Genomic DNA, 55,697 nt, shown 5'->3' with positions numbered 1-55,697 from the left:
CCAAACAGGGCGCCGATCATGGTGCCCGCACCGTCGACTGCCTGACACTCGCGTACATCGTACTTATCGCCCGCGGCTTCCATCGCCTCCACGTTGTTCATCGTCTCAATAGCGTTATACAGCGTGATCGGCAGAACGACGGTCAAGACTGCGAGCATGCTGGTGAACAGTAAACCCAGCCCTTCAAACCAGGCTAGATTGGGAAGCAGCGGGTAAAAGCCTAGGTGGGTAAAGGCATCGCTAAAGCGTTCGGTACCGGCATCGCCAATCAAATAGGCCATGGCAGTACCGACGATAATGGCGAATAGCGAGGTGGGCAGTTTAAACGGCATGCTCACTCTGGCGACCAGCCCAACAATAATGATCGCTAACACCAGCAGGCCAATAACCGGCATTTCCAGGGTTTTGAACAGCATTTCACCGGCGATAAACGTCAGGGCGACACCGGCAACGGCACCCAGCATGGCGGCGCGCGGCAAGTGATACTGCACCCAGCGGCCAATCACGCTGATCGCGGCTTCAATGGCGCCGCTAATAAAGCAGGCGGCGACCGCCACCTTCCAGGCCATTTCAGCATCACCAGTGAGCTGTTTGGCGGGCAGCAGTACGCCGAATAGGAACACAAACATGACCGGCGTTGAGATACCGTAAGAGAGCGCCGTTACATCGGCACGGTTCTCCTTACGGGCCAGTCTTGCCGCGCTCCACGCATAGTAGAAATTACCCACCATTACCGCGACTGCCGCGCCCGGCAGCACTTGACCATAGACAATAGAGGAGGGAAATCCCATGCCCAGCATAGTGATGGCGATAATCACAAAGTTGGCAATGTTGTTTTGAAACAGGGCGAAGAACGCGTCGGTGTCTTCTTTTTTGTACCAGGGATAAGGGGTGCTGGCAGCCGCCATGATAGGCCTCTTGGTTATAGTGGGTTGTATACAAGGCGATGCTGAGTGTGCCGAAGAGCTGACTGATCGGTCAAGCGCCTTGCACACAAAAACGCCCAGGAAGGCCTGGGCGTTTTTAGTGCGGTAGTACTTGTTAAGTGCTCGGAAGCTACCTAGTCGTTGACAGCGGCGATCGCTTTAGCCAGGTAGGGCAGGTTCTCCTGGGAGAAGCCCGCGACGTTGGCGCGACCTGAGCGCACCATGTAGATGCCAAACTCATCGCGCAGACGATCTACCTGTTCCGGCGTTAAGCCGGTGTAGGAGAACATGCCACGCTGCTCGGCAACGCAGGCGTACTTCTCGTCAAGCCCGTAGGGTTTTAGCGCTTCTACGAAGTCGCGACGTAGGGTATTAATACGATCGCGCATTTCGGTGAGCTCTTCACGCCATAGCGCGGTAAGCTCGGCGTCATGGAGAATCTCGCTGACGATAGCGCCACCGTGAGCAGGCGGGTTTGAGTAGTTTTCCCGGGCAACGATGGCGGCCTGTGAGCGAATGTTATCCATCTGCTCGCTGTCTTTTGCCACCATGATCAAGCAGCCGGTACGCTCACAATAAATACCGAAGTTCTTCGAGCAAGAGCTGGTGATGATCGCTTCGTCGAGGTTTTCCGCCAGCAGGCGTACCCCGTAGGCGTCTTCATCCAGACCTTCGCCAAAGCCCTGATAGGCAAAGTCGATCAGCGGCAGTAGCTTGCGTTCACGGACAATCTCTAGCACTTCCTGCCACTGGGCGTGGGAAAGATCAAATCCGGTCGGGTTGTGGCAGCAGGCGTGGAGTACCACTACATCGCCTTCCGGAATACTTTTTAGCGCTGCACGCATGCCGTCAAAATCAAGACGGTTGTCGGGGTCAACGTAGGGGTACTTGTGTAGCTCAATACCTGCCGCGGTAAAAATACCGTGGTGGTTGGGCCACGTAGGGTCGCTGACCCAGATACCTTTGCCCGGCAACTGTGAGGAAATGAAGTCGGCTGCTAAACGCAGGGCGCCGGTGCCGCCAGGCGATTGGGTAGCGCTGGCACGGTTAGCTTTCAGTACCGGTGACTCAGCGCCAAACACCATGGGAAGGACAACTTCACCGTAGCTGGGGGCGCCGTGAGAACCGATATAGGTTTTCGTCGTTTCATTCTTGAGCAGGCGAGCTTCTGCTTCCTTAACGGCGCGCATTACCGGCGTATTGCCTTGGGTATCGCGGTAAACACCGACACCTAGATCCACTTTTTGCGGATTGGTATCTTTTTTGAAAGCTTCGATCAGCCCGAGAATGGCGTCTCCTGGGACTCGCTCAATATGCTCAAACATTTATTCGGCTACCTCGTCGGTTCTGGCGGCAAGAATGAAGTCATTAAGATGCAGGCCTTTAATAGCGTGAGACCACCACGTGACGGTGGCTTTGCCCCACTCAGTCACGATAACGGGGTGATGGCCAGCCTGCTCGGCAATATCGCCAACGCTTTGGGTGAACGCCAATGCGCTGACAAAGTCACGGAATTTAAAACTTCGCGACAGCTTCATGATGCCATCGTGCTCGACAATCTGCCACTGGCTGAGGCTTTTTAGCCGCTCTTGGGCTTCATCTTTGCTTAGCGGCTGAGCATCTTTGCTGCACGGTTCACAAATAGCGTTGGCTAAAGTGGTCATCGTTTGCCTCCTGCGCTTGGGGATTTCCTTTAGCGTAGATGGCAAACGCAGTCGCGACCAACGTCTTTGGCACTATACAGCGCTTGGTCGGCGCGTTCGATCAAACTGGTGAGAGGCTCACCGCAGCGGTATTCGGCAACCCCTATGCTCAGCGTTACCTGACCGGCACCCATGCCGAAGTCGCGTACACTAATGGCTTGGCGTAAGCGGTCGGCAAGCGCATGGCATTGCTGCAGCGGGGTGAGCGGCAGCACGACCATAAACTCTTCCCCTCCCAGCCGGGCAACCATGTCTTCACAGCGCAGCAGCGACTGGGCGTCCAGTGCCAGCTGTTTAAGCACGTCATCGCCATGCAGGTGGCCCCAGCGGTCGTTAAGACGTTTAAAATGATCGATATCGATCATCATGATAGAGAGCGGTGTGCCGTGACGGGTGCTAAGCGATGCAACATGGGTTAAGTGCATCATCAGTTTGCGTCGATTGGGCAGTTGGGTCAGCGGGTCTGTATCGCATAGTTTGCGCAGTCGCTGCTCTTCGCCGACCTGATCGCTAATATCCATCATTATGCCGTTCCACTGGACACCGTCGACAACGGGCTTCGGCTGGGCGCTAACCGCAATCCAGTGTGGTTTGCGTCTGGGAAACGGTAGCCGAAAGCGTGTAGTGAGAGGCAGCATCCAGCGCGCCGAGCGTTCGATCGCCGACATTATCTTGGGATGGTCGTTGCCGGTCAGTTGCTCAACCAGCTGGCCAGCATTTTCAGCGAGCAGATCGCGGTCAATATGTTTGAGAGCCGCGCCGCCGCCCTCTAAATAGGGGAACCGCATGTGACCATTGCGAGCGCGGTGAAACTGGAAGATAACGCCAGGTATGTGGGCAACAAGGTGGTCTGCGCTGACTCGCTGGGGTGCGTCTATATCATTCACGGGCATGCGTGAATCTCCAAGCATATGCCAATTTAAATTCGATCGTGAAGATTAGCCCTAAATACGTAATCAGGATGTAAGCCATTGCAGACAAAATGGCTATTATCTATATTTTTTTAGAATATATATGTTCTATTCTTATATATATTCGATTGTATTCTAAGCAACAGGCAAGGCGTTATTGGCATTTAGTGGTAAAATTAATTACTTTTTTGCATATCAAAAACCTTTTTTATTCCTGGGGTGGTTTCTTGGAAGCAGGACGAGAGCAAACGTCTCAGCCATACGGCTTGGTCAGTTTAGTGGGCGCAGGCCCTGGCGATCCAGAGTTGTTAACGCTAAAAGCGTATAAGCGCCTTCAGTCCGCTGAAGTGGTGCTGTACGACCGCTTGGTGAGCGATGAAATTGTCGCCTTTATACCGCCACAGGCGCAGCGCTTTTATGTGGGTAAGGCACGCTCGCTGCACAGCGTTCCCCAAGAGGGGATTAATCAGGCGCTAGTTAAGTGGGCTCAGCAGGGTAAACGTGTCGTGCGCTTGAAAGGCGGCGATCCATTTATTTTTGGCCGCGGCGGAGAAGAGCTTGAAGCACTGGTGGCGGCACAAGTGAGCGTGGAAGTGATTCCAGGGGTGACCGCAGCCTCAGGCTGTGCCGCGTATGCAGGCATACCCTTAACCCATCGCGATCATGCCCAGTCGGTGCGTTTTGTCACCGGGCATTTGCAGCAGGGCGAGTGTGAGCTTGACTGGGATGCGCTAGCGCGGCCTGGGCAAACCTTGGTGTTTTATATGGGGCTGGGCAGCGTTAGGGTGATTAGCCAAGCGCTGATTGAGCACGGCTTAGCGCCCGAAACACCGCTGGCGCTCATTGAGCAGGGAACCACCCGCCAACAGCTTACCCACGTAGGGTCGCTATCGGCGCTACCTGATACTTTCTTGGCGGGTCATATTAAGCCGCCTACGCTGATGATAGTGGGCAGCGTGGTATCCCTGCATACCACGTTGGATTGGTTTGATGTGCTGAATGGAGAGGCCTCTGGCTTTCATGAGGGCAAGCATCCGCCGTCCGGCTAAACAGTGGGTATGCCTGCCCAGCTGGTAACACTGCTGCAACATTTGTACACGATTTTGCAAACAGACTGGCTAGATGCAGAGAGCTGTGTATGCTGAAAGGGGAGATCATCCACGGCTAGCGCATTATTTAGGTATTTGATCATTACGCATTTGATCATCGCTAGCTTGGACAAACGTTAGCTTAGACCATAGAGGAACGCATAATGTCGGAAGCAAACCACTCGGATCACCAGCCGCCTACCAACAAGCCAGAGCCGGCTAAAAAGCCAGGCATGAAAACCCTTTTTCAAGATAACCGCGTAAAGGCGATTGCCGGTATCGCCGCCATCGCGGTTATCTGGGCGATTATGGCGCAGTCTAATGCAGGCTCCCGCCAGGATCGCGTCGATAGCTTAGAAGAGCAGCTTGCCAGCGCTGAGCAGGAAAACAGCCAAATGAGCCAGCGCATTCGCGAAATTGAGGAAGCTGAAACCAATTTAGCCGCGCTGCAAGAGGAGATGGCGTCCCTTGAGGCTCAGCAGCAAGAGGCCAGCTCGTCGCTTGAGAGTGCTCAAACTAATGTCAGCGATGTGCAGTCGCGGTTAGAAGAACTTGAATCCGAGCGAAATGCGTTGGAAGAGGAAATCGCTTCTCTTAATGAGCAAGTAGAGAGCGCTGACAGTGAGATGAGCGCGCTGCGCGAAGAGCGCGATGAGATCACCAGTACTCGCGATGAGGCGGAAAGTACTCTCCAGCAAGTAGAAGAAGCGCGTTCTAGCGCTGAAGAAGCTCGTCAGGAGGCTGAAGCCGCCCGTCAGGAAGCCGAGGAGCAGCGTCAGCAAGCGGTTGAAGAGCTGGACAACACGGAAGAGGAGCTGTCCGGGCTAGAAGAGCAGATTAGCCAGTCAAATGAACAGCTAAGCAGTTTAGAAGAAGAAATCTCAACTGCCCAAAGCGAGCTTGATGAGTTAAAAAGCGAGCGTGATTCCATCACTAGCGAACGCGATGAGCTGCAAAACGAAGTTGATTCGCTAACGGCGCTTCGCGAAGAGGAAGAGCAGAGCTTGAGCGATGTGCGCAGCGAGCTCGATGACGTTATGGTCGCTTTGGAGATGGGCCGCGAGGAAGTGTCGAGTGTTGAAAGCGATATTGAAGAGCGTGAAAGCCAGCTGGAGCGTTTAGAGGGCCAGTTAAGCGAATGGCGCGATGAGTTGTCCACGCTCGACAGTCGCTTGGCCGATGCGGAGCAGTCAGCGGGTGAGGATGCCTCATCTTCACAGGGCAGCTCTTCACAGAACGGCGGCTCTGAAGATGGTTCCTCAGAAGATAGTTCGTCAGAGAATGGCTCGTCAGATGAAGGCTCTTCTAGTGAAAGCGCCAACGACAGCGATGGTGGCAGTGAAGAGGCGCAGCAAAACGCTGGCTAATAGTTGGCTAAAGAGTAATACGCTGACGCACCTTTCATGTTAGCAAAGAGAGGGCGGATGTCGGGGAACCGGCATCCGCCCTCTTGTGTTGGTTTATGATTGGGGCTACGAGGCGTATCATTCACACAAATCCAAATGCAGTTGTTAACAGCATCAAACGAGGAGTGCCATTGAATGGATGGGGTTAAGCATATTATTGCAGTGGCATCGGGCAAGGGCGGTGTGGGAAAATCCACCGTCACCGTTAATTTGGCGTTAGCCTTGGCAGCACAAGGCTACCGCGTGGGTGTCCTGGATGCGGATATCTACGGGCCCAGTCAGGCGCAAATGCTCGGTGTTAAAGAGGGCACGCGCCCTCAGGCGGCCAGTAATGACAAATTTCTACCGCTCCAGGCCCATGGTATTCAGGCTATGTCGATGGCGTTTATGGTCAATACTCGCGAGCCAATGGTGTGGCGTGGGCCGATGGTGGTGGGCGCATTCCAGCAGATGCTGACGCAGACCCAATGGGATAATCTCGATTTTCTGTTGATCGACATGCCCCCAGGCACCGGTGATATCCAACTGACCTTGGCTCAAAAAGTGCCGGTTGCAGGCGCGGTAATTGTGACCACCCCCCAGGACATCGCGTTGTTAGATGCCCGTAAAGGGATCGAAATGTTCCGCAAGGTTAATGTGCCGGTGCTTGGTGTGGTGGAAAATATGAGCCTCTACCACTGTGAAAATTGCGGCCACGAAGCGGCTATTTTCGGCACCGGCGGTGGCGACAGTATCGCCCAGGAATACGATACCCAAGTGCTTGGACGATTGCCGCTGACGCTCTCCATCCGTGAGCTAACGGATTCGGGGCGTCCGAGCGTCGTCTCTGAACCTGAAGGCTCGGTGAGTCAAACCTTCGCTGCTATCGCCCAAAAAGTCGCTGAAGCGGTTAGCGCGAACCAAGGCGACGGCCCAACTATTTCTTTTAGTGAGTGATAACGAAATAAATGAGTATCAAATCTGATAATTGGATTCGTCGCATGGCCAAAAGCGACGCGATGATCGAGCCGTTTGAAGCCGAGCAAGTGCGCTATGTGAATGACCAGCGGGTGATCTCCTACGGCACGTCTAGCTATGGCTACGACGTGCGTTGCTCAGATGAATTTAAAGTCTTCACTAATATTCACTCAGCGATTGTCGACCCCAAAGCGTTCGATGCGAAAAGCTTCGTCGATATTAAAGGCGACGTATGCATTATTCCGCCCAACTCTTTCGCGCTGGCGCGCACGGTGGAGTACTTTCGTATTCCCCGTAACGTGCTGACTATTTGTTTGGGTAAATCCACTTACGCGCGCTGTGGCATTATTGTCAACGTGACACCGCTGGAGCCCGAGTGGGAAGGCCACGTTACCCTGGAATTCTCTAACACCACCAATCTGCCGGCAAAAATCTATGCCCATGAGGGCGTCGCGCAGATGCTGTTCCTAGAGTCCGACGAAGTGTGCGAAACGTCGTATAAAGACCGAGGTGGGAAGTATATGGGGCAGCGTGGGGTGACCTTGCCGCGTACCTAGTTATACGCAATGCGTTGCTACAAAAAAATGCGCCTTACGGCAAAACCGTAAGGCGCATTTTTAATGCTTATAGCGACGATGCCAGTCTAGCCCTGGGGCTCTTCGTCGACTTCTTCATCAAGGTCTTCATCAAGCTCTTCCGCTGCGTCGGCGTGGGAAAGCCGCATCCCATGTTCTGGCAGCAGATGGCCATCCATCTTGGCGCCTTCGGCGCTGAACTGCAGCCGGCCTTCCAAAAACCACTGCACTGCAATGGGATAGATCAGATGCTCGCGGGCGCGAACCTTCTCTTGCAGTGTTTCCGCGCTGTCGTCATCGCTGACCAGCAGCTCCGCCTGCAGTACTACCGGGCCACCGTCTAGCTCTTCGGTGACGAAGTGAACGCTACAGCCGTGGCTGGCAACGCCGTCTGCCAGGGCACGGGCGTGGGTGTTGAGCCCTTGGTAAGCTGGCAGCAGCGAAGGGTGGATATTCAGCATTCGGCCTAGGAAGCGCTGCACAAAGCGAGGCGTCAAAATGCGCATAAAGCCCGCCAGGATGATCAGGTCCGGCTCGTGGCGCTCAATGACTTTGATCAAGGCACCGTCGTAGGCTTCGCGACTATCGTACTCCCGATGAGGAAGCGCGACCGCTTCAATGCCCGCTTCATGGGCGCGCTTCAGGCCATAGGCGTCAGCGATATTGGAAATTACCGCGACAATCTCACCGCCGCCTAAGCGGTCGTGAGACTGAGCATCAATCAGCGCCTGAAGATTGCTGCCACTGCCTGAGATAAGTACCACGATACGGCGTGCGCCGAGGGGCTCTGGCGTTACGTCTTTAATGGTATCGCTCTGGTAGTCCGTATTGGTCATGCCGAGAGGTTCTCCAAAATAACGGCGTCCCCTTGGCGCTCAACGATCTGGCCTAGGCGATAAACGGATTCGCCTTCGGCTTCCAGATGCGCCACCGCCTGCTCTGCTTGCTGTTGCGGTACCACCACCACCATGCCAATACCGCAGTTAAGCACGCGGTGCATTTCGGTTTCACTCACGTTGCCGTTTGCCTGCAGCCAATCAAATACGGCTGGGCGCTGCCAACTGGCAATATCAATGTGCGCCGCGAGGTTGTCGGGCAGTACGCGGGGAATGTTTTCAAGCAGCCCGCCACCGGTGATGTGCGAGAGCGCGTGTACGGCAATATCGCTGCCGCGCATTAAGGAGAGCAGTGATTTAACATAGATGCGGGTAGGAGCCATCAGCGCATCGCCGAGGGTTTTGCCGTCGATGTCGGTTGCTAGCGAAGCGTCGCTGACCTCGAGAATTTTACGAATCAGCGAGTAGCCGTTGGAGTGTGGCCCCGATGACGCAAGCCCCAAAATGACATCGCCTTCGGCCACTTTACTGCCATCTAAGATGTCGGCTTTTTCAACGACGCCCACGCAAAAACCCGCTAAATCGTAGTCACTACCTGCGTACATGCCCGGCATTTCGGCGGTTTCGCCGCCTACCAGGGCGCAGCCTGCCAGTTCGCAACCAGCGCCAATGCCGGTGACAACGTCAGCAGCAATATCCACATCAAGCTTACCCGTGGCATAGTAGTCGAGAAATAGTAGCGGTTCGGCGCCCGCTACGATGAGATCGTTGACACACATAGCAACCAAGTCAATACCGATGGTGTCGTGTTTGCCAAGGTCCATCGCCAGGCGCAGCTTGGTGCCGACGCCATCGGTACCTGAGACAAGTACGGGCTGCCGGTAGCCCGCGGGTATTTCGCATAGCGCGCCAAAACCGCCAAGGCCACCCATGACTTCTGGGCGAGTCGTGCGTTTGGCAACGTGTTTAATGCGGTCAACCAGGGCGTTACCGGCATCAATATCGACGCCTGCGTCCTTATAGCTGAGGGAAGGAGTAGACGAAGAAGAGGAGGTCTCGGTCATGACAGATCCTGTGAAGCAAATAGCGGTGCTAGTAGTGCTGGCGACGAGGCCAGTGCTGGAAGTAACTGGAGCGGATTGTAACACTCAGAGGTCCGTGTCGCACCGCTGTTGCATAGGATGAAAAGCGTACGAGCGACTTTCCTTAATATCCGGCATAGTAGGCAAGTGAGAGTAAGTAAGTGAGAGTAGGTAAGTAAGCGTAGATGAGCCAGAGTATATGAGTAACAACAGTAGCGATAAGCGCACATAGCCACGATAAGCGAAAAACAGCAGTTTAAATTCACGTTAGAGAGGGAACTATGCGGAATTCTTGGTGGGGTGTCCTATTTTTGGTGGTGATAGGCGGTTTAATCTATTTGTTAGATGCGGTTCTGATGCCTTTTATTGCTGGGATGATTCTCGCTTACTTAGCTGATCCGCTGGCTAATCGTTTCCAACGCTGGGGCATGAATCGGCCAGTCGCGGTGAGTAGCGTGTTTTTAGTACTGTTGGTCGTGCTTGTGGCGAGTTTGTTGATATTAATACCGCTGCTTGTTCAGCAGCTTAAACAGCTGGGCGAGGCTATTCCTGGTATCTTTAATTGGGTAGAAAATACTCTCGCTCCTCAGGTACAAGAGTGGACAGGCTATGACTTAACCGCTGAGTTAACCAATGTGCGTGAGACGCTGGTCGAAAACTGGCGTGATGCTGGCGGCTACTTAGCGCAGGCGCTTGGTCACATAGGCCGTTCCGGTATGGCCTTTGCGTCTTGGATCACCTATGTGGCACTGATCCCGGTGGTTACCTTCTATTTGCTGTTGGACTGGAACCGGCTGCTGACCAATATCGCTAACCTCATACCCCGCCAGTGGGCGGACGACACCTTCCGGCTGGCGCGTCGCTGCGATGAGGTGCTGTCGTCGTTTTTACGTGGACAGCTGCTGGTGATGCTCTGTTTAGGGATTATTTATGCAGTGGGCTTAACACTGATGGGGCTGAATTTTGGTCTGTTGATCGGCTTTGTGTCCGGGCTGGTTAGCATTGTGCCGTTCTTGGGCTTTATTGTTGGCTTGGTAATTGCGCTTGTTGTCGCGCTGTTTCAATACGCCACCTGGTGGGCGGTGCTAGGGGTTATCCTGGTGTTTAGTATTGGTCAAATGGCCGAGAGCGTGATTCTGCAGCCTAAATTATTGGGTGATAAAATTGGCCTGCACCCGGTCGCGGTTATATTCGCCGTATTGGCGGGGGGCAATCTGTTCGGCTTAACAGGGGTGTTGTTGGCGCTGCCGGTGGCCGCGGTGATCCTAGTGCTGCTAAAAGAGGTGAAGGTTCGCTATCAGGATAGCGAGCTATACGACGAAAATAATACCGATAAACATAGCTCAATCATTGAGGTCAGTTCTTCGCACCATGATGAGCTGGGACATCATGATGGACGGGAGTCACCATGAGCCGAGTACCGGCACAGCTTCCTCTGGGAATTGGCCTGCGCGATGACGCGACCTTTGATAACTACTATGTAGCGCGTTCGAATACCCCGCTGGTGGAACACCTTACCCAGCAGCTCACCCCTGAGGGGGAGCAGTTTCTTTACTTATGGGGGGCGCCAGGGGTGGGGCGTAGCCATCTGCTCCAGGCAGCGTGCCATGCGGCATCAGATGCCGATAAACGCGCGCTTTACTTACCGCTGGATGACTTGGGCCACTTCCCGCCATTAATGCTGGAAGATATAGAACGCCTGGATATTGTCGCCATTGATGACCTGGAGTGCGTGATGGGTCGCAAGCGCTGGGAGGAGGCGCTGTTTCACGCCTTTAACCGGCTAAGAGATGCGGGCAAAAAATTAGTGATTGCCGCCAGTGCCTCCCCGCGACAGCTTAACGTGGTGTTACCCGATTTGGCGTCGCGGTTGACCTGGGGAGTGACGTTCCACGTTCACCCTTTAGACGATGACGATGAGCGTTTGGCCGCTTTAAAACTGCGCGCCAGCGTGAGGGGGATGCAGCTACCCGATGACGTTGGGCGCTATATTTTACATCGTGGCCCCCGCGAGTTGGGTGAGCTGTGTCGCGCAGTGGAAACGCTGGATAAAGCATCGCTGTCAGCCAAGCGCAAGCTAACCATTCCGTTTGTGAAATCTGCCCTCGGATGGTGAGGCCGCTGGTTAAAAGCCAGACACTAAAACGCCCCTGTCAGCGAGGGCTAACAGAGGCGTTTTATACATCTTAACTGACCAGCTTGCTTAGTCGATAGGCGGTTAAGCGGTTTTGCTTAACTTGCTAGCGGCGGTTTGGGCCTGCTTGACGTTGTCTTCGGTAATTTTCTGACTTTTCTGGATAAAGTCCTGCTGCAGCGATACTACTTTATCGGTATCGCCCTTAACACGCTCAGCCAGCTCTTTAGCCACTTTTTGCTGACCTTCCATGTAGCTGCGCAGACCTTCCGCGTCTTTCACGTCCATCATCTGACGCATTTGCGCAATGCCGGTATCGACGTAGGCTTTGCTGGCGTCCATCTGAGCGTTGATCATTTTTTCGCTGTAATCGATGCTCAGCGCCATGTAAGCGCGTACCGGCGCCATAAACATGTTGTCAAACTGCTGAGTCATTTCGTTAGTATTTAATGTGCGCATCGTCATACCCTCCAGGGTTTGGTCTTGCCAAAAGCAGCTATCCAGAGGTTGGCGCTGCTTGTTGAGTGGTTAGCTTTTTAAGCTATCTTGCGTTGCAGCATAGCAACTGTTTTTGTGCAGTGCAACATTTTAGCTTTTAGCATTTACCCGCCTCGCCTAACCCGCTAGCTTGAAGGTGGCCGATGTGGTTTTGCGCTAGCGAACGAAAGAGTGGTTCTAGGCTCAGATAGACAGCTCTACTAATCTCACTGATGGGAGAAAGAGCAATGGCAACACGGATGGAACGCGATAGCATGGGCGAACTGGAAGTACCTGCTGAAGCCCTTTATGGCGCGCAGACCCAGCGGGCAATTAATAACTTTCCCGTCTCTCATTCGCCTATGCCCCCAGCCTTTATTCACGCCGTCGCCCGCATCAAACTCGCGGCAGCCCGGGCAAATCAAACGCTAGGGGGGCTTGATAGCGCCCGCGGTGAGGCGATTCAAAAAGCCGCGCGCGAAGTATTAACGGGCAAGCACGACCAGCATTTCCCCATCGACGTATTTCAAACCGGTTCGGGTACCTCCACCAATATGAACGTCAACGAAGTGTTGGCGACATTGGCCAGCCGAGAGGGCATTGAGGTCACCCCGAACGATCACGTCAATATGGGGCAGTCCAGCAATGATGTGATTCCCACAGCGATTCATCTGTCGGCTGCCATTGCGGTGCACGAATCGCTACGCCCAGCTCTGGTTCACCTGCGCGACACCATCGACCAGCGCGCCAGTGAGCTGAGCCACGTGGTTAAAACCGGCCGCACTCACCTCATGGATGCCATGCCACTACGTATGGATCAAGAGCTGGGCGCCTGGTCAAGCCAATTAAGCCAGGCCATTGAGCGCTTTGATAGCGCCATGAAAAGGCTGTGTCGGTTAGCCCAGGGCGGCACCGCCGTAGGTACCGGGATCAACGCTCCTATCGGTTTTGCTGAGCAGATCGCGCAAGAGCTGAGCGAACAGACGGGATTGATGTTCACCCCTAACGACAGCTTCTTTGCCAGCCTCTCGTCACAGGATGCAGCGGTAGAGCTTTCCGGGCAGTTAAAAGGCTTGGCCTGCGTCATTATGAAAATTGCTAACGATTTGCGCTGGATGAATTCAGGGCCGCTGGCTGGGCTAGGGGAAATTGAGCTCGAGGCGCTACAGCCCGGCAGTTCGATTATGCCAGGGAAAGTTAACCCGGTTATTCCCGAGTCGGCCGCTCAGGCCGCCGCACAAGTCATAGGCTTGGATGCCGCGATTACCGTCGCAGGCCAGAGTGGCAATTTTCAGTTAAACGTAATGCTGCCGCTGGTGGCTTCCAATTTGCTTACCTCAATTAGCTTGATGAGTAATACCGCACGGCTGCTGGCTGACCGTGCGATTGCCACCTTTAAGGTTCGTGAAGATAACTTAAAAGGCCCGCTGGCAAGGAATCCCATCTTGGTGACGGCGTTAAATGGCGCCATTGGCTACAACGCCGCCGCGGCGATTGCCAAAGAGGCTTACCAGGCGGGGCGGCCAATTATTGATGTGGCAGAGGAGAAGACTGACCTTGACCGAGAGACGCTAGAGCGCCTGCTGGATCCGGCCGCGTTAACTCAGGGAGGCATCCCCGAGTAACGCGAATCAGGTTAGCTGACGTAAGCTCGCCAGCGCTCAGGTTTCCTGCTGTTCGGTTTTACCTTCCTGTATCGTTTCGCTGGCTTCGCTGCGCTCCTCGGCATCGGCTTCAGGCGTTTCATGCTCGTCTTGGCGCGAGGGTCGATAGCAAAAGGTGGCCAGTATCGGGAAGTGGTCGGAACCGAAGTAGTGAAGCCGCTGCATGCCGACCAAGGTAAAGTGCTCGGTGACAAAGATATGATCGAGCGGCCAGCGCAACGCGGGGTGTTTAGCGTGAAAGGTGCTGAACAACCCGCGTCCCCGGCGTGGGTCTAGCATGCCGCCAACACGGCAAAAAAGTCGTGTAGTACGCGACCACGCCACATCGTTCAGATCCCCAGCAACCAGCGTTGCACGCGGATCCTCATGAATCTTTTTACCCACCAGCAGCAGCTCAGCATCCCGCCACAGGGATTTTTCACTCTCGCTGGGCGCCGGTGGCCGGGGATGCAGCGCGTAGAAGCGAATACTCTCGCCGTTGGCTAGCGTTACTCGGGTATGAATGGACGGAATGTCGTCTTGAATCAGCCACTCAACGGAGGTGTCGGTGAGCTCCAGATGCGAGTAAAGGTGCATGCCGTAGAGATTGTCGAGCGGAATTTTAACACTGTGCGGCCACTGCTCAGCGAGTGCTGGATCCAACTGATCCTGCCACCACTGGTCGGACTCCAGTGTTAATACAATGTCTGGCTGATGCTGTTTGATCATATCGATCAGCGCTTGGGCCTGGCGATTAGGGGTCAGCACATTGGCGATTAGCAGCGTGATCTTTTTATCGGCATCGTCACTCTCTGCCGTTTTAACCTGCACAGGCCACAGCGGCGTCCATGGCAGGATATAGTAGACTTGCACCAGTAAAGTGATGCCCGAGGCGAGTAGGGCCACCCATAGCCATGGGCCCGTTTCAACCAGGGTAACGGTTAATATCCAGGTGATTAAGGCTAGAAACGCGATCTGCAGGCGTGGAAATTCAAAACTGCGAATCCACCACCAGTGTAAATGTATGCGTGCGATCAACGTCGCCAATAACAGCGCGATCGCTATGCTTCCTAGCAAAATCCCCAGCATGGTTTATCTCCCTATCGATAACACTCTGCACATTGAAGCGCTAAGCCTAGCGCTAGAAGGTTGCAGGTGTCGAATTGAACATCTATTCGTAATGGGGTTAATGCTTGGAAGAGGGAGGGGCGCAAAAGAAAAGAGCTTGCAATTCAGTGATGAAAGCGTAAGATATGCATCCGTTGCAAGGCGTGCCGCCGTCAAAATAGCGCACTCCAGATAGACCAATAGAACCATAGCTCAGTTGGTTAGAGCGCCACGTTGACATCGTGGAGGTCGGCGGTTCAAATCCGCCTGGTTCTACCAATCTAGCGCCAACACCTCTTTTCAGGACCATAGCTCAGTTGGTTAGAGCGCCACGTTGACATCGTGGAGGTCGGCGGTTCAAATCCGCCTGGTCCTACCAGCTTTTATCAAAAACGCCACAGGCATTTGCTGCTTGGGGCGTTTTTGCGTGGGTGTTATGTGGCGGGTTCAATCAGATTGGGCAGATCAGTTTGACGCATAAACGTTGCTACCAGTGCTTCAAGGCCTGCTTGGTCTTGTTGGCTGAAGCGGGCATGTAGCGGGCTATCCAGGTCGAGTACGCCCCACAGGCGGCCATCCACCACGATGGGAACCACCAGTTCAGAGCGAGAGTTGGCGTCGCAGGCAATATGGTCGGCGACCGCATGCACGTCGTCCACTCGCTGGGTGGTTTGTTGACGAGCGGCCGCCCCGCATACGCCTTTGCTAAAGGGTATCGGATGGCAGGCGGGCTGCCCCTGAAATGGACCTAGGCCTAATACATCAGGCTGGCGCTGAAGATAAAAGCCTACCCAGTTAAGGTCGCTAAGCTGTTGCTGAATAAAGGCGCAGGTTTGCGCGCTGTTGGTGAGCCAGTCGCGTGTATCGAGCAGCGCTTCAAGCTGGCGATTGAGGAAGGGGTAGTCAATACTGTTTTGCATTTGGCTTCCTTGGCTACTAACGCAACAGGCCGACACTTTTGCATAGGGGATTGCCTATGCGTGCCGGCCTGTTGTTATCTATTGATGGCGAGTTCTGGTGTTACTCGATCCAGCCAGGAACGGCTGCGCCTTTGAACAGTTCTTCGGCTTTCTCGATCACTTCATCACGCTGATAGGCGTCGACCAGCTGGCGAATCTCTTCACGCTCTTCGTCGCCGCCGCGTACTGCGATTAGGTTGACGTAAGGGGACTCGGGGCCCTCTTTGATCAAAGCGTCATCCAGGCTTAAGCCGGCCGGCTGTGCAAAGGTGTTGTTGATGAACGCCATGTCCACATCGGGCAGCACGCGGGGTAGTTGGGCGGCTTCAATTTCACGGAAACGGAAGTCGCGGGGGTTTTCCGCGATATCGATAGGCGTAGATTCAAGGAATTCTGGGTCGTTAAGGGTGATCAGGCCTTCGTTGTGCATCAAAATCAGCGCGCGACCTTCGTTGGAAGGGTCGTTGGGCAGCGCGATTTGTGCGCCGTCAGGCAGGTCATCAATGCTGTCGTATTTTTCTGAGTAAGCGCCAATCGGGTAAACGAACGTATAGCCAGCGATGGCCAGGTCATAGCCACGGTCATCGACCATCGACTGTAAGTAGGGCTCGTGCTGATAGGCATTGGCATCTAAGCTGCCGTCGGCCAGGGCGGCATTCGGAGTGACATAGTCGGTAAACTCGATGATTTCCACATCAAGGTCGTACTCTTCTTTGGCAATGCGCGCTGCCACTTCCATCACTTCTGTTTCAGGGCCCGCAACGGTGCCCATTTTGATGCTGCGCGTTTCAGCATTGGCGACGTTAACCGCAAGCGCCAGGGCGGTAAGGCTACCAATAATTAGTTTTTGCATAAGAACTCTCCAGTGGCGTTGTGCTTAATGATGCAATGATGCGGCAATAAAAAACTGCTGTCTAATGCATTTTTGTTATAAGGGATGATTGATGAACGCAATGTCACTTGCGGTCACTTTTGCGTACCAAGTAGTCGCCCAGGCTCTGAAAGCCCTGCACCATGATGACCAAGATCACCACCGTAATCAGCATAATGGTAGGGTTGAAGCGGTTGTAACCATAGCGAATGCCCAAGTCGCCGAGGCCGCCGCCGCCCACTGCGCCTGCCATGGCAGAGTAGCTGACCAGCGTCACTACGGTAATGGTTAAGCCTGTCATGATCCCGCCGCGAGCCTCTGGGATCAGCACTTTGCGAATAATTTGCCAGGGCGTTGCGCCCATGGCTTGGGCGGCTTCGATTAATCCCGGTGAGATTTCATTAAGCGCCGCCTCTACCAACCGAGCGACAAACGGAATAGCGGCAATCGTCAGCGGTACCGACGCAGCATTAATACCAATCGAGGTGCCCACCAGCATGCGGGTAAAGGGAATAATCGCCACCATCAAAATAATAAACGGGATGGAGCGGCCAACGTTGGTAATAATGCTCAGCACCTGATTAAGAACCGGCTTCGCCAATATTTGCCGGGGACGCGTAACGTAAAGCATTACCCCGAGAGGGAGGCCGACGAGGGTAGAAATCAGCCCTGAAACGGCCACCATATAAAGGGTATCCAGCGTGGCCTGTAAAATTAAATCAATCATTGCGCTGGACATGGCCGAGTACCTCCACTTGTAATTGATGAGATTCGAGATAGTGCATGGCTTGCTGAGTTTGCGTCGGCGAGCCCAGCAGCTCCGCAATCATTAGGCCCAGGGTGCGCTCCTGAATGGACTCTACTTTTGCTTGCAGAATGCTGACATCGACGCCGCATTCGCGAGCTAGGCGCGAAATCAACGGGGTCGAGACCGCGTCGCCCGAGAAGGTTAGGCGTACCACAGGGTGGGTGTTTTCGCCTGGGGCATCAAGGAGTCTCTCAATCAGCTCTTTGGGCGGTGTTAGCTGGAGGAAGTCGTTAAGAAACTCACGACCAAGCTGGGTACGCGGGGCGGTAAAGAAGTCGCCGACTTCTGAGTCCTCCACCAATTCGCCGTCCGAAATCAGGCTCACCCGTTGGCAAATCGATTTGACCACTTCCATCTCATGGGTGATCAGCAGGATGGTAATGCCCAGTTGGTGATTAATATCGCGCAGTAGTTCTAGTATGGAGCTGGTGGTTTGTGGGTCTAACGCAGAAGTTGCCTCATCACAGAGCAGTACCTGCGGTTTGCTGGCTAGCGCCCGGGCGATCGCAACCCGTTGCTTTTGGCCGCCGGAAAGCTGGGCAGGGTACTGATTGGCTTTGTCTGCCAGGCCGACCATTTCCAGCAGAGGAACCACGCGCTCTCGAACGGTACTCCGTTGTTGCCCCATTAATTCAAGCGGGAGTGCAACGTTATCGAAGACCGTGCGTGTAGTGAGCAGGTTGAAGTGCTGAAAAATCATGCCAATACGATGGCGTGCCCGGTTTAAGGCCGCGTTGCTCAAGCGGGTCATTTCTTGACCATCTACTGTGACGCTGCCGCTTGTCGGGCGTTCTAGCAAATTCACGCAGCGAATCAACGTGGACTTACCTGCGCCAGAAAGGCCGATGACGCCGTGAATGGCGCCTTTAGGCACAGTGAGGTTGGCTGCTTTAAGCGCATGGACGGCGCTTGTGCCGCTACCATATGTTTTACTGACGTTGCTAAGTTCAATCATAGCGTCTGCCTTACTGGTAGGCCGAAGACGAAGTGCGGGAGAGTAGGAGCAGGCGTAGGGTGGGAATAAAAAAAGCCACCCTTGTGGGTGGCCATTAACGCTGGACACACCCTTTTAGCTGCACTTCACTAGGCTTCTGGCCTGGTGGACGCCCGCAAGATGGGTACAAATCGGCGTCGTTACATTTGCGCCAAAAGTCTAAAGATAGGTGGTTTGCATGTCAATTAGAAGCGAGGTGACTGCACAAAGATGAGGCACCAGTAGTAAGCTGGCGGATTACATCCATTATTTTTACGAGTTCAAGGAGCAAGGCGCTATGTTTACCGGCATTGTGCAGGGTGTGGCTAAAGTAGTGGCAGTGCGCGAGCTAGAAGAGTTCCGTGTTCATGTGGTGGAGCTGTCATCTTCTATGCGCAAAGGGCTTGAGATTGGTGCGTCGGTGGCACATAACGGGGTTTGCTTAACGGTAACGGCGATAGAAGGCGATAGCGTTAGTTTTGATCTAATGCGTGAAACGCTGCGGTTGACTAATCTTGGTGCAATTACCCCTGGGCAATGCGTCAATATAGAGCGCGCGGCGCGCTTTGGTGATGAGATTGGTGGACACTCGATGTCGGGGCACATCATTTCCATGGCAGAAGTGGTGGCCATCGAAGAGGCGCCTAACAACCGTCGACTGTGGTTTTCACTGCCGGAAAGGCTGGGCCGATTCGTGTTTGAAAAGGGCTATATTGGGGTAGACGGTATCAGCTTGACCATTGGTGATGTGCGCTACGCTGAGAGCGGAGCTGTGGAGTTTAGCGTCAATTTAATCCCTGAGACGCTGTCGCGCACCACGCTTCAGGAGCGAGCACCTGGGGATCAGGTCAACATCGAAATTGATCCACAAACTCAGGTGATCGTTGAAACCGTTGAGCGCGTGCTTGCTAAGCAAAACGGGACTAAGCAAGACGCGGAACAGTAACGTTAATCAGCTTTATTGGCTTCTGGTTGACCGATCGGTTAGGTTGTGGCCTGAAGATTGCTTGGTATTCACTGGCGGGGCTGCCCCCGTCAATATTGGTCGCCATACTAAGGCGCTCGCATCAGGGCGAGCGTTTCGGTAGTATGTGCGGCTTTTCTCAGCACCCGAACGCATACATATCATGCGGCGTTAGCGCTAAGGACAACAAACTTCATGAAACTTCTGGATAACTATTTCAAGCTCTCCGAGCAAAAAACCAACGTGAAGACAGAAGTTATCGCCGGGATCACCACTTTCCTGACGATGGCCTATATCATCTTTGTTAACCCGAGCATCCTTTCCGAAGCGGGTATGGACTACGGCGCGGTGTTCGTGGCGACTTGCCTAGCGGCAGCGATTGGCTGTTTCGTTATGGGACTTTGGGCCAATTACCCGATTGCCCAGGCGCCAGGCATGGGGTTAAACGCCTTTTTCACCTACGGCGTTGTGCTGGGCATGGGGTATACCTGGGAGGCCGCATTGGGGGCGGTCTTCTTCTCCGGTTTAACCTTCTTCTTGTTAAGTATTTTTAAAATTCGCGAGTGGATCATTAACTCCATTCCCATGACGCTTAGGCTAGGTATCGCCGCCGGTATCGGTTTGTTCCTGGCGATGATCGCGTTGAAAAACGCCGGCATTGTGGTTGCCAACCAGGCTACCTACGTGACGCTGGGTGACCTTTCTCAGCCGCCAGCTATTTATGCGCTATTGGGGTTCTTTGTTATTACCGCGCTCTCATACCTGCGAGTGACTGGTGCGGTGATGATCGGTATTTTAGGCATTACCGTGATCGCGATGGTGCTTGGCCATAACGAGTACGGTGGCCTGATGTCGATGCCACCCTCCATTGCGCCTACCTTTATGGCGATGGATTTAATGGGCGCGCTGGATGTGGCGATGCTTAGCGTGATCTTTGCCTTTCTGTTTGTTGATCTATTTGATACTTCAGGCACGCTGGTGGGTGTTGCCCATCGTGGCAAGCTGCTAGACAAAGATGGCAAGCTACCGCGTATTGGTCGTGCCATGATGGCTGACAGTACTGCGTCAATGGCGGGTGCCGCTTTGGGTACTTCCACAACGACCAGCTATATTGAATCAACTGCGGGTATCGCGTCGGGTGGCCGTACTGGCTTAACGGCGGTGGTGGTGGGTGTGTTGTTCCTTGTCAGCCTGTTCTTTGCACCGCTGGCGGGTTCGATTCCGGCTTACGCTACCGCAGGTGCGCTGCTGTATGTGGCTGTACTGATGGCGGGTAGCTTGGCCCACGCGAATTGGGAAGACCCCACCGATGCTGCGCCGGTGCTGATTGCTGCGCTGGCGATGCCGCTGACGTTCTCAATTGCCGAAGGAATCGCGCTAGGCTTTATTAGCTATGTGGCGATCAAGGCGCTGTCAGGCCGTTTTAGCGACCTGAATCCGGCGGTGATTATCTTGTCACTGCTGTTTGCGGCTAGATACCTTTTCTTGGTTTGATTAATCATTACCCTTTTTATTACTCAATGAGAGACGCGATGAGCATCTACGGCGACTACATTAAGTCGGTTATTCGCACGGTTCCCGATTGGCCTGAACAGGGCGTGAATTTTCGCGATATTACCCCCTTGCTGCAGAACAGTGCGGCCTTTCGCAAGCTGATCGATAGCTTCGTTCACCGCTATCAGGAGATGAACCTGGATGCCATCGCGGCTATCGATGCGCGTGGTTTTATTATTGGTGCGCCGCTCGCCTATGAGTTGGGCTGCAGCTTTGTCCCGGTGCGCAAAAAGGGCAAGCTACCCTTCAAGACGATTAGCGAGACCTACACGCTGGAGTACGGTCATTCTGAAGTGGAGCTGCACTCCGATGCGTTCCAGAAAGATGACCGTATCCTGCTGATGGATGACTTGATCGCTACCGGTGGCACCATGCTGGCAGCGGCCAACCTGATTCAGCGCAGCGGTGGTCAGGTGGTCGAGACGGCCACCATTATCGATCTACCTGAGCTTGGCGGTTCACAGAAAATTCGCGATGCCGGTTACAGCGTATTCGCAGTTTGTTCTTTCACCGAAGACGAGTAATTCCCCATGAGCAGCGATCGCTATCACCAACATTTCACTGTCTCCTGGGATCAGTTGCACCGGGATGTGCGCACCCTGTGTCATCAGATGATCGAGCGTGATTTTAAAGGCATCGTAGCGATTACCCGCGGCGGTTTAATTCCCGCTGCACTGATTGCTCGCGAGCTTAATATTCGGTTGATCGATACCGTGTGTATTAAGAGCTATGACCATATGGATCAAGGCGGCCTGGATATCATGAAAGGCGTCGATCATGACGGCGAAGGTTGGTTGCTGGTCGATGACTTGGTGGATACCGGTAAAACGGCGCGGGCAGTACGTAAAATGCTGCCTAAAGCTCACTTTGTGACTATCTACGCCAAGCCGGATGGACGTCCTTTGGTGGATCAATATCTGACCGAAGTGGCTCAGCAGTGCTGGATTCAATTCCCCTGGGATATGGGCGTTGCGTACGTTGAGCCGCTTGTCGATCAAATGAAGAGGTAATGATGGCCAATCCACTTCCCGACGATTGGAATCAGTGGCTGGGTAATGAGTTTCAGGCTGACTATATGCTGGCGCTAAAAGATTTTTTGGCGCAGCAAAAGGCCGCGAAGAAGATCATATATCCCCACTCAACGCAGTGGTTTCGTGCCTTTGAACTGACCCCGTTGAATGAAGTGAAGGTGGTTATTTTAGGCCAGGATCCCTATCACGGGCCGAATCAGGCCCATGGGTTATGCTTTTCCGTGCAGCCCGGTGTACCCGTGCCGCCGTCGCTGGTCAATATCTACAAAGAGTTGGCCACCGATGTCGGTTTTACCCCCGTGCGCCACGGCCATCTGGAAGCATGGGCCAAGCAGGGCGTGCTGTTGTTAAACACCTCGCTGACCGTGGAGCAGGGCAATGCGGCGTCGCATCGCGGTAAAGGGTGGGAGCCGTTCACCGATCGCGCGATTGAAACGGTCAGCCAGCATGCGCCGCCGTGTGTGTTTCTGTTATGGGGAAGTCATGCGCGCCAGAAGAAAGCGTTAATCGACCAGGGGCGCCACTTAATACTCGAAGCTCCGCATCCTTCTCCGCTCTCCGCACACCGGGGGTTTTTTGGTACCCGGCACTTTTCCCAAGCCAATCAATTTCTGCAAGCGCAAGGGCGAGCACCTATCGAATGGCAATTGCCGGAAACCCCTTAACCTTGTAAGTGGTTGCGGGTAGAATACGCGCAATTTTGTGCCTAGCTGATGCAACCTTGGTTGCCATTCTGAATCCCCTGCAGTGAGGAAGTCCCATGAGTGTTTACGCCATTAACCATCCGCTTGTACAACATAAGCTGGGTCTGATGCGCGAAGTTGACCTGAGCACTAAGAGCTTTCGTGAACTGGCAGGTGAAGTCGCCAAGCTGCTGACCTATGAAGCAACCAAAGGTCTTGAACTGGAAGATCATGAAATCCAGGGATGGAACGGTGAGCCAATTGCAACGCGCCGATTAAAAGGTAAAAAAGTCACCGTCGTTCCTATTCTGCGTGCCGGGCTTGGCATGCTGGAGGGCGTAACGGATCTAATACCGAGTGCGCGGGTAAGCGTTGTAGGGCTTTACCGCGATGAAGAGACGCTGCAGCCGGTGCCTTACTTTGCCAAGTTTGCCAACGATATCGAAGAGCGCATGGCGATCGTGATTGACCCCATGTTGGCGACGGGCGGCTCGATGGTGGCAACGCTGGACATGCTGCGTGAACGCGGCTGTGAAAGCATGAAGGTGATAGTGTTAGTCGCCGCCCCTGAAGGCATCAAACGGGTGCAGGATGCTTACCCGGATATCGAAATTTACACTGCTTCAATCGATGACCGACTCGACGAAAATGGCTATATCGTCCCCGGATTGGGTGACGCTGGTGATAAGATTTTCGGGACACGCTAAGCATCGTTACTGACATTGCCCCTTACGCCCAGCGTCAGGGGCATTTTTTTGCACACCTACAATCGAATAATCACTAGGAATTCAGTTATGCGTGAAGCTGCCAGTCAGGCTGAGTCGTGGCCGAAAATCATCTTAACCGGCGCGCAAATGCTGTTTGTGGCGTTTGGCGCCTTGGTGTTAGTGCCGCTTTTGACAGGACTCGACCCAAGCGTTGCGCTGTTCACTGCTGGGGTCGGAACCTTGGTATTTCATGGGGTGACCAAGCAGAGCGTGCCGGTGTTTTTAGCCTCATCGTTTGCCTTTATAGCGCCTATTCAAGGCTCTGTCGCGAGCTTTGGGGTTTCGGCTACCATGGGCGGGCTGATGGCGGCGGGGCTGGTTTATGTGGCGATCTCTCAGGCTGTGCGCTTAAAAGGCACTGCCTGGCTGCACCGCTTGCTGCCCGCTGTGGTAGTGGGGCCGGTGATTATGGTGATTGGCCTGGCGCTGGCGCCGGTGGCGGTTAGCATGGCAACCGGTGAAACCAGCGACAACATCGGCTATGGCGCGGCGATTTTCCTCTCGATGACTAGTTTGCTGGTGACGCTGGTGCTGGCGGTATTTGGTCGCGGGCTGCTTCGTTTGGTGCCGATCATGGGTGGCATTGTCACCGGCTATTGTTTGGCGCTGGTGATGGGTGTCGTCGACTTTACGCCGGTGCGTGAGGCGGCGTGGCTATCAATACCAAGTTTCACTGCTCCGAGTTTTCATTGGGCTGCCATTCTATTTATGATTCCGGTCGCGATTGCCCCGGCGGTAGAACACATTGGCGATATGGTGGCGATTGGCTCGGTGACCCGCAAGAACTACCTGGAAAAGCCCGGCCTGCATCGCACGCTGTTAGGCGACGGGTTGGCAACCAGCGTCGCCGCGCTATTCGGCGGGCCGCCGAATACCACTTACTCGGAAGTCACCGGGGCGGTGACCCTCACTCGGGCATTTAATCCCAAGTATATGATTGTTGCCGCGATTATTGCCATTGTGCTGGCATTTGTATCCAAGCTGGGTGCGCTACTGCAGACCATTCCGGGCCCGGTAATGGGCGGCATTATGACGCTGTTGTTTGGCTCCATTGCGGTGGTTGGTATGAACACTCTGGTGCGCGCTGGTCAGTCGCTGACGGCACCCCGCAATTTAGTGGTGGTCTCACTGATACTGGTGTTCGGTATTGGTGGCATGCAGTTTGGCGGTGGCCAGTTTACGCTGCAGGGCGTTAGTCTTGCCGCCTTGGTGGGTATTGCGTTGAACTGGGTATTACCTCGCGAGCAAGAGGGCGAGTAAGCTAACCGCCAGTAACGCCGTATGCATCGTAAGGATGGCATTACTTGTAACGTGCGTTTATAGATCATTAGGAGTGTCGGCAGCATGGAAAACGAACTAACCGCACCCTTTCCTATTCTAGGGATTGCTGCTTGGAGCGGCACCGGTAAAACGACGCTGTTAGAGAAGCTGCTGCCACGCTTAGCTGAGTATGGGTTGAAAGTCGCTGTGATCAAGCATGCGCACCACTCGTTTGATGTCGACCAGCCCGGCAAGGATAGCTATAAGCTGCGCAGCGCAGGTGCCGCACCGGTACTGGTGGCTTCCCGTCAGCGCTTTGCGCTGATGCAGGAAACCCCTGACCAGGACGAGCCTGATTTAGCCCAGTTAGTTGCCATGATGGCACCGCACGATCCCGACTTGGTGATTGTCGAAGGTTTTAAAGCCTGGCCGATTCCCAAGCTGGTGCTTTACCGCGATGGCATTGGCGATCCGGCTATTTTAACCGGGCCTTGGGTTGAGGCAGCCGCGCTCAGCGCGCCACCGCCCATCGACTTAGCGACTGCGGTGATCCGGTTAAATTTAGACGATAGAGATGCAATAGCGCGCTGGATAGTCAGTTGGGTGAGCGCGAAAAACGACGCTATATTTTTAAGTGCTTCGGCTTCAAAAAAGGAACGGTGACAACATGCATCTGACCCACCTCAATACCCGTGGCGAAGCCAATATGGTGGATGTTGGCGATAAACAAGAAACCCGCCGCGAAGCCGTCGCTTCGGGGCGTATTGTGATGCAGTCGGAAACGCTGAAATTACTTAGCGACGGTGAATTGCCCAAGGGCGATGTGCTGGCTACCGCGCGAATCGCCGGTATTCAGGCGGCCAAACGCACCCATGAGCTGATTCCACTCTGCCACTCCCTGGCGCTATCAAAAGTGTCGGTTGAGTTTGATATTGATGTAGCTGAATCCTGCGTTCATGTGACCTCACTGTGTCGTTTGAATGGACGCACCGGGGTTGAAATGGAGGCGCTTACCGCCGTCTCGGTGGCTTGTTTAACGCTTTACGATATGTGTAAAGCGGTAGATAAAAATATGCGTATTGAGGCCATTCAGCTTGATAGTAAGCAGGGTGGCCAGCGCGGTGATTACCAGCGCATAAACGCGCAGGCGCCGATAGTGACAGGCGATGGCATGGCCGGAGAGGTCAGCTTGGGTGAACGCTGCCCATCGCCCTGCGTGCGGGTTAAGTTTTTAGCCGAACTGCGCGAGCGGCTAGGTGAGAGTGAGGCAGTAGTGAGTCTCGATCAATTGGCCAGCCGTGATATTGGCGGATTGAAAGCAGCGCTGGCCGAGCGCGATAGTCGCTTTAAGCAACTCACCGACCAGCGTACGCTATGTGCCATCAATCAAGTCATGGCCAATGACGATGCGTTAGTGACCGATGATGACGAAGTAGCGTTTTTCCCACCGGTCACAGGGGGCTAGAGTGGATATTAAGCTGGATATTAAGGTGGCGATTCAAGCCGCCCCGTTCTCGATGGCCTACGGCTATGACGATGCATTGGCGGGGCGTAGCGATATTGGCGCGGTGGTGAGTTTTACCGGCTTAGTGCGTGATTTTAATGAAACGCCTGACGTCACGGGGTTAACGCTGGAGCACTACCCCGGCATGACTGAGCGCACGCTGACAGATATTGGCGAACAGGCCTGGCAGCGCTGGTCGCTCCAGGCGGTGCGGATTATTCATCGCGTTGGCTACCTGGAACCGGGCGATCCGATTGTGCGGGTGTTAGTTGCTAGTGCACACCGCCGTGAGGCGTTCGAAGCCTGCGATTTTATTATGGATTTCCTTAAAACCCAGGCGCCTTTCTGGAAGAAAGAGCACTCTACCCAGGGTGAGTACTGGGTCAAAGAGCGCCACTCTGATCAACAAGATGCGGCGCGTTGGCGTTGATGTTGGCCCAGCGCGAGCAACTCTTCTAACGATTGGCGGCGTTGTCCAGAATAATAGGATCTGGCATTTCGGCGGCCATGATTTGTAGGTGCACGTCGGGTAGGTGCTGCATATGCTCCGCCAGCCAGTGAACCAAGCGGGGCTGCAATGCCTGTCGCAAGTCGGCCAGCGTCTCTGCGGCAATCTCCTCAAGCTGATCATCCAGCCAATCGCTAAAGCTATCTTCATCCAGCGGGCTGGCCCCTGAGGCATCCAGCATCAAGCGGCCAATGCGCGCCCAGCCAGTGTCAGTCGCGGTCACTGGTAGCGCTAGGTACAAGCTGCCGCGACGGGCTTTATTGGCATCGTTCACCTCCAAGCCAGGGTGGGGCACGACGCTGTTTTGACTGACAATGCAGGGTGGCTGCGGATAGCGTGCTTCACAGTGCAATCCGTGGCTATCAAAACTGATCAGATCGCCGTTTACCGGCGTCAATGGGGCGCTAATACCTAGCTGCTTGGCAATGGCCTGGTGAGCCTGCTGATGGCGTGCTTCGCCATGCACCGGCATAAGATGCTTGGGCCTGACCCACTGATAGAGCTTGATCAGCTCATCCTGAGCAGGATGCCCTGTGGCGTGCAGTTCAGGGTGATTGAACTCGTCATAGATGCTGACACCTAGGTGCGCCAAACGCTTTTTAAGCTGCTCAATGGGTCGCTCATTGCCGGGAATGGCTTTGGCCGAGAAGATGACGTTATCGCCTGGCTGAAGATCCACATAGGGGTGACGGCCCTGGGCTAGGCGCTGTAACGCGGCGCGGGGCTCTCCCTGACTGCCGGTGGCGATAATCACCACTTCATCCGGGGGCAGGTAGCCAAGGTCGTGATTGGGCACCAGCGGCGGTAAATCATCCATATAGCCGAGCCCCCGCGCGACGCTGACCATGCGCTCCATGGAACGCCCCATCAAGCTGATACGACGGCCACATTGATGGGCTGCGCGTCCTATCGCTAACACCCGGGCAAGATTGCTCGCAAAGCAGGAGACCACCACCCGGCCCTGGCAGTTGCTGAGGGTTTTTGCCAGCGCACGGGCAACATCACCCTCGCTGCCTGAGTGGCCGGGCATGGGAGCGTTGGTGGAGTCGCCCACCACTAAATCCACTGGGGCGAGCGCCTTGAATTGGGTCGCGCTTATCGGCGTGCCGATGATCGGTTCAGGGTCGAGTTTCCAGTCGCCGGTATGTAAGACGCGGTAGCCACCGACGCTCATGATCAACGCACAGCTTTCGGGTATAGAGTGCGTTAACAGCAAATAACGCAGCGTGAACGGCCCGCTTTCCAGCGCCTCGCCAGGTTCAATAACATGGATGGCCGCGCTGCTAAGCTGATGCTCGGCAAACTTCAGTCGCAACAGCCCAGCCGCTAGCGGGGTGGCATAAATAGGGCAGTTCCACATCGGCCAAAGCCAGGCAGCTGCACCAATGTGGTCTTCATGGCCGTGGGTGATAAAGAGCGCTTTGGGCACGATCCCCAGTGCTTTCGGTGTATCGAGATTGGGTACCTGCAGTGGAGAGTTGGGAAGATCCTGACGGATCATCATGCCGCAATCGACGGCTATCCAGTGATCGTCGTAGCCGTATAGCGTTAGATTCATTCCAATCTCACCGCATCCCCCCAGCGGCAACATGCGCAGCGGTGGACGACGACGGGGACGAATTTGAACGCGTGGTGAATGCATCTGTTATGAAAAACCTAAAAAGTAGTGACTTAACTATACGGGAAGGCAGGGGCGGCTAACAATCTTCCATGCCCTTCCGATACACTATGCGACCTAAGCCGCTGGTTTGTCATAATTAACTTAGCAATAGGTCAAGAGTAGCTCACATGTCTCATTATTATCGTTTAGTGGTTTCCTGTCCTGACCGGGTGGGGATTGTTGCACGGGTATCGAGCTTTATTGCCCAGCAGGGCGGCTCCATTACCGAAGCCAGCCAGCACTCCGATTTAGAAACCGGCTGCTTTTTTATGCGCTACGAAATTCTGGCGGATTCGGTCGGTATGTCGGTGGAAGCCCTGCGCGCGGCGTTCGAGCCGGTGGCCAGCGAATTCAATATGCAGTGGTCCCTGGTGGATACCCAGCTGCGTCGGCGTGTGGTGCTGATGGTGTCGCGGGAGTCGCACTGCTTGGTCGATCTACTTTACCGCTGGCAGGCGGGTGAGCTGGATTGCGATATTGTCGGTGTTATCTCCAACCATGACGATATGCGTTCGCTGACCGAGTGGTACGGCATTCCTTACCACCACGTCCCGGTAGACCCCGAAAATAAGCAAGCGTCGTTTGCCAAGGTACAGGCCGAAATCGATAGCGCTCGCGCTGACTGCGTGGTGCTGGCGCGCTATATGCAAATACTGCCCCCCGAGCTGTGCGCGCGCTATGCGGGACGAGTGATCAATATTCATCACAGCTTTTTGCCCTCCTTTGCCGGGGCAAAACCCTACCACCAGGCATACCAGCGGGGCGTTAAGCTGATAGGTGCTACTTGCCACTACGTGACCGAGGAACTCGACGCAGGCCCCATCATCGAACAGGATATTCATCGCGTAAGCCACTGCCATACGCCCACTGACTTAGTACGTTTTGGCCGTGACGTTGAAAAAGCCGTACTTGCTCGCGGTTTGCGCTGGCACTTAGAGGATCGCGTGCTGGTCCACGGCAATAAGACAGTGGTCTTTAGTTAACCCTCATCAACCTGAGAGGCCGCCATGTCGTTTGCGCAAAGTGTATTAGCACCCTGGGCGCTGCTGCTCACCTGGCTACTCTCGTTAGCAGTGATCGCGTGGGCACTTTGGGGGCGGCCCTGGCAGGTGTTAATAGCGGATACCGCGCTTCAGCACCGCTGGCTGGGCGCCACGCTGGCGGTGATGCTGATGTGGCAGCTGCGTGCGCAGGCGGTTGATTGGCTAACGCTGCACCTTGTTTTCACGGTTTTAATGACACTCGTTTTTAAAGCGCCATTGGCGCTGATTAGCAACGTGCTGATTAATATCGCCATGGTGGTAATTGGGCGCAATGAATGGCTGCTGCTGGGGGCAAACGTGCTGGTTACCGGTGTCGTCCCGGCGGCCGTCATTGGCACGGTATGGCGGCTGGTAGATCGCCGCCTGCCGGATAACCTGATGGTGTTTTTGTTTGCCTGCGGCTTTTTTGGTGCGGCGCTGGCAACGCTGGGAGGAGGGCTGGCAGCGGTGCTGCTGATCATCGTTGCGGGGACTGACCCTGAGGCGATTTATCTCGCCCAGGAGTATGCGCGCTTCTTACCGCTGTTAATGCCTTCAGAGGCGTTTATCACCGGCATGCTGCTGAGTATTCTGCTGGTTTATCACCCCCATTGGGTGGCCACCTTCAATGACCACCGCTATATCGATCTGCAGTAGGGATGGCCAGGGCGGCGACTAGCCGAGTGCCTGGCCGTTGCCGCCACGAATCACACCAACGCCGACGCCTTCGATATCGAGCGACTGGGAGCGCAGGTCGATTTCAATGGGCGCAAAGTCAGGGTTCTCGGCAAATAGCGTCACTTGGTGGCCCTGGCGCTTGAAGCGTTTAACCGTTACTTCATCCTCTAGGCGTGCCACTACAATCTGGCCATCGCGTACCCGGTCGGTACGGTGAACTGCCAATAAATCCCCTTCCAAAATGCCAATATCCTTCATCGAAAGGCCGCGCACGCGCAGCAGGTAGTCGGCTTTGGGGGTAAAGTACTCGGCTGGTAGCGGGCAGTAACGGTCAATATGTTCAGCGGCCAAAATGGGGCTGCCTGCGGCCACTTCACCGATCACGGGTAGGCCCGTTGGCAGCGTTTCAACGTTGGCTGCGGGTAAGGCGGTGGCAGCACTCTCCATGACTTCTTGCGGTTCCTGGTTGGGCAGGCGGATACCGCGAGAAGTGTTGCGAATAATGCGAATAACGCCTTTGCGTTCCAGCGCGCGCAGGTGCTCTTCGGCCGCGTTGGGGGAGCGGAAGCCAAGCGCCTTGGCAATTTCGGCGCGGGTAGGAGGGTAGCCAAATTCGCCCATCGTTTTAACGATAAAATCGAACACGTGCTGTTGGCGAGCGGTTAGCGGACGCGACATACCAGACTCCATAAATAGTGAATAGACAGTAACAAATTAAATGGCAACTTAATCAATCAGTGGTTAAGTATACAGTATGTTCCTCTGTCCAGTATATGCCTTGTCAGTGGCTATCTTCGATGTCTATGCAATTTTTCTAATCGTTTGAAACTAAGCTTCTGCTTATTTAACGGGCTGTATTTTGTTAATAAATCAAGCGTTGAGACCGCCATGGTTATGGCATAGTATTTTGCTATGTTTTAAACACCTGTTTCCCTGGAGAGCGACATGGCTCAATCTGATACGGTGACCCGTATACTCGATACTGCCGAGGTGCTGTTTGCAGAGCGGGGTTTTGCCGAAACTTCGCTGCGCAACATCACTAGCAAAGCGCGCGTCAATTTAGCCGCTGTGAATTACCATTTTGGCTCCAAAAAAGCCTTGATTCAGGCCGTCTTTGCCCGCTATTTGGACCCCTTCACCCAGCGTTTTCACACCGCCCTTGATGAGCTGGAAGGACAGCATGCTGGGCGGGTTATTGAGCTTGAAACCCTGCTCGAAACCATGGCAACCACCGTTCTTGCAGTGCCCGCTGAACGCAATAGTTTAAAAGTGTTTATGCGCTTGCTCGGCCTTGCCTACAGCCAGGCACAGGGGCATCTTAGGCGCTATATCCAGCAAGAGTATGGCGATGTGTTTACCCGCTTCACCGAGCTGGTGCGACAAGCCACGCCGGACCTACCTGACGCGGAGCGCTTTTGGCGGCTACACTTTATGCTTGGCACGGTAATATTTACCCTGTCCGGCCTTGATGCACTGCGTGATATCGCTGAAAAAGATTATCACGAACAGGTTTCAGTACGTGATTTAGTCAAGCGATTGCTGCCGGTCGTTGTGGCGGCCATGAATGCACCGTTACCGCTCGCCCTTGAAGAAGCCAAGCCAGAAGAAGGAAAACATGCGAACGCCTACGCTAGCTGAGCTACCCCCGGCTGAGAATATCTGGCTGGAGATTGATACTACCCAGCAGCTGCTGCGCTGCTGGCGAGGGCCGAAAGTGCTCCATGAGTGTGCGATCTCATCCGCTGCCGCCGGTGTCGGGGAGCGTAATGGTAGTGGTAAAACCCCCTACGGCTGGCACTATGTGCGCGCCGCCATTGGCGGTGATATGCCCGACAACGCAGTGTTTCGAGGCCGCCGCTGGACAGGCGAGACGTTTTCATCCGCGCTAGCCGAAGCGCATCCAGAGCGTGACTGGATTTTGACCCGCATTCTGTGGCTTTGCGGATTAGAAAAGGGCGTGAACCGCGGCGGTCAGGTGGACTCGCAACGGCGCTATATATACCTGCACGGCACACCGCCTGACGAACCCATGGGCGTTGCGGCCTCCCACGGCTGCATTCGTTTACGTAATAGTGATTTGCTAACCCTCTTTGCGCTCGCGTTACCGGGCACCCCGGTTTGGTTGCACGGCGGACGGCAATCCTTTGATTGATAAGTTTTTGACACCGCTAGACGATCGTCTAGAATCATCGCCCCTTTTCATGGACCTATCACGATGACTCAACCGTTAGGCCCGGTCATGCTTGACCTTGAAGGCCCAAAATTGACGGCGGCAGAAAAACGCCTGTTGCTGGAACCGACGGTAGGGGGCGTTATTCTATTTGCCCGCAATGTCGAAAATGGCTACCAGGTGCGCCAGCTGTGCAGCGATATTCGCCGCGTGCGGGCTGATTTACTGCTCGCAGTGGATCAGGAGGGCGGTCGCGTTCAGCGTATTAAAGAGGGCTTAACACGCCTGCCTGCCATGGCGCGTATCGGCGAGTGCTACCGCGCTTCCCCGGAAGACGGTCTGGCGTTAGCCAAGGACGCCGGTTGGCTGTTGGGGATGGAGATGGCCGCCTGCGGGCTGGATCTTAGTTTCGCTCCGGTATTGGATGTTGAGAGCGGCCTCTCCAGCGTTATTGGTGACCGCAGTTTTAGCAGTGATCCCCAGCACGTGGCCCAGCTGGGCAGCGCCTTTATTCAAGGGCTTCACGATGCCGGTATGGCCGCAGTGGGCAAGCACTTCCCCGGCCATGGTGGGGTGGCGGCGGACTCCCATGTTGCCCTACCGATAGACGGTCGCCCGCTAGACGTGATTAAACAGCACGATCTTGTGCCCTTTACCCAGTTAGCCTCGCAGTTAGATGGGGTCATGCCTGCGCATGTTATTTACTCCGCTTTCGATACACGCCCCGCAGGATTTTCACCCAATTGGTTGGGTATGTTACGGGAGTCGCTAGGCTTCAAAGGCTGCATTTTTTCTGATGATCTGAGTATGGCGGGCGCCCACGAAGCGGGCGAACCCAAGGCGCGTGCCCAAGCCGCGCTCGCAGCAGGCTGCGATATGCTGCTGGTGTGTAATGACCGAGCCGCCGCGCTTGAGGTCATGGAGGCGTGCCAAGGGATCAATAACAAGCGCCCCGCCAAGTTGCGCTATAGCCGCGCGCGGCCAGACCTGGATGCACTGAGTGCGCTGGGACGTTGGCGGCGTGCCCACGCTAAGTTGGAAGCGCTGGCGGATAAGCCCAAGCCCAGCGCTGAATAAATCGCTTGCTCAAATAAATGAAGCTTTTCACCCGCGTGGAGTTGGTAGATGTCAAAGCTGGATAAAGAAGCCTTAGAGTCGTTGGACTCGATGCGCGAACTAATGGATAACGCCGACTGCTTAATTTCGCAGCAAGAAGTAGAGCGGGCGCTTGACCGCATGGCAGAAGCTATCACCCGAGATTTAGGCGATAAACTGCCGGTGTTTTACTGCGTGATGAATGGCGGCTTAATTACCACGGGGCACCTGCTGACCCGCTTGGGCTTCCCGCTGGAAGTGGATTATCTGCATGCCACTCGCTACCGCAACGAGCTACGTGGCGGCGAGCTATTTTGGCGGGTTTCTCCGGAAGTGCCGATGGCCGGTCGTCATGTTGTTATCGTCGACGATATTTTGGATGAAGGCGCGACCCTGGCGGCGATTTTGGCCTACTGTGAAGAAGCCCAGGCCGCCAGTGTTACCACGGCGGTGCTGGTGGATAAACAACACAACCGCAAAGCAGTGCCCGGTTTAAAAGCTGACTACTGCAGCCTGGAAGTGGCCGACCGCTATGTGTTTGGCTTTGGCATGGATTACAAAGGCTACTGGCGCAACGCACCGGGAATTTTTGCCCCCAAGGGCATGTGATCCGCTGAGGGCTTGTGGTGATGTTTTAGGCTTAGCGGGGCGAGAAGCGCCTCGCTAAGCCGGTTTCGGCAATCATTCGTGTGGAAATCTCCTCGACCGAGAAGCGTGTCGCATCAATATAGGGAATGTGCATGGTGCGGTAGAGCGACTCTGCCTGTTCCACTTCTTGCAGGCACTGATCCATCGAGCTATAGCGGCTATTGGGACGTCGCTCGTTGCGAATCGCCGATAGGCGCCGCGCATCAATGGTTAAGCCAAACAGCTTTTGCCGATGGGGCACGAGCGCCTTGGGTAGCTTGAGCATGCCATCTTCGTCTAAATCATCTTCTGTCAGCGGATAGTTAGCCGCTCGAATGCCGAACTGTAAAGCCAGGTAGAGCGAAGTAGGGGTTTTGCCGCAGCGCGAAACGCCGACCAGAATGATATCTGCCTTATCGTATTGATGCGTCCGGGCACCGTCGTCGTTATCCAGCGCAAAGTGCACGGAGTGTATGCGGTCCATGTAAACGTCATCACTGCCAATCGAATGGGTGCGGCCAACGCTGTAGGAAGAGTGCGTCTCTAACTCCTGCTCCAAGGGCTCCAGGAAGGTGGAAAAAATATCGACTTTAAACCCGGATGCCTGACGAATAACATCGCGAATCTGTTGATCCACAATGGTATCAATGATGATCGGGCGATGGCCGTCGCGGTTGGCCGTTGACTCAATAATTGCGGCTAACGCCTGAGCTTTTTCCAACGTATCGATATAGGGCTTGGTCAGCATATCGATCTCAACATCGCTGAACTGAGCCAGCAAGCTACGGCCTAAACTTTCCGCCGTGATCCCGGTACCATCTGAAATAAAAAAAGCCGTACGTCTCATAACGAAATCCACTGATGAGTGATCCGCCTATTGTGTGCCGAGGCGTTTGCCAGCACAACGTGTCATCGGCCGCTATGGCTGCGTCGGATGGGCCTGACTACATAAATAGCCAAAAAAGCGCCGCTGTTGTAAAAATCCTCCACTCTCTTCGCTATTAGACCAATGGCGAATGTATTGGCGCGGTGCTAGGGTAGCCATTGAATTATCCATGGCCCACGGCATTAATGCCCATATCAGTGGCCATGCCGATATCTATGAGCGAGGGGGTTACGTGGAAGAGTACATTCTGTGGTTCGATCAGCTGGGCATGGCCGACGTCGAACGCGTAGGTGGTAAAAACGCCTCGCTGGGTGAAATGATTTCCAACCTCTCCGGTGCTGGCGTAACGGTGCCCGGTGGCTTTGCCACTACCGCCCACGCTTACCGTGAATTTCTCTCCCACGAAGGGTTAAACGAGCGTATTAATGCCACCCTGGCTCGCCTGGATGTCGACGATGTTAAGGCGCTGGCCGAGGCGGGTCGCAATATTCGCCAATGGATCATCGATACACCGCTACCCCCTAGCTTTGAAGCGGCCTTGCGCGATGCTTACGGCCAGTTGCAGCAACAACACCCGCAGTTGAAAGTGGCTGTGCGCAGCTCGGCGACCGCTGAAGACCTGCCCGATGCCTCCTTCGCTGGTCAACAGGAAACCTTCCTTAATATTGAGGGCTTCGACAATATCAAGCGTGCGGTGCACGAAGTTTTCGCCTCGCTATTTAATGATCGCGCAATCTCTTACCGTGTCCACCGCGGCTACGCCCACGAAAATGTCGCCTTGTCGGCAGGCGTGCAGAAAATGGTGCGTTCAGAGACCGGCGCGGCAGGTGTTATGTTTACCCTAGACACCGAATCCGGCTTTAAAGAGGCCGTTTTCGTCACCGCCTCGTGGGGCTTGGGCGAAACCGTGGTGCAGGGCGCCGTCAACCCTGACGAGTTCTACGTTCATAAACCGACCCTGGCGGCGGGCCGTCCGGCGGTGCTGCGGCGTAACTTAGGCTCCAAGCTGATCAAGATGGTTTACGGCCAGGACGCCAGCGCCGGTAGATCGGTGGAAACCGTCGATGTGCCGCACTCGGATCGCGGCCGTTTCTGCCTTAATGATCAGCAAGTCATGGATCTGGCCCGTCAGGCGATGACCATTGAGCAGCACTACCAGCGCCCCATGGATATTGAGTGGGCGTTGGATGGCGACGACGGTGAGCTCTACATCGTTCAAGCCCGCCCTGAAACGGTGGTCTCCCAGCAAGAGGGCGGCAAGCTTGAGCGCTTCCAACTGCGTGAAAAGGGTCGCACATTAATCACCGGTCGGGCGATTGGTCAGCGCATCGGCCGGGGTACTGTCAAAGTCGTACTCAGCCCTGACGATATGGATAAAATCCTTGATGGCGATATCCTGGTCACCGATATGACTGATCCGGATTGGGAGCCGATCATGAAGCGGGCTTCCGCGATCGTCACCAACCGCGGCGGGCGGACCTGCCACGCGGCGATCATCGCCCGCGAGCTGGGCATCCCCGCGGTGGTGGGCTGTGGTGATGCGACGACTCAGTTAAAAGAGGGTATCGACGTCACGGTCTCTTGTGCGGAAGGCGATACCGGCAATGTGTATGAGGGGCTGCTGGAGTTTGATTGCAAAGTCTCCAGTGTCGATGCCATGCCGGAGATCCCCTTCAAAATCATGATGAATGTGGGCAACCCCGACCGCGCCTTTGGCTTTGCCAGTCTGCCTCACGCAGGTGTTGGCTTGGCGCGTCTCGAATTTATCATTAACCGCATGATCGGCGTCCATCCCAAGGCGTTATTGGAGTACGACACGCTGCCGGTGGACTTGCAGCAGGTGATCGATTTACGTACCGCGGGCTATAGCGACCCGGTGAGTTTCTATGTCGATAAACTGGTTGAAGGCATCTCTACGCTGGCGGCGGCTTTCCATCCCCAGCGTGTCATCGTGCGGCTGTCAGATTTCAAATCAAACGAATATGAAAACCTGATTGGCGGCAAGCTCTATGAGCCGGGTGAAGAGAACCCCATGTTGGGCTTTCGGGGGGCATCACGCTATATTTCAGAGGCATTCCGGCCCTGCTTTGAGCTTGAGTGTCGGGCACTGAAGCGGGTGCGCGAAGAGATGGGCTTCGAGAATATCGAAATCATGGTGCCCTTTGTGCGCACCACCGACGAAGCGCGTGAGGTGGTAGAACTACTGGCCGCGAACGGCCTGGAGCGGGGCGGCCCCACAGGTTTGAAAGTGATTATGATGTGCGAGCTGCCGGCTAACGCTTTGCTGGCCGACGAGTTTTTGGAGTATTTTGACGGTTTCTCCATCGGCTCAAACGACCTGACTCAGCTAACGTTAGGCTTGGATCGTGACTCGGGTATCGTGGCGCATCTGTTTGACGAGCGTAATGGGGCGGTTAAAAAGCTGCTCGCAATGGCAATTCAGGCGTGCAAGGCGAAAGGCAAGTATGTGGGTATCTGTGGGCAGGGGCCGTCAGATCATCCTGACCTGGCTAAATGGTTGATGGAGCAGGGTATTGACTCTGTATCACTTAATCCCGACGCGGTACTGGAAACCTGGTTTATGCTCGCAGGGCAAAAAATCGAATAGTTATATTTATTTTGACTAATTTACGCCCGGCCATTGTGCCGGGCGTCGTTGTTTTTATAGGCTACTCTTCTGGAGTGGTTTTTTAATTTGTCGCGGAGAGCGCTGAGATGTCCCCAAAGTCAATTAAGTTCGCGCTACCTGTTTTGCTGGTGGCGCCATTATATAGCTGGGGGTTTAGCTATGAGACTCCTTCAATTTCACCCGAAAGCGAGTCTGGTTACGAAGAGAAGCCGGGCTGGGCGGCGGAGTCGTTTGCGGTGGCCGCGGCCAATCCGCTAGCCACCGATGCTGGTTATCAAGTCCTTAAAGCCGGTGGTAACGCTATTGATGCGGCCATTGCGGTGCAAATGGTGCTGAATTTGGTGGAGCCGCAATCCAGCGGTATCGGCGGCGGCGCTTTTTTGATGCTCTACGACGGCGACGAAGTGCGTGCCTACGATGGGCGTGAAACGGCCCCCCAGGGCGTTAATGGCGAGCTGTTTTTACAGGATGGTGAGCCGATGGCGTTTAACGACGCGGTGGTTAGCGGTCTATCAGTAGGCGTGCCGGGCACGCTGCGTATGCTTGAGAAGGCTCACGCTGAGCATGGTGAACTGGCGTGGGCGGAGCTGTTTAAACCGGCGATTACCTTAGCAGAAGAGGGGTTTGCCGTTAGCAACCGGCTGCACACCAGCCTTGAAAGCGATGAGTTCCTGCGACAAGACCCTCTGGCGAGCCAATTTTATTACGATGCTGAAGGCGAGCCCATTGCCGTCGGTGAAACGCTCAAAAACCCTGCCTTGGCAGCGGTTTTACGCCAAGTCGCTGAGCAAGGCAGCGCCGCCCTGCATGAAGGGGCCGTAGCCGAAGACATCGTTGAGCGCGTTCAGAACCACCCTGAGCGCCCAGGCAGCTTGTCGATGGAGGACATGAGTGGCTATGAGGCGCTTGACCGCGAGCCGCTGTGTACGCCTTGGCAGCAGTGGGAAGTGTGCGGCTTCCCGCCGCCTTCGTCGGGTCATCTGACCGTGATGCAGATTTTGGGCATGCTTGATCAGCAGCCGTTGCTTGAGGCCCCGCTAGATGATGGTGTTTCCAGCAGCGGGTGGCTGCACCAGTTTTTAGAAGCGTCGCGCTTAGCATTTGCCGATCGTGGCCGCTACATCGCCGACCCTGACTTTGTCGAGGCGCCGGGTGGCGACTGGTCGCTGATGCTGGCGCCCGATTATCTTGAGCAGCGCAGTGCGCTTATCGAAGAGATGAGTATGGGCGATAGCGCGGAACCAGGTAATCCTGGCGAGCTAAGCGTTAGCTGGGCTAGCCAGCCCGAGCAGCCCGAGTACGGTACCAGCCACATCAGCATCGTCGATGAGGAGGGCAACGCGGTTGCGATGACCACCACCATCGAGCAGGCGTTTGGCTCGCGGATTATGTCCGATGGCGGCACGGGACTAACCGGTGGTTTCCTGCTTAATAACGAACTCACCGACTTTTCATTTGTGCCTGAGGTCGATGGCGAACCGGTGGCAAACCGAGTCGAGCCCGGCAAACGTCCACGTTCCAGCATGAGTCCGACCCTGGTATTCAATCAGGACAGCGGTGAATTAGTGGCAAGTCTTGGATCGCCGGGCGGTGCTGCCATTATTCATTATACTGCGCGTACGTTAGTGGCGATGCGTGACTGGGGCTTGAGTGCGCAGGAAGCGCTCAACCTTCCCCATGCTATAACACTTGGCGGGGATGTCTATGTGGAGGAGGGGCGTTTTCCTGAGGCGACCATCGAGTCACTGCGCGAGCGCGGCCACACGGTCAGCGAGCGAGAACTCACCAGCGGGCTCCAAGCCATTATGCGCCTTGAAGATGGCAGCCTGTTTGGTGGCGCTGACCCCCGTCGCGAAGGCGTGGTCATGGGCGATTAAGTGAATGCCTATTGGCGGAGCCAGTTACGCAGCTTGACCAGCATCAATGCACCGTCGCTTAATTCGCGGCGGTCATGAATTAGTTCGGTTAAGCGATCTGGGTAGTCGGTGATGATCGCATCGACACCCAGATCAATCAGCGTCGACATTCGGGCTCGATCATTGACGGTCCAGGCGTGTATTTCGTACCCATATAGGCGTGCTAAGCGTATTTCCCCTTCCGTAATACGGTTATGTCGTAGACCCAGTGCATCAAAGTCGCGCCGATCCAGTGTGCCGGGCAGAATAAGCTGGGCCAGTAAGGTCACGCGCAGCGCTGGTGCACGCTCATTCAGATATTCCAGCAGTGTTGGCGACATGGTGGCCATGCGCATATCCATTAGCGCATTAGGGAAACCGCACGCCGTATAGCCGTCGAAAGCGCTTTGTTGGGTCGCCCAGCAGCGATAGCGTACGTCGCTCTCTGCATTTAAGGCGTCAATAACGGCCTCGGCTAACGCCTGTTCTTGACCTGGCAGCGGCTTGATATCAATCATTAACCCCGCTTTGCCACGGACTCTTTCGAGAGCTTCGTCCAAGCCGGGAATATTCTCGCCTTGAAAAGCATCGCCAAACCAACTGCCCACATCGAATTGACTAAGCTGCTCTCTGGTCAGTTCGCCAAACTCGCGGTTATCGCCGGTGAGCCTCGCCATGCTGCGGTCGTGGTAGAGCATTACCTGCTGGTCACTGCTCAAGCGCACGTCAATTTCGATATAGTCAGCGCCATCGATCAGGGACTGTTCTAACGCGGAAAGGGTGTTTTCAGGCGCGACCATGGAGCTGCCACGGTGGGCAATGACCGCGACATTGTCACGTATCTCAAAGCTATTCAGAATCCACCACGCTTGAAGTCCGGCAAAAATCAGCACGCTGAGTTCAACTGCCCAGGCCAGCTTGCCTGCGTTAATGTCCTCAGCAGGGGCTGCTGGGCGGGGTTCGCGGTGGGCTAACTGCATATACAGACAGGCGGAAAGCAGCGCATTGGCGGCAATACCGATAAAGGTAATGGCCAGTGTGACCAGGACATAGCCGAGTAAGTAGGCGAGCATCGCCGGGATAAGCACGGCATTATGCTCTGGTAGCCACCACAGTAGCGGCGTAAATAACCGGTCAAACAGCAGCGTCACCAGCAGTGGCAGGCTGATAATCAGCACCAGGAGCAGCAGCACCGCAGCGCCAATAGAGCGGCGCCAGCCACGGGTTAGGGTGACGCTACGCTTAAGTGCCTGCCACGGGCTGCAGCGTTCCAGGGCCACTAGAGGCAGTGCTAACAGCCAGCGCAGGTAGAGCCATGACGCTGCCCACGCCCAAGCGATTATCAGCGGCAGTGCGCAGGCAACGAAATACCACAGTACGGGGGGGCGCACGCGCTGCAGGTAGTAGGGGTCTATACCGCCTAGCCAGACATCGTAAAGCCATGCTAACCCGGCCATAAAGGGTGCCAGCAATAATAAGTGGGTGCCTACCTGGAGTATCACCAGACCCGCCAAAGCGGGCAGCCGTCGGGTACTCAGCCAGAGCGCTTCAAGAGCTAGCCGATAGTGGTTATCGCGGGGTCTGACGGCCACCTGCAGCATGCCCGCCTGCTGCCAATAAATAATCACAAACGTGAAGCCAAGCCCTACCAGCATGCCGATCAGCCCCAGCGGGCTGAAGAGTAGCCCAATCAACTCGTCGTTGGTGACCACGGTACGGTTAAGCTGCGCTAGCAGTCCACGCGTCACCCAGGTGATCGCTGGCAGCAGCAAGGCTGAGGCGAGCAGGGTAAAAAACAGGTGGTAGGCGATCAGTGGGCGAAGATGATCGCGTAATGTGCGCAGTAAGGCAGAGCCAAGGTAGGTCAAAGGCTGCATCGTCATGAAACGGTAAGAATGAGCCACCAGGGTGGCAGTAACCGCCACACCTGGCAAGGGGCTCTATTTAAAACAATCTTCGTTAATAAAGCGTTGTTCTCAAGCAAGCGGCAGCTCATGGTCAGCAACAATAATGCCGTTGTTATCGGCATACAGCCACTGGCCGGGCTGCAGGGTGGCACCGGCAAAAGTGACATTGATATCACGCTGACCGTCACCGCGCTTTTCACTTTTGCGCGGGTGGCTGCCCAACGCCTGAACGCCAATCGGCAGGGCGGCGAGTATATCCACATCGCGCACGCAGCCGTACATGACGACGCCCGCCCAGCCATTGGCGACCGCCTGTTCAGCGAGCATATCCCCCAGCATGGCGCAGCGGTGGGAGCCACCCGCATCAACCACCAGCACCGCGCCGTTACCCGGCTCGGCGACGGCCTGCTTGACCATGGAGTTATCTTCAAAGCACTTTATCGTACGAATAGGGCCGTAGAAGGCGTCAAGCCCACCAAAATTGGCAAACAGCGGTTCCAGCACTGCGACCTCCGGGTGTGCATCGCAGAGATCGGGCGTCACGATATCAATCGAGTTCGTCATCATAGGTTCCTGTTATGAAAGGTTAGTATCAGCATAGACAGCTAAGCGGGCCGTGCAAAAAAAACGCCCCGCCCTGTAAAACAGTGGCGGGGCGTTCGGTCATCGACTCAGAAAATGCAACCTGTCACATCTTCTGCGATGTTGCGAGCATCGGCGATGGGGCGGTCTATCTCAAGTGCTTAACGAACGTTAGGCTTCTTGAGCGACCGGTATCACGTTTGAGGCGATCTTTTGATACTCCTCAATCTCGTGAAAGTTCATGTAACGATAAATCTCGCCCGCCATAGCGTCAAACTCACCCATATAGCGTTGATACTCTTCAACGCTGGGTAGGCGTCCTTCTACTGCGGCAACGGCCGCCAGTTCCGCTGAGGCTAGGTACACATTGGCACCGTCGCCCAAGCGATTCGGGAAGTTACGTGTAGACGTAGACACCACGGTGCTCTTAGCAGCAACGCGGGCCTGGTTACCCATACACAGTGAACAACCCGGCATTTCCATGCGGGCACCGGCACGGCCGTAAATGCCGTAGTAGCCCTCTTCGGTCAGCTGATGCTGATCCATTTTCGTCGGTGGTGCCAGCCACAGGCGGGTTTTTAAACTGCCGGCAGGCTGCTTTTCAAGCAGTTTGCCGGCAGCCCGGAAGTGGCCGATGTTGGTCATGCATGAGCCGATAAAGACTTCGTCGATTTTCTGGCCTGCCACTTCAGACAGCAGGCGCGCATCATCCGGGTCATTCGGCGCACAAAGAACCGGCTCTTTAATTTCAGCCAGATCAATTTCGATAACTTCGGTGTACTCGGCGTCTTGATCTGCGCGCATCAGGCTTGGGTTGGCCAGCCACGCTTCCATGCCTTCAATACGACGGCTGATGGTGCGCTCGTCGCCGTAACCGTTGCCCATCATCCACTTCAACAGAGTGATGTTGGACTTGAGGTACTCAGTAACGCTCTCTTCTGACAGGGTAATGGTACAGCCAGCGGCAGAGCGCTCGGCGGACGCATCAGAAAGCTCAAAAGCTTGCTCTACGGTCAGATCTTCCAGACCTTCAATTTCCAACACCCGCCCAGAGAAGGCGTTTTTCTTGTTGGATTTATCAACGGTCAGCAAGCCTTGCTTGATGGCGTAGAGCGGAATAGCGTGAACAAGGTCGCGCAGGGTTACGCCAGGCTGGCGCTTGCCTTTAAAGCGAACCAGTACCGATTCCGGCATATCCAGCGGCATGACGCCGGTGGCAGCGGCAAAGGCGACTAGGCCCGAACCGGCTGGGAACGAGATGCCGAGCGGGAAACGGGTGTGCGAGTCGCCGCCGGTGCCCACTGTATCGGGCAGCAGCATACGGTTCAGCCAGCTGTGAATAATACCATCGCCAGGGCGCAGCGAAACGCCGCCGCGGTTCATGATGAAGTCGGGCAGGGTGTGGTGGGTATCCACATCCACCGGCTTCGGATAAGCGGCGGTATGACAGAACGACTGCATGACCAGGTCAGCCTGAAAGCCCAGGCAGGCCAGGTCTTTCAGCTCGTCACGGGTCATCGGTCCGGTGGTGTCTTGCGAGCCAACGGTAGTCATCTTGGGTTCGCAGTACATGCCAGGGCGAACGCCGTCCAAACCACACGCCTTACCCACCATTTTCTGCGCTAAGGTAAAGCCTTTGCCAGTATCTTTGGGCTGATCAGGTAGGCGGAAAACGTCAGAAGTGGGTAGGCCCAGCGACTCACGCGCCTTGCCAGTGAGCCCGCGACCAATGATCAGGGGAATACGGCCGCCAGCGCGTACTTCATCCAGAATCAGCTGCGTTTTAAGCTCAAAGGTGGTGATAACGTCATCGCTATCGTGCTTGCACACTTTACCCGCGTAGGGGTAAACATCGATGACATCACCCATGTTGAGGTGGGTGACGTCCATCTCAACCGGCAGGGCTCCCGAATCTTCCATGGTGTTAAAGAAGATAGGCGCAATTTTGCTGCCAAAGCAGAAACCGCCAGCGCGCTTGTTGGGAGCGTAGGGGATATCGTCGCCGAAAAACCACAGTACGGAGTTGGTGGCTGACTTACGCGATGAACCGGTGCCCACAACGTCGCCTACATAAACGACTGGGAAACCTTTGGCTTTAACGTCTTCGATCTGCTTGAGCGGGCCAGTGGTACCCGGAACCACTGGCTCAATGCCGTCACGCTCGTTTTTGAGCATAGCATTGGCGTGGAGCGGAATATCCGGGCGTGACCAGGCATCCGGCGCAGGAGAGAGGTCGTCGGTATTGGTTTCGCCAGGAACCTTAAACACGCTAAGGGTGATTTTTTCCGCCAGTGCTGGTTTTGACAGGAACCACTCGGCGTCAGCCCAGGACTGGATAACCTCTTTCGCGACACTGTTGCCGTTTTTGGCACGGCTTTCCACATCGTGGAAGGCGTCGAACATCAGCAGTGTGTGCTTGAGCTGTTCGCCTGCTTCGCGGGCCAGCTCCTCATTATCGAGTAGCTCTACCATCGATACGATGTTGTAGCCACCCTGCATAGTGCCAAGCAACTTAACGGCGTGGATCTTGTCGATCAGCGGAGAGCTTGCCTCACCTTTAGCGATGGCAGTGAGGAAACCGGCTTTTACATAAGCGGCTTCGTCAACACCCGGCGGAACGCGGTTGGTGATTAAGTCGAGAATAAATTCTTCTTCACCGGCCGGTGGCGTCTTCAGTAGCTCAACCAGTGAGGCGACTTGTTCGGCGGTTAGGGGTTTGGGCGGGACGCCCTCAGCGGCACGTTCCTCTACATGTTGGCGGTAAGCTTCAAGCACGTTGGGGCCCTCTCATTGACGTTCTCATTTGACGTTCTCATTAAGCTTATGGTGACGGCCTCGTTGCACGCTGTGGGTCATACCGCGTTGGGCAATGGGCCGACCACATACGACATACGCTTGACAAACAGCGTGTGGTTGGATGGCTGAGATTCTACGCCAAACTGTCGACAATGTTAAGCTGGCAAGCAGCGACGGCTGTTGTACTTTATGTTGATGCCACGATTTAAACGGGTCAAAAAAGCGCTTTTTATAGACCAATTGGCTCAAAATCAGGAAAGTTTTTTCCATTTCATCGCCAACCACCCGCGGTGTGGGTGTGATTGTGGTTACAGCGCGTTACCATAGTCCTCACTTTATAACCTTAGCGCCACGCTAATGACTGCTGGTGCTGATAGCAGCGTGCCAATAAAAGTGTGTGGAGCATTTTTAAACGCACAGCTACATTAGTTATAGACGATGAAGGCTATGAAGAACGCAATGCAACAGGGAACTAAGCGCCTTGTGCGCTTATATGTTGTACAATAGTGAGATATAAGATTGGTAATGGTATTATGTTGATACAACCTGGTATATCACAGCCCGCTACACAAGCGAGTGCTTTGCAAATGGCTGATCACGCGGTGAAAGCGGATGATCTGCTGCCGGAAAGTTTGCACCAGTTTTTGGCCTGCTCGACCCCCGAAGCGTGGCTACAATGGGCGCTTGAAAACCCGGAAACGCTATTGATTGACCATGCGCAGTGCGAAAAAAAAGCGGCTTCTACGGCGATGAGCTTGCTTTATCGCTACGTTGATCAGCCTCTTTTGCTTAGCAAAATGTCGCAGTTGGCGCGTGAAGAGTTGCTGCATTTTGAACAGGTGGTCGCACTAATGGAGGCCCGTGGCGTGGCCTACCGGCACCTAACTGCTTCACGCTATGCGGAAGGCTTAAGGCAGCACTTACGCAGCAACGACCCCGAACGGCTCATCGATGTGTTAATCATTGGCGCCCTTATTGAGGCGCGTAGCTGTGAACGATTTGCTTGCTTGATTCCTTATTTAGATGAAGAGCTTGCTAGGTTTTATCGCACTTTGGTGAAGTCAGAAGGTCGTCATTTTGAGGACTATCTGTTACTGGCTCGCCAGCAGACATCGGACTCGATTGATGAGCGAATCACTTTTTTTGTAGCGCGTGAAGCGGAGCTGATTACTTCGCCCGATACGGCTTTTCGTTTTCATAGCGGTGTGCCAGCTTAAGCCGCTTAGCCCGGCAGGATGTTTATCATGCGCGATGCTCGTGAAACAGATCAGTTAACTCTCTTCGGTCACTTTTCGCTTACCCAGGGCGAAGACGTCTTAACCCACTTTAGTTACGACAAAGTGAAGGCGCTGCTCGTTTATCTGCTGCTGCACCGACAGCCGGTTAACCGGGCCGCGCTGGCCGAACTACTGTGGCCCGACCAGGGATTATCTTCTGGTCGAACTAACCTGCGTCACGCGCTGCACTGTTTGCGCCAGTCGCTAGGTGAGAGTGCCGACCAAGTGTTGAGTGTCTCCCGGCAAACGATTGCCTTCCAGCTTCCAGCTCATTGGAAAGTCGACCTGCATACGCTGCAGCAGCTGCTCGAAGGGCCGCGCGACTTAGATACGCTCGAAGCGCTGATGGCTTGCTACCAAGGCGATCTGATTGAAGAGCTTCAATTGGCGAGCTGTAGTGAATTTCAGCGCTGGCTAGTCCAGGTACGCAATGAGTGGCGTCAGCGCGTCATCCGTTTTGCTGAACAGGTGCTCGACGCTCACAGCGATGTGCCGGACCTGATTCTGGAAACCTTGGTGAGTCGTTTTTCAGGCTACGGCCCCTTTCATGAGCGTCTGGTGCGCCAGCTTGCCGAGCAGAACCAAATGGCCGCCGCTCACGAGCAGTATAATAGCTACTTGCAGTTACTTGCGTTGTCAGGGCAGCAGCCTGAGCCCAGCTTTTTGCAGTTGGCCAGCTATTGGTCCGACGGTCACCACGACCCTCGCATGATGAGCCCCCAAGGCGCTTTTTCACGTGCGCTGGCGGCGGACAGCAAGCCTCTGCGTGAAGATGAAATTGAGCTGCGACAGCTCTCCGTGATGGCTATCCGGCTACGTTTAAAAGGGGAGTGGCAAGACCGAGCTGCAACGCGCCACTGCCTAACGCTACAGTTAGAGTTGCTGCGTTGGTTAGAGCAGCAGTGCCATCACCTAGGCGGTTTTTGGTTGCCCGGCGCCACCGGTGGCTTGGGGTTGGCGTGTTTCGGCACCCATGGACCCGCTCACCAGTTGGCGGAGTTGGTGGCGCTCTATGAGCACTGCCGCCAGGCGCTTCCCCAAGAGAGCGCCCGTCACTGGTCTGGCGAAGACGAAGTGCCGCAGTTCGAACTGGCGGCTGGTTTGCACAGCGGGCGCGTTGTTTACTTGCCCGAGCGGCAGTTGGCCGATCCCCTTGGACAAGTCACCCAAACCTCTCTGGAATTAATGAGTGCGGCCGAAGGCAGTGAGCTGGTGATCTCACAGGAGGCCAGCCAGCATATGCCGCCAGCGCTTGATCTACAGCCACGGCTGGTATCGCGCTTGGTGGCTAGCGACGGCCGCGTACGTTTGCGTGCGCTGGTGTTAGGCCAAAACGAAGGCGGCCGCGATGCGCTGCCGCCTAGCCTGGTTGGGCGTGAAACCTCGCTGCGTACCCTGCGTGATGCGCTGGCGCGGGCAGGTATTGGCTTGCGTCAAAGCGTTTTGGTGCGCGGCGCATCGGGTATGGGCAAATCAGCGCTGATGGTCGGATTTCGCCAGTTAGAGCTTAGCCGCGATGCGGCTATTTGCTGGCAGCCCACCACGCGGCTGTCGGTGCTCGATCCCTACGGGGTTGCCCGCACGCTGGTGGGCTGGTACCTCCAACAACCGCTGACCGTCGAGGCGATTCACGCGCTTCAGGCAACGCTTGAGTTTGATCAGCTTACACCTGAGCGTCAGCAGCTGTTGGAAGAGGCGCTTGGGTTGCACGAAGTTCAGGAGATTACCCAGCTTGCCCAAAGCGGTGAAGCCGTTGAGCTGGTGGTGATGTTCCTGCACCGCTTAATCGAGCGCCAGGCGACTACTCATACCCTGGTGCTGATGGTCGACGATCTCCAGTGGCTGGATGAGCCTTCCTTTAAAGTGCTCGCCGGGCTACAGGCACGCTTGCCCATCAATACTGCCTTTATGCTGGTGGCTAGCCATCACGGTCGCGAACTGCTGCCGGTAAAACTGCATTGGGATCAGCAAATTAGCTTGGGTAATCTGGATGCGCAGCAGTCCTCACGGCTATTGTCACAGCTTTCGCGGCGTTATCGTATTCACATGAGCCCGCGGCTACGTAACCAGATTATTGAACGCTGCGATGGCGTGCCGCTGTATATGCAGGAGATTTGTCGCCGCTTGGATATGGATCGTCGCGAAGGGCGCAGTGTCCAGTTCGACGAACTCCCCAAAGGGCTGCTGGGTCTATTGGCCAGCCGTATTGATCAACTGGAAAGCGATCGAGAAATTGCCCATGTGGCAGCCGTGCTGGGTAAGCGCTTCCGGTTGGATTTCTTACAGGAGTGCAGCGGCTGGGAAAAAGGGCGGCTGAACCAAGCGCTCGAGCATATGCGCGTTTTGGAGATCATAGAGCCGGTCGATAAAGACAGCGGTGAGCACGAGTACCAGTTTAGCCATCAGCTGTTGCAAGAAGCTGCTTATCTTTCCTGTCCGCGCGATGTGCGGGTAAAACTGCACCAGCAGGTGGTGACCTTAATAGAGGAGCGCTTCCCGGTATGGATTAGTCGCCACCCCGGTGATTTTGCCACCCATCTGCGTCGTAGCGGTCACTACGCCCGTGGCGCTCGCTACTTTGAGCTAGCTGCACGAGAGGCGCTGAAAGTCAGCGCTAACCGAACCGCGCTACGCATGGCCGATTTTGGTTTGGCGAGCCTGCGCCACGTTGAGCATGAGATTGAGCGTGAAGTGAGCCTACTCACCGTGCGTGGTCAGGCGGCGTTTTCATTAGAGGGACACGGCTCGCCAACCGCTCACGAAAGCTTTGTGCGTGCCCGTGAGCTGCTGCGCGAATCGGGCACCGATAGCCTGGAAGATCCAGAAGATCTAGAGCAGATATTCCTGGTCAAATGGGGGCTTTGGGTGGGGCGTAGCCAGCGCTATGCCCATGCTGATGCCTTCGCCCTGGCGTCGACGCTCGCCGATATTGCCGCGCGCCTTGAAGACCCACGCTATCGCCGCTTGGCCGACTATGCGCGTGCCAACTGCGAGTATTGGGCCGGTCGTATTCAGCAGGCCCACGACCATCTGGATGAAATCGACCCGCTCAATGCGCAGATGATGATCGAATGGCTGCCGTTCTCCGATCACCCGCAAGTCTCGGCCGCCTGTTTCCAAGGCTGGGCGCTGTGCCTGCGGGGTGATTATCAACGCGCCGAGCGTCAGGTATCGGCAGCGATCCGTTTGGCGGAGAAGATTGCCCACCCCGGCACCTTGGCGCTGGCACTACTGTTTGCCGCGGCACTCTATCGCCAGCTTGGCCACGTTCACTTGGCCACACGGCATGCGGAGCGGGCGGCGGCAATGACCGGCACGCCAGATTTACAGCTATGGCAAATTTCCAGCCAGTGTATTCTCGGCTGGCAACGCGCCCTGGCGGGTGATGCCACTGGCTTGGCTCAATTGCGTGATAGCCTGGATCAGATGGCGGAATTGAATGGTCGCGACCGCTACCAGCGGCCGGTGTTGTGGTACTCGGATGCCTGTATTGAGCTGGGTGAGCTAAATGCTGCAGAGGAGTACCTTGACCAGTGCTTGGTGATTGCTCGGGAGCGCACCACGCTGTTTCTGCCCGAATTAGCCACCCAGCTGGCTAAGGTGCGTGAGCTGCTTGGGCATCCTGCCAATGAAGTCAAAGCACTGGCTGAAATGGCAATTAACCAGGCCCGCGAGCATGGCAATCGCCACCAAGAGTTGGCAGCTCTTGAGCTATGGCTAACGCGCATTGAGCCTAACGACCAGCAGGCTAAGGAGAGCTTTAGGCGGTTGTTGAGCGAAGTCAGCCACAGCGATGCCCCGGTGCTGACCCGCTGGATCAGCTTGCTGGATCGGCGCTTGCCGCACCCTGTGGGCATTGAAGGCTAACCGGTATCCCGTTCTAGCCACGTCAAGGTGGCGAGCGCCTCTTCCCGGTGTTCGCCACATACGCTGGCGTCAAAGTTAAATCGCTCGCAAACCCTGGGGCGGCTTGGGTCGCCAAATAGACGGCACAGGTTATGCTCATCTAATTGCACGCAGCGAACGCCCGCCGGCTTGCCCTCTGGCATGCCGGGGATGGCGGAACTGATGGAGGGCGCGATGCAGCAGGCGCCACACCCCGCCCGACAGCCTTCACTCATAGCCTGTCACCTGGGTATAGCACTGGGTGAAAACGCGGCAATTGCGCCCTTGTTAATGCCCTCAAAGGCCTGGATGCGTGTGGTTACCCCACTTTGCGTGGCAACCTCTTTTGCCAGCCAAGCGGCAATATTTTCTACCGTGGTAGGGCCGGGGAGAACTGCGCATAGCGACTGTGGCAGCGTAATGGAGAAATCACCTTGGGCGGCCCGGTAGCCGCAGGTAAGGAAGTTGTTATCCCTTGAGGTGATATCGGCCTCTTCAAGCAGGTAGCGATTATCCAGCCACGCCGCCCACTGCTGTTCGAGCTCGGCTTGACGCACCCCCTGCTGAAAGATATGTAGCCGCGAGCGGTGGCCGTGGGCGATACGCTGGCAGTTGCCCAGGTGGCGCTTCAGGCCATGCGTGTAGCCATAGGCAGCGCCGTTGATAGTTTCGTCACTAAGCGTCAGAGTGACTTGATGGACATTCTCTGGGCGCTGCTCGGTGAGCTGCTGGCTTAAATGCTCGGCCACCGTGTTCATATCAATAGCCTGCCAGGGCAGTAAACTAAACGCCTCTTTCGGCCCGCGTACTTCCATGGGGTAGGGGGTGGTGGTACGTACGCAGACACCCTCAGGGCACTCCGTCACCGTGACCCCAGGTGCTTGAGTGGGCACCAGCAGGGTGTGGTCGAGTCCGCTGTCGAGCGTGCGTTTGATCCATGGTTTAACTTCACCAAAGTCGAACAGCATGCCATCTTCGCCCAGCTCGCCATCCAGCACTGCGTCTACCTGCCAGCTACAGCCGACTAAGCCGCGCTGAGAACACCAGAGGGATACGTCAATATGGGTCAGTTGTTGAACAAATAGGGACATTAATCAAAACCTGCTAATTTGTGCATTTGCAGCGACAGTCGCCACTGGGGGTTAGCCATACAGTAAGCAGTCGCTTCAGCGACGGTGGTCTTAGCCTGATTGAGAGGAGCAAGATCCATCGGCTGTAGAAAGAAATGGTGAAACCCAAGGCGTGAAAACTGCTCCGGGGGAGCATCTGCCTGGGGGTAAACGAGCTTTAATTCGTCACCTTGGGTAACGACCAGCGGATTGCTGCCCTTGGGGCTTACGCAGAGCCAGTCTATGCCTGGGGGTGGGGGTAGCGTTCCGTTGGTTTCGACAGCCACCTCAAACCCATGGCTATGCAGGGTGGCAATCAGCGGCGCATCGAGCTGCAGCAACGGTTCTCCGCCGGTAAATACCACATAGGGCGTCGCATTGTCGCTCTGGCTGGGCCAGAGCGCAGCAATATGCTCGGCCAGGGCAGCGGCGGTGGCAAATTTCCCGCCATTGATGCCGTTAGTGCCGATAAAATCGGTATCGCAAAAGGTGCATTTAGCCGTTGCCCGGTCAACCTCACGGCCCGACCACAGATTGCAGCCGCTAAATCGACAGAAAACGCTTGCTCTGCCGGCCTGGGCGCCTTCACCTTGCAGGGTATAAAAAGCTTCTTTGACCTGATACATCAGCACTGACCTGCTGTGCTGTTCACGCTATAAGCTAGTGGGTCGGTGACACCGTTGGCCGCAAAGGCGGCCAGCCGTTCGCGGCAACTGCCGCATACGCCGCAGGCGAGCTCACGGCCTTCGTAGCATGTCCAGGTATGGGCGTAGTCCAATCCCATGGCAAGGCCTTCGCGCAAAATATCGGCCTTGCTTGTGTATAAATAGGGGGCGTGTAACTTTACCGGCTCGAAGTTGGCAATGCCCGCTACTTGATTCATTGCCTCGACGAATTCGGGGCGACAGTCAGGGTAGAGAACGTGGTCACCGCCATGGGCGCCGTAGTCGACTCGCTCCGCACCAATATTAACGGCCTTGGCAATCGCCAGGGAGAGCAGAATCATATTACGGTTAGGCACCACGGTGGCGCGTAGATTGTCCGCGTCATAGTCGCCCTGGGGCATCGCTTGCTCGGGATTGGTGAGCGCCGAATTATCAATCAAACCGTGTATCGCACGAATATCGACCACTTGATGGGGCAGCTCAAGAGAGGTGCAAACCTGGCGCGCAGTATCGAGTTCGCGGGCATGGCGCTGACCGTAGTCAAACGAAAGCGCGTGTACGTTAAGCCCTTCCCGCAGCGCGCGGTGAAGTACGGTAAAAGAGTCCATTCCACCGGAATAGATAACAACGGTCGTGGTGGCTGTGTCAGCAGCCACTGGGGGTATTGATGACATGAGAAAACACTCTTTGTCGGAGAATTTATTAATCGCGAGCAGCGTTGAGCTGGCGCGGCGTTCCGGGGTCCGGTCCGGAAGTGCGGCAGTTTACGCAATAGTCGTGAATCTGGCCAGTTCTAGCGCCAATCGACGTACCCTGTTGAGGTAAAAAAAGCGTAGGCAGGCAGCATGAATATCAACATGCTACGCTATCTCTCCATGCTGTTAGAGGCGAACCAATGGCAACGATTGAACATAGTGAAATCATTAACGCGCCGCCCGAACGCGTGTTCGAACTACTGCGCCGTGTCGAAGATTTTGCCGATTACTCAGACCTGATTCGCTCAATTGAAACCCTGGGCGAAAATCGCTATCGCTGGCATGTCCGCGCCGTGGGTATGTACTGGTCGTTTGATGTCATGGTGACCGAGATTCAGCCCCCCCATGTGCTTGCCTGGGAGTCGTTGGATGGCGTAAAAAACCAGGGGCGTTATCGCCTTCGCGAGGTGCCCGAAGGCACCGAGGTGGCGTTGACGCTCACTTATGAGATCCGCAATCGTCTGATGGAAAAAGCCGTTAACAAAGCGGCGAAGCCGTTAGTAGGAAAAGTCAGCCGACAAATTCTTGAGCGCGTGGAAGCTCGCTTGAATGAATAGCCCACCACGACATCCTTGGCGCTGGGCGCTAGGGTTTGCAAGTTTTGCCATGCTGGCCTACGTGTGGCTATGGTATTCGCCCGATTTGATGGCGGTTAAGCAATGGGCTTCTCAGGCGTCTCATTATCCGATGGTGATTATGGGGGTGATGCTAATCATGGCCGTTACCTTGGCCATAGGATTGCCGGGCAGTATTGGGCTGTGGCTTATTGCGCCTTTTTACCCGCCGCTTATCGCCACGGTAATGCTGACACTCAGTAGCGTGGCGGGAGCATGGGGGGCTTATCAAATAGCGGCGCGGGCAGGGCGGCGTTGGAATCCTCAAGGGCTGACCTTAAAAGTCATGCAGATGTTAGAGCAGCGAAGCGATGTAATGACCCAGTGCGCAATGCGTATATTGCCCGGCTTTCCCCACTCGGTTATCAATTTTGCCGCAGGTTTACGCCATCTGCCTCTTAAGACGTACCTAGTGGCAGCGGCTTTGGGTTTGTCGATAAAATGGGCGGTTTATAGTAGTGCGATATACGGCGCCTTAGAGGCTATCGAAGACGAGGATGCGCTGCAGTTTGATGTAGTGCTGCCTCTGATAGCACTGGCGCTACTGCTGCTGGCAGGGGCGTGGTACAGGCGCCGCGTTGAAGCGGCGCGGGGCGCCTAGCAAACCGGTTCTAGCGAGCTTTGTGCATTGAGGCGTCGAGGTGGTCGACCACTTCGGCCCAGTCGGCGTCCTCTTCCACCGCTTCTTTTAAAAATTCCGCCTGCCCCTCGTTCCAGCAGGGGGCCTCAGCCAGTGGCATTGTTTCCGGGAGCGGGGCGTTGCGCTGGATAAAGCGCTCAATTGACTCTGCATCGGATGCCAAGCCTAACTGTTCGAATAGTTCGCTGAAATGGTGTACCGGTTTTTCCATAACCTGTTGCTCCTTCAAACGCTTAGAATCGTTTCTATAACATAGCTTGATTCTCAGCCTACGCCACCTTTCAACCGCTTTGGCGGGCTAGCGTTCACCGATTAGCGAGGTTAAAAAACGCTGACGCTGATCTTCTAGTGCGAGTGGTTGCGCCACTAAGTGGGCTAGCTTGGTGAAAGCCGCTTCTGGCGTCATATCATCACCGGCGAGAACGCCTGCATCGCTAAGGCCATGCCCCGCAGCGTAAGCGCCCAGATGGAGACTACCCTGCGGGCACTGGCTGATGGCGGCAAGCAATTTGCCTTCCCCGCTGGCCTTGGCGAGTACGTCCAGTAAGCTTGGGTCGTCGGGCAGATTACCGGCGCCCCAGAGTTGTAGTAACGCCCCTTTAACCCGTGGATCACTCAGCCAGGCGCTTAACTGCCATGCCGAAATGCCCGGCCAAAGGGCGATGCGGACGACCTCTCCTTGATTAACCAAGCGGTAGTCGGGCAGCTCGAAACGCGGTGCGCCGCGCTGCTGAAGGCCAAGTCCACGGCTGGGGTAATAAACGAAGTCGTCGCCTACCCGCTCACCCAGCAATGGATAGTTGGGGCTGGCGAACGCGTTGGCTGCTTGACTGTGCTGCTTAATGGCGCGGGCGCCCCGCAGCAACTGCCCGGCAAAGTAAATAGCCACCTCTTGGAGCGCGGGCTTGGCGGCGAACTGCAGCGCGCCATACAAATTGCCTAAGGCGTCGCTGCCGGGCGCTTCCAGTGGCAACATGGAGCCTGTTATTACCACCGGTCGGTCCAGTCCCTGGAGTTGGTAGGCAAGGCTAGCAGCCGTCCAGCTAAGCGTATCGGTACCATGAATAATGACGAAGCCGGCGTAGGCCGTTAGCTGGTCGCTCACATCGCGGGCGACCTGTTGCCAGGTAAGCGGCGTGGCCGCGCTTGAATCAATTAATGTCGCGTAGCTAACTAGATCATAGCCGGGTAAAGCTTGCTGTTGGGTAAGGGGTAGCTGGTTCAGCGCCGTTGCCATGCGAGTGGCAAAGTCACCGCTAGGCGCAAGTCCATCGGCATGCTGCTGCATACCGATTGTTCCGCCTGTGTAAATAACCAGAATACGCTCTTTATTAGGGGGCTTGTCAGCTAAAGGGGAGTGGGAGCTCATTGCCTTTTCCTGGAGGGTCAGTAAGTACGAGTAACGTGCTCTACCAAAAGTCCACCGCTTTGGTCATCTAAGCGCTGGTTGCGACCCGCCAGTAGGGCAAAGCCACAGCAAACCGTGATCAGAACGATCAATAGCCAGGCGATATGTGATATGTCGGCGCCTGACTGCAGCATAACCCCCACACCGAAAGGGCCAAGTGCTGCCAGTGTATAACCACCGCCCTGGACGAGCCCAGAGAGCTGACCGGCAAGGCGTGAGTTGGCTGTGCGCAAGACTAACAGGCTCAGCGCCAGGCTAAAGCTGCCGCCTTGGCCGATGCCGAGGAGTGCGGCGCCGGGCCATTTCCATATTAATGGCGCGATAAGCAGCATCCACAGACCCATGGCGGTGCTAATCAGTACCAGTAATAGCGCGGGCCGCTGGTCACGACCCAGGCGCGCAACCCAGGGGGCGCCCAGCGCGGAGACTAGCTGGCACATAATCGAAACCGCCATGGTCCAGCCTGCATCGGCTTCGTTGTAGCCGCGATCAACCAGTAGCGTGGGCAGCCAGCCAAATACGATATATGCCATGGAAGACTGAATGCCCATAAAGAACATAATGTGCCAGGTAAGCGGCTGCTTAAGTAGCCGTAAAATGCCGCTTTTGGGTGGTGTGGGTATGTCTGCCCTCGTAGTACTGGGCATTTGAAAGTGCCACAGTAGCAGTG

At 55.4% G+C, this 55,697-nt stretch carries 54 protein-coding genes and 2 tRNA genes (2 of these 56 running past the window's edge); 31 read left to right on the top strand and 25 right to left on the bottom strand.

Features of this window, described 5'->3' with window-relative positions; genetic code table 11:
* From U738_RS09755 to U738_RS09740, 4 genes are all read right to left on the bottom strand, one after another.
* On the bottom strand, window positions 1–908 hold the 5' portion of the coding sequence (locus U738_RS09755) for a uracil permease (protein ID WP_035579679.1). It extends 577 nt beyond the left edge of the window; the window shows 908 of its 1,485 coding nt (coding positions 1–908); its start codon is at window positions 906–908; its stop codon lies beyond the left edge, outside the window.
* A 152-nt stretch (window positions 909–1,060) separates the two neighbouring features.
* Entirely contained in the window at window positions 1,061–2,251 is a 1,191-nt protein-coding gene (locus tag U738_RS09750) for an amino acid aminotransferase (RefSeq protein WP_035579677.1), read from the bottom strand.
* Window positions 2,252–2,590: a 4a-hydroxytetrahydrobiopterin dehydratase gene (locus U738_RS09745; protein ID WP_035579674.1), complete on the bottom strand. Its 339-nt coding sequence runs from the start codon at window positions 2,588–2,590 to the stop codon at window positions 2,252–2,254.
* 29 nt (window positions 2,591–2,619) lie between these two features.
* Entirely contained in the window at window positions 2,620–3,522 is a 903-nt protein-coding gene (locus U738_RS09740) for a GGDEF domain-containing protein (RefSeq protein ID WP_035579672.1), read from the bottom strand.
* 245 nt (window positions 3,523–3,767) lie between these two features.
* Between U738_RS09740 and cobA the strand changes: the two genes are divergently transcribed.
* The 4 genes from cobA (at window position 3,768) to dcd (ending at window position 7,548) form a co-directional block, all read left to right on the top strand.
* Window positions 3,768–4,589, top strand: coding sequence for a uroporphyrinogen-III C-methyltransferase (cobA, locus tag U738_RS09735; protein ID WP_051912812.1), 822 nt, complete (start codon window positions 3,768–3,770; stop codon window positions 4,587–4,589).
* 203 nt (window positions 4,590–4,792) lie between these two features.
* Window positions 4,793–5,995: a kinesin K39 gene (locus U738_RS09730; protein WP_035579669.1), complete on the top strand. Its 1,203-nt coding sequence runs from the start codon at window positions 4,793–4,795 to the stop codon at window positions 5,993–5,995.
* 174 nt (window positions 5,996–6,169) lie between these two features.
* Window positions 6,170–6,970, top strand: a complete 801-nt coding sequence (gene apbC / locus U738_RS09725) for an iron-sulfur cluster carrier protein ApbC (RefSeq protein WP_050713426.1) — start codon at window positions 6,170–6,172, stop codon at window positions 6,968–6,970.
* Between the two features lie 11 nt (window positions 6,971–6,981).
* Window positions 6,982–7,548, top strand: a complete 567-nt coding sequence (dcd, locus tag U738_RS09720) for a dCTP deaminase (protein ID WP_035579668.1) — start codon at window positions 6,982–6,984, stop codon at window positions 7,546–7,548.
* Between the two features lie 86 nt (window positions 7,549–7,634).
* Here the strand turns inward: dcd and purN are convergent, their stop codons facing one another.
* Complete coding sequence (gene purN / locus U738_RS09715; protein WP_035579666.1) at window positions 7,635–8,402, bottom strand: phosphoribosylglycinamide formyltransferase; 768 nt, start codon at window positions 8,400–8,402, stop codon at window positions 7,635–7,637.
* Window positions 8,399–9,466, bottom strand: a complete 1,068-nt coding sequence (gene purM / locus U738_RS09710) for a phosphoribosylformylglycinamidine cyclo-ligase (RefSeq protein WP_035579665.1) — start codon at window positions 9,464–9,466, stop codon at window positions 8,399–8,401. The genes purN and purM overlap by 4 nt, the downstream gene beginning before the upstream one ends.
* Window positions 9,467–9,765: 299 nt before the next feature.
* On the opposite strand from purM, the gene U738_RS09705 reads away from it, so the two are divergent.
* A complete protein-coding gene (locus U738_RS09705; RefSeq protein WP_035579664.1) occupies window positions 9,766–10,896 on the top strand; it encodes an AI-2E family transporter in 1,131 nt (376 codons plus the stop codon).
* Window positions 10,893–11,600 (top strand): DnaA regulatory inactivator Hda, encoded by a 708-nt coding sequence (gene hda, locus U738_RS09700; RefSeq protein WP_035579662.1) that lies wholly within the window; start codon window positions 10,893–10,895, stop codon window positions 11,598–11,600. The genes U738_RS09705 and hda overlap by 4 nt, the downstream gene beginning before the upstream one ends.
* A 102-nt stretch (window positions 11,601–11,702) precedes the next feature.
* On the opposite strand, the gene U738_RS09695 is transcribed toward hda, so the two are convergent.
* A complete protein-coding gene (locus tag U738_RS09695) occupies window positions 11,703–12,077 on the bottom strand; it encodes a phasin family protein (protein WP_035579661.1) in 375 nt (124 codons plus the stop codon).
* 266 nt (window positions 12,078–12,343) lie between these two features.
* Between U738_RS09695 and U738_RS09690 the strand changes: the two genes are divergently transcribed.
* A complete protein-coding gene (locus U738_RS09690) occupies window positions 12,344–13,720 on the top strand; it encodes a class II fumarate hydratase (protein ID WP_035579659.1) in 1,377 nt (458 codons plus the stop codon).
* 36 nt (window positions 13,721–13,756) lie between these two features.
* Here U738_RS09690 and U738_RS09685 read toward each other — a convergent pair whose 3' ends face one another.
* Window positions 13,757–14,827: an endonuclease/exonuclease/phosphatase family protein gene (locus tag U738_RS09685; RefSeq protein ID WP_035579657.1), complete on the bottom strand. Its 1,071-nt coding sequence runs from the start codon at window positions 14,825–14,827 to the stop codon at window positions 13,757–13,759.
* Between the two features lie 220 nt (window positions 14,828–15,047).
* Here U738_RS09685 and U738_RS09680 point away from each other — a divergent pair.
* Together U738_RS09680 and U738_RS09675 are read left to right on the top strand one after the other, a co-directional pair.
* Window positions 15,048–15,124, top strand: a tRNA-Val gene (locus tag U738_RS09680).
* 23 nt (window positions 15,125–15,147) lie between these two features.
* Window positions 15,148–15,224: transfer RNA gene (locus tag U738_RS09675), tRNA-Val, on the top strand.
* Window positions 15,225–15,279: 55 nt separating this feature from the next.
* Here the strand turns inward: U738_RS09675 and U738_RS09670 are convergent.
* The 4 genes from U738_RS09670 to U738_RS09655 all read right to left on the bottom strand — a co-directional run bounded on the left by U738_RS09670 (window position 15,280) and on the right by U738_RS09655 (window position 18,438).
* Complete coding sequence (locus U738_RS09670) at window positions 15,280–15,765, bottom strand: GAF domain-containing protein (protein ID WP_035579655.1); 486 nt, start codon at window positions 15,763–15,765, stop codon at window positions 15,280–15,282.
* Window positions 15,766–15,865: 100 nt separating this feature from the next.
* Window positions 15,866–16,657, bottom strand: a complete 792-nt coding sequence (locus U738_RS09665; RefSeq protein WP_007114419.1) for a MetQ/NlpA family ABC transporter substrate-binding protein — start codon at window positions 16,655–16,657, stop codon at window positions 15,866–15,868.
* 103 nt (window positions 16,658–16,760) lie between these two features.
* Window positions 16,761–17,414, bottom strand: coding sequence for a methionine ABC transporter permease (locus tag U738_RS09660; RefSeq protein ID WP_007114418.1), 654 nt, complete (start codon window positions 17,412–17,414; stop codon window positions 16,761–16,763).
* Window positions 17,395–18,438 (bottom strand): methionine ABC transporter ATP-binding protein, encoded by a 1,044-nt coding sequence (locus tag U738_RS09655; RefSeq protein ID WP_035579653.1) that lies wholly within the window; start codon window positions 18,436–18,438, stop codon window positions 17,395–17,397. The genes U738_RS09660 and U738_RS09655 overlap by 20 nt, the downstream gene beginning before the upstream one ends.
* A gap of 316 nt (window positions 18,439–18,754) precedes the next feature.
* Between U738_RS09655 and U738_RS09650 the strand changes: the two genes are divergently transcribed.
* The 10 genes from U738_RS09650 (at window position 18,755) to moaE (ending at window position 26,649) form a co-directional block, all read left to right on the top strand.
* Window positions 18,755–19,402: a riboflavin synthase gene (locus U738_RS09650; RefSeq protein ID WP_035579651.1), complete on the top strand. Its 648-nt coding sequence runs from the start codon at window positions 18,755–18,757 to the stop codon at window positions 19,400–19,402.
* A 213-nt stretch (window positions 19,403–19,615) separates the two neighbouring features.
* Window positions 19,616–20,914 (top strand): NCS2 family permease, encoded by a 1,299-nt coding sequence (locus U738_RS09645; RefSeq protein ID WP_035579648.1) that lies wholly within the window; start codon window positions 19,616–19,618, stop codon window positions 20,912–20,914.
* A gap of 38 nt (window positions 20,915–20,952) precedes the next feature.
* Window positions 20,953–21,498 carry an adenine phosphoribosyltransferase gene (locus U738_RS09640; RefSeq protein ID WP_035579646.1) on the top strand — a complete coding sequence of 182 codons (546 nt, stop codon included), beginning with the start codon at window positions 20,953–20,955 and terminating at the stop codon, window positions 21,496–21,498.
* Between the two features lie 6 nt (window positions 21,499–21,504).
* On the top strand, window positions 21,505–21,984 hold the full coding sequence (gene gpt, locus U738_RS09635) for a xanthine phosphoribosyltransferase (RefSeq protein WP_009286932.1): 480 nt from the start codon (window positions 21,505–21,507) through the stop codon (window positions 21,982–21,984).
* 2 nt (window positions 21,985–21,986) lie between these two features.
* A complete protein-coding gene (ung, locus tag U738_RS09630) occupies window positions 21,987–22,670 on the top strand; it encodes a uracil-DNA glycosylase (protein ID WP_172821709.1) in 684 nt (227 codons plus the stop codon).
* A gap of 95 nt (window positions 22,671–22,765) precedes the next feature.
* Window positions 22,766–23,395: a uracil phosphoribosyltransferase gene (gene upp, locus U738_RS09625; RefSeq protein WP_035579641.1), complete on the top strand. Its 630-nt coding sequence runs from the start codon at window positions 22,766–22,768 to the stop codon at window positions 23,393–23,395.
* An 87-nt stretch (window positions 23,396–23,482) separates the two neighbouring features.
* Entirely contained in the window at window positions 23,483–24,715 is a 1,233-nt protein-coding gene (locus tag U738_RS09620; protein ID WP_035579639.1) for a uracil-xanthine permease family protein, read from the top strand.
* 84 nt (window positions 24,716–24,799) lie between these two features.
* Entirely contained in the window at window positions 24,800–25,378 is a 579-nt protein-coding gene (gene mobB / locus U738_RS09615; RefSeq protein WP_035579637.1) for a molybdopterin-guanine dinucleotide biosynthesis protein B, read from the top strand.
* A gap of 4 nt (window positions 25,379–25,382) precedes the next feature.
* Entirely contained in the window at window positions 25,383–26,180 is a 798-nt protein-coding gene (moaC, locus tag U738_RS09610) for a cyclic pyranopterin monophosphate synthase MoaC (RefSeq protein WP_035579635.1), read from the top strand.
* A gap of 1 nt (window position 26,181) precedes the next feature.
* Window positions 26,182–26,649, top strand: coding sequence for a molybdopterin synthase catalytic subunit MoaE (moaE, locus tag U738_RS09605; RefSeq protein WP_268746283.1), 468 nt, complete (start codon window positions 26,182–26,184; stop codon window positions 26,647–26,649).
* A 25-nt stretch (window positions 26,650–26,674) separates the two neighbouring features.
* Here the strand turns inward: moaE and U738_RS09600 are convergent, their stop codons facing one another.
* Window positions 26,675–28,285 carry a ribonuclease J gene (locus U738_RS09600; protein ID WP_035579633.1) on the bottom strand — a complete coding sequence of 537 codons (1,611 nt, stop codon included), beginning with the start codon at window positions 28,283–28,285 and terminating at the stop codon, window positions 26,675–26,677.
* Window positions 28,286–28,515: 230 nt separating this feature from the next.
* On the opposite strand from U738_RS09600, the gene purU reads away from it, so the two are divergent.
* Together purU and U738_RS09590 are read left to right on the top strand one after the other, a co-directional pair.
* The gene (gene purU, locus U738_RS09595; RefSeq protein WP_035579631.1) at window positions 28,516–29,370 is read left to right on the top strand and encodes a formyltetrahydrofolate deformylase; all 855 of its coding nucleotides are present in this window, start codon (window positions 28,516–28,518) and stop codon (window positions 29,368–29,370) included.
* A gap of 24 nt (window positions 29,371–29,394) precedes the next feature.
* The gene (locus U738_RS09590; protein ID WP_035579629.1) at window positions 29,395–30,066 is read left to right on the top strand and encodes an energy-coupling factor ABC transporter permease; all 672 of its coding nucleotides are present in this window, start codon (window positions 29,395–29,397) and stop codon (window positions 30,064–30,066) included.
* A gap of 18 nt (window positions 30,067–30,084) precedes the next feature.
* Here the strand turns inward: U738_RS09590 and lexA are convergent, their stop codons facing one another.
* Entirely contained in the window at window positions 30,085–30,765 is a 681-nt protein-coding gene (gene lexA / locus U738_RS09585) for a transcriptional repressor LexA (RefSeq protein ID WP_035579627.1), read from the bottom strand.
* 267 nt (window positions 30,766–31,032) lie between these two features.
* On the opposite strand from lexA, the gene U738_RS09580 reads away from it, so the two are divergent.
* The 4 genes from U738_RS09580 to U738_RS09565 all read left to right on the top strand — a co-directional run bounded on the left by U738_RS09580 (window position 31,033) and on the right by U738_RS09565 (window position 33,961).
* A complete protein-coding gene (locus U738_RS09580; RefSeq protein WP_035579625.1) occupies window positions 31,033–31,725 on the top strand; it encodes a TetR/AcrR family transcriptional regulator in 693 nt (230 codons plus the stop codon).
* Window positions 31,703–32,239 (top strand): L,D-transpeptidase, encoded by a 537-nt coding sequence (locus U738_RS09575; RefSeq protein WP_035579623.1) that lies wholly within the window; start codon window positions 31,703–31,705, stop codon window positions 32,237–32,239. Before U738_RS09580 ends, U738_RS09575 begins: the two co-directional genes overlap by 23 nt.
* 63 nt (window positions 32,240–32,302) lie before the next feature.
* Window positions 32,303–33,334 carry a beta-N-acetylhexosaminidase gene (gene nagZ / locus U738_RS09570; protein WP_035579621.1) on the top strand — a complete coding sequence of 344 codons (1,032 nt, stop codon included), beginning with the start codon at window positions 32,303–32,305 and terminating at the stop codon, window positions 33,332–33,334.
* 48 nt (window positions 33,335–33,382) lie between these two features.
* The gene (locus tag U738_RS09565) at window positions 33,383–33,961 is read left to right on the top strand and encodes a hypoxanthine-guanine phosphoribosyltransferase (RefSeq protein WP_007114399.1); all 579 of its coding nucleotides are present in this window, start codon (window positions 33,383–33,385) and stop codon (window positions 33,959–33,961) included.
* Between the two features lie 31 nt (window positions 33,962–33,992).
* Here the strand turns inward: U738_RS09565 and ppsR are convergent, their stop codons facing one another.
* Entirely contained in the window at window positions 33,993–34,826 is an 834-nt protein-coding gene (gene ppsR, locus U738_RS09560; protein ID WP_035579619.1) for a posphoenolpyruvate synthetase regulatory kinase/phosphorylase PpsR, read from the bottom strand.
* 271 nt (window positions 34,827–35,097) lie between these two features.
* Here ppsR and ppsA point away from each other — a divergent pair, with 271 nt between their 5' ends.
* Entirely contained in the window at window positions 35,098–37,473 is a 2,376-nt protein-coding gene (gene ppsA / locus U738_RS09555) for a phosphoenolpyruvate synthase (protein ID WP_035583407.1), read from the top strand.
* 107 nt (window positions 37,474–37,580) lie between these two features.
* On the top strand, window positions 37,581–39,371 hold the full coding sequence (gene ggt / locus U738_RS09550) for a gamma-glutamyltransferase (protein ID WP_035579617.1): 1,791 nt from the start codon (window positions 37,581–37,583) through the stop codon (window positions 39,369–39,371).
* 8 nt (window positions 39,372–39,379) lie between these two features.
* On the opposite strand, the gene U738_RS09545 is transcribed toward ggt, so the two are convergent.
* The 3 genes from U738_RS09545 to acnB all read right to left on the bottom strand — a co-directional run bounded on the left by U738_RS09545 (window position 39,380) and on the right by acnB (window position 44,653).
* A complete protein-coding gene (locus U738_RS09545; protein WP_035579615.1) occupies window positions 39,380–41,323 on the bottom strand; it encodes a glycerophosphodiester phosphodiesterase family protein in 1,944 nt (647 codons plus the stop codon).
* 42 nt (window positions 41,324–41,365) lie between these two features.
* Complete coding sequence (rraA, locus tag U738_RS09540) at window positions 41,366–41,863, bottom strand: ribonuclease E activity regulator RraA (RefSeq protein WP_035579613.1); 498 nt, start codon at window positions 41,861–41,863, stop codon at window positions 41,366–41,368.
* Window positions 41,864–42,049: 186 nt separating this feature from the next.
* Window positions 42,050–44,653: a bifunctional aconitate hydratase 2/2-methylisocitrate dehydratase gene (acnB, locus tag U738_RS09535; RefSeq protein ID WP_035579611.1), complete on the bottom strand. Its 2,604-nt coding sequence runs from the start codon at window positions 44,651–44,653 to the stop codon at window positions 42,050–42,052.
* Window positions 44,654–45,261: 608 nt separating this feature from the next.
* Between acnB and U738_RS09530 the strand changes: the two genes are divergently transcribed.
* On the top strand, window positions 45,262–45,891 hold the full coding sequence (locus tag U738_RS09530; protein WP_035579609.1) for a tRNA-(ms[2]io[6]A)-hydroxylase: 630 nt from the start codon (window positions 45,262–45,264) through the stop codon (window positions 45,889–45,891).
* A 27-nt stretch (window positions 45,892–45,918) separates the two neighbouring features.
* Window positions 45,919–49,818: an AAA family ATPase gene (locus tag U738_RS09525; protein ID WP_035579607.1), complete on the top strand. Its 3,900-nt coding sequence runs from the start codon at window positions 45,919–45,921 to the stop codon at window positions 49,816–49,818.
* On the opposite strand, the gene U738_RS09520 is transcribed toward U738_RS09525, so the two are convergent.
* The 4 genes from U738_RS09520 to queC are packed head-to-tail and all read right to left on the bottom strand — an operon-like array spanning window position 49,815 to window position 52,284.
* Window positions 49,815–50,072 carry a YkgJ family cysteine cluster protein gene (locus U738_RS09520; RefSeq protein WP_035579605.1) on the bottom strand — a complete coding sequence of 86 codons (258 nt, stop codon included), beginning with the start codon at window positions 50,070–50,072 and terminating at the stop codon, window positions 49,815–49,817. The genes U738_RS09525 and U738_RS09520 overlap by 4 nt on opposite strands.
* Window positions 50,073–50,078: 6 nt before the next feature.
* Window positions 50,079–50,927, bottom strand: a complete 849-nt coding sequence (locus tag U738_RS09515) for a 6-pyruvoyl trahydropterin synthase family protein (RefSeq protein ID WP_035579603.1) — start codon at window positions 50,925–50,927, stop codon at window positions 50,079–50,081.
* Window positions 50,927–51,571: a 7-carboxy-7-deazaguanine synthase gene (gene queE, locus U738_RS09510; protein ID WP_035579601.1), complete on the bottom strand. Its 645-nt coding sequence runs from the start codon at window positions 51,569–51,571 to the stop codon at window positions 50,927–50,929. Before queE ends, U738_RS09515 begins: the two co-directional genes overlap by 1 nt.
* On the bottom strand, window positions 51,571–52,284 hold the full coding sequence (queC, locus tag U738_RS09505; RefSeq protein ID WP_035579599.1) for a 7-cyano-7-deazaguanine synthase QueC: 714 nt from the start codon (window positions 52,282–52,284) through the stop codon (window positions 51,571–51,573). Before queC ends, queE begins: the two co-directional genes overlap by 1 nt.
* A gap of 221 nt (window positions 52,285–52,505) precedes the next feature.
* Here queC and U738_RS09500 point away from each other — a divergent pair, with 221 nt between their 5' ends.
* The gene (locus U738_RS09500) at window positions 52,506–52,922 is read left to right on the top strand and encodes an SRPBCC family protein (RefSeq protein ID WP_035579597.1); all 417 of its coding nucleotides are present in this window, start codon (window positions 52,506–52,508) and stop codon (window positions 52,920–52,922) included.
* Window positions 52,915–53,580, top strand: coding sequence for a TVP38/TMEM64 family protein (locus U738_RS09495; RefSeq protein WP_035579595.1), 666 nt, complete (start codon window positions 52,915–52,917; stop codon window positions 53,578–53,580). The genes U738_RS09500 and U738_RS09495 overlap by 8 nt, the downstream gene beginning before the upstream one ends.
* 10 nt (window positions 53,581–53,590) lie before the next feature.
* On the opposite strand, the gene U738_RS09490 is transcribed toward U738_RS09495, so the two are convergent.
* The 3 genes from U738_RS09490 to U738_RS09480 all read right to left on the bottom strand — a co-directional run.
* Entirely contained in the window at window positions 53,591–53,830 is a 240-nt protein-coding gene (locus tag U738_RS09490; RefSeq protein WP_035579593.1) for a DUF2789 domain-containing protein, read from the bottom strand.
* Window positions 53,831–53,917: 87 nt separating this feature from the next.
* Window positions 53,918–54,988 (bottom strand): asparaginase, encoded by a 1,071-nt coding sequence (locus U738_RS09485; protein ID WP_035579591.1) that lies wholly within the window; start codon window positions 54,986–54,988, stop codon window positions 53,918–53,920.
* 17 nt (window positions 54,989–55,005) lie between these two features.
* On the bottom strand, window positions 55,006–55,697 hold the 3' portion of the coding sequence (locus tag U738_RS09480; RefSeq protein WP_035579589.1) for an MFS transporter. The gene runs 520 nt beyond the window's last position; only the last 692 of its 1,212 coding nucleotides appear in the window; the start codon falls outside the window, past its right edge — the gene reads right to left on this strand; the stop codon is at window positions 55,006–55,008.

It is taken from the genome of Halomonas sp. TG39a, assembly GCF_000744395.1.
GTDB classification, from domain to species: domain Bacteria; phylum Pseudomonadota; class Gammaproteobacteria; order Pseudomonadales; family Halomonadaceae; genus Vreelandella; species Vreelandella ventosae_B.
Note: the sequence above shows the minus strand (reverse complement) of the source record. Positions and strands in the feature narration are given on the sequence as shown.

What these genes read in the sequence shown, in the direction of transcription:
- purU (WP_035579631.1), top strand. Translation starts at nt 28,516, where the DNA reads ATGTCTCATTATTATCGTTTAGTGGTTTCCTGTCCTGACCGGGTGGGG.
- apbC (WP_050713426.1), top strand. Translation starts at nt 6,170, where the DNA reads ATGGATGGGGTTAAGCATATTATTGCAGTGGCATCGGGCAAGGGCGGT.
- purN (WP_035579666.1), bottom strand. Translation starts at nt 8,402, where the DNA reads ATGACCAATACGGACTACCAGAGCGATACCATTAAAGACGTAACGCCA.
- nagZ (WP_035579621.1), top strand. Translation starts at nt 32,303, where the DNA reads ATGACTCAACCGTTAGGCCCGGTCATGCTTGACCTTGAAGGCCCAAAA.
- purM (WP_035579665.1), bottom strand. Translation starts at nt 9,466, where the DNA reads ATGACCGAGACCTCCTCTTCTTCGTCTACTCCTTCCCTCAGCTATAAG.
- ung (WP_172821709.1), top strand. Translation starts at nt 21,987, where the DNA reads ATGGCCAATCCACTTCCCGACGATTGGAATCAGTGGCTGGGTAATGAG.
- U738_RS09590 (WP_035579629.1), top strand. Translation starts at nt 29,395, where the DNA reads ATGTCGTTTGCGCAAAGTGTATTAGCACCCTGGGCGCTGCTGCTCACC.
- U738_RS09745 (WP_035579674.1), bottom strand. Translation starts at nt 2,590, where the DNA reads ATGACCACTTTAGCCAACGCTATTTGTGAACCGTGCAGCAAAGATGCT.
- U738_RS09695 (WP_035579661.1), bottom strand. Translation starts at nt 12,077, where the DNA reads ATGCGCACATTAAATACTAACGAAATGACTCAGCAGTTTGACAACATG.
- U738_RS09575 (WP_035579623.1), top strand. Translation starts at nt 31,703, where the DNA reads ATGCGAACGCCTACGCTAGCTGAGCTACCCCCGGCTGAGAATATCTGG.
- U738_RS09730 (WP_035579669.1), top strand. Translation starts at nt 4,793, where the DNA reads ATGTCGGAAGCAAACCACTCGGATCACCAGCCGCCTACCAACAAGCCA.
- gpt (WP_009286932.1), top strand. Translation starts at nt 21,505, where the DNA reads ATGAGCAGCGATCGCTATCACCAACATTTCACTGTCTCCTGGGATCAG.
- U738_RS09565 (WP_007114399.1), top strand. Translation starts at nt 33,383, where the DNA reads ATGTCAAAGCTGGATAAAGAAGCCTTAGAGTCGTTGGACTCGATGCGC.
- U738_RS09750 (WP_035579677.1), bottom strand. Translation starts at nt 2,251, where the DNA reads ATGTTTGAGCATATTGAGCGAGTCCCAGGAGACGCCATTCTCGGGCTG.
- ggt (WP_035579617.1), top strand. Translation starts at nt 37,581, where the DNA reads ATGTCCCCAAAGTCAATTAAGTTCGCGCTACCTGTTTTGCTGGTGGCG.
- U738_RS09495 (WP_035579595.1), top strand. Translation starts at nt 52,915, where the DNA reads ATGAATAGCCCACCACGACATCCTTGGCGCTGGGCGCTAGGGTTTGCA.
- U738_RS09515 (WP_035579603.1), bottom strand. Translation starts at nt 50,927, where the DNA reads ATGTCCCTATTTGTTCAACAACTGACCCATATTGACGTATCCCTCTGG.
- rraA (WP_035579613.1), bottom strand. Translation starts at nt 41,863, where the DNA reads ATGATGACGAACTCGATTGATATCGTGACGCCCGATCTCTGCGATGCA.
- U738_RS09520 (WP_035579605.1), bottom strand. Translation starts at nt 50,072, where the DNA reads ATGAGTGAAGGCTGTCGGGCGGGGTGTGGCGCCTGCTGCATCGCGCCC.
- hda (WP_035579662.1), top strand. Translation starts at nt 10,893, where the DNA reads ATGAGCCGAGTACCGGCACAGCTTCCTCTGGGAATTGGCCTGCGCGAT.
- queE (WP_035579601.1), bottom strand. Translation starts at nt 51,571, where the DNA reads ATGTATCAGGTCAAAGAAGCTTTTTATACCCTGCAAGGTGAAGGCGCC.
- U738_RS09490 (WP_035579593.1), bottom strand. Translation starts at nt 53,830, where the DNA reads ATGGAAAAACCGGTACACCATTTCAGCGAACTATTCGAACAGTTAGGC.
- lexA (WP_035579627.1), bottom strand. Translation starts at nt 30,765, where the DNA reads ATGTCGCGTCCGCTAACCGCTCGCCAACAGCACGTGTTCGATTTTATC.
- U738_RS09740 (WP_035579672.1), bottom strand. Translation starts at nt 3,522, where the DNA reads ATGCCCGTGAATGATATAGACGCACCCCAGCGAGTCAGCGCAGACCAC.
- U738_RS09620 (WP_035579639.1), top strand. Translation starts at nt 23,483, where the DNA reads ATGCGTGAAGCTGCCAGTCAGGCTGAGTCGTGGCCGAAAATCATCTTA.
- U738_RS09600 (WP_035579633.1), bottom strand. Translation starts at nt 28,285, where the DNA reads ATGAATCTAACGCTATACGGCTACGACGATCACTGGATAGCCGTCGAT.
- queC (WP_035579599.1), bottom strand. Translation starts at nt 52,284, where the DNA reads ATGTCATCAATACCCCCAGTGGCTGCTGACACAGCCACCACGACCGTT.
- mobB (WP_035579637.1), top strand. Translation starts at nt 24,800, where the DNA reads ATGGAAAACGAACTAACCGCACCCTTTCCTATTCTAGGGATTGCTGCT.
- U738_RS09685 (WP_035579657.1), bottom strand. Translation starts at nt 14,827, where the DNA reads ATGCTGGGGATTTTGCTAGGAAGCATAGCGATCGCGCTGTTATTGGCG.
- U738_RS09650 (WP_035579651.1), top strand. Translation starts at nt 18,755, where the DNA reads ATGTTTACCGGCATTGTGCAGGGTGTGGCTAAAGTAGTGGCAGTGCGC.
- U738_RS09525 (WP_035579607.1), top strand. Translation starts at nt 45,919, where the DNA reads ATGCGCGATGCTCGTGAAACAGATCAGTTAACTCTCTTCGGTCACTTT.
- U738_RS09500 (WP_035579597.1), top strand. Translation starts at nt 52,506, where the DNA reads ATGGCAACGATTGAACATAGTGAAATCATTAACGCGCCGCCCGAACGC.
- U738_RS09690 (WP_035579659.1), top strand. Translation starts at nt 12,344, where the DNA reads ATGGCAACACGGATGGAACGCGATAGCATGGGCGAACTGGAAGTACCT.
- moaC (WP_035579635.1), top strand. Translation starts at nt 25,383, where the DNA reads ATGCATCTGACCCACCTCAATACCCGTGGCGAAGCCAATATGGTGGAT.
- U738_RS09640 (WP_035579646.1), top strand. Translation starts at nt 20,953, where the DNA reads ATGAGCATCTACGGCGACTACATTAAGTCGGTTATTCGCACGGTTCCC.
- U738_RS09580 (WP_035579625.1), top strand. Translation starts at nt 31,033, where the DNA reads ATGGCTCAATCTGATACGGTGACCCGTATACTCGATACTGCCGAGGTG.
- ppsR (WP_035579619.1), bottom strand. Translation starts at nt 34,826, where the DNA reads ATGAGACGTACGGCTTTTTTTATTTCAGATGGTACCGGGATCACGGCG.
- U738_RS09665 (WP_007114419.1), bottom strand. Translation starts at nt 16,657, where the DNA reads ATGCAAAAACTAATTATTGGTAGCCTTACCGCCCTGGCGCTTGCGGTT.
- upp (WP_035579641.1), top strand. Translation starts at nt 22,766, where the DNA reads ATGAGTGTTTACGCCATTAACCATCCGCTTGTACAACATAAGCTGGGT.
- U738_RS09705 (WP_035579664.1), top strand. Translation starts at nt 9,766, where the DNA reads ATGCGGAATTCTTGGTGGGGTGTCCTATTTTTGGTGGTGATAGGCGGT.
- U738_RS09645 (WP_035579648.1), top strand. Translation starts at nt 19,616, where the DNA reads ATGAAACTTCTGGATAACTATTTCAAGCTCTCCGAGCAAAAAACCAAC.
- U738_RS09530 (WP_035579609.1), top strand. Translation starts at nt 45,262, where the DNA reads ATGGCTGATCACGCGGTGAAAGCGGATGATCTGCTGCCGGAAAGTTTG.
- U738_RS09660 (WP_007114418.1), bottom strand. Translation starts at nt 17,414, where the DNA reads ATGTCCAGCGCAATGATTGATTTAATTTTACAGGCCACGCTGGATACC.
- U738_RS09670 (WP_035579655.1), bottom strand. Translation starts at nt 15,765, where the DNA reads ATGCAAAACAGTATTGACTACCCCTTCCTCAATCGCCAGCTTGAAGCG.
- U738_RS09485 (WP_035579591.1), bottom strand. Translation starts at nt 54,988, where the DNA reads ATGAGCTCCCACTCCCCTTTAGCTGACAAGCCCCCTAATAAAGAGCGT.
- U738_RS09655 (WP_035579653.1), bottom strand. Translation starts at nt 18,438, where the DNA reads ATGATTGAACTTAGCAACGTCAGTAAAACATATGGTAGCGGCACAAGC.
- dcd (WP_035579668.1), top strand. Translation starts at nt 6,982, where the DNA reads ATGAGTATCAAATCTGATAATTGGATTCGTCGCATGGCCAAAAGCGAC.